Raw genomic sequence first — 57,159 nt, 5'->3', positions numbered from 1 at the left:
AAAAGATAGCATATTGGCGGATGAGCTTGTCCGGATAGACCAGCTCGCAGCGTCCGTCGATAAAGACCCGGCTGTCATTGCCCACGTGCCAGATCAGGTATTCGCCCCATTCGTACTGGTTGAGGATGTTGCCATGAAGGCCATTGCGTTGCATGAATGCGACCGCGCCGGCCGGCTCGGGCTTCCAGGTTTTGAGCCGATTGGAAAAAGTTCCACCCACTAGCGCGACCAGGAGCGCCGAAATTGCCAGCAGCGCCGGCGCCGGCTCGGTGCTGACCGTCGGCTGCGGCGGCTCGCTCTCCAATGCCAAGGTGGCATGGCGCGCCAGCGGCGTCGCGAGCGCAATCACCGCCAGTGCTAGGTTGCGCGCGGCATAGAAGGCGCCCCCAATGAAGATCGTCGCGATCGCGATTAAGGCCGCGTCCCCGAGCCAGGGAGCCATCGCAACTGCCGCGATGAAACCGGCAAACAGCAGGATCGGGGCAACATCCTTGAGCAGCTCCGGCTTGGACTCGCGCCACATGGATAGCAGCGTGCTCGGCAACGGCACCCAGTCATTGACTATCTGCCGAATCAGCGGATCGGAGACCGAATGCGCTACTCCCGTCCACAGGCCCACGCCGAACGGATTGAGGATCGTGGCGCCCGCGCATCCAAGCGTGACCAATCCCAGCCGGCGCGCCGAGGCCTTGCGGCTTGCGTCTCCAAGGCCCTGGATGAACAAAACCGCAACCGCAATGATCATCGCGCCAAGTCCTATCGTGTAGCCGCCGTGAAGATTGGCCCACAGCGCGAACATCGGAATCAGCGGCCACAGTATTGCTCCGCCCCGATAAACTTCGATCGCGACTACCGTCATCACCACGCTCAGCATCATGAAGGTGAAGAGCTGAGGCCGAAATTGCATCTGAGTCGCCAGCGCAACGGCGATAAGTATCAGCGTCATCCTCTGAATCCGGCTCGACGCGCGGGTGGCGGAAATTCCGATCGCCAATGCCAGTATCGTGATGCTCGCGCAGACGAGCTTCAGGAGCTTGAGGCCGAATACGCCGAGATGCGCGTAACTGACGGCCAGCGCCACCTGCGCCAGCCATTCGTGATTGTGCCACGGCATTCCCGCCGCGCTGTAGGAGTAGGTATCGAAGCGTGGAATATGACCGGTGCGGAGGATCGCCTGGCCGGTCAGAATGTGCATCCACAGGTCTGGATCGGCGAAGTTGTCAGCCGTCGCGAGTGCGATCGAAAGCACCACCGTCCATCGCGACGCCGAAAGTAGCGAGTAGCTCTGGATCTTCAACGACGGCTGCGAGTGAATCATCGTCGGCGCATTTGCGCAATACCGACAGGCTCGCGGGCGAGCTTCCACCACCTCCGTCGCGCCGGTAATCTGGTCGTCGTCAGGTTCTAATTGAAAACGTGAAAGCTCTCGTAATCGGCGGCGGCATAATCGGAAGTTCGGTCGCGTGGCGGCTCGCCTGCGACGGTGTCCAGGTCTCCGTCTTCGAGCGCGGCCGTCTCGGCCTTGAAGCTTCGTGGGCGGCGGCTGGACTCATCAGCCCGCAGGCCGAGGCGCACGAACCCGGCGTGTTCTTCGATCTCGCTCTGGCCGGCAAGAAATGCTTCGACGCGATCGTCGAACGGCTCACCGCCGAGAGCGGCGTCGATCCCGAGTACGACCGTCACGGGGTGCTCTACGTCGCCTTCGACGACGCGGCGCGCGCGGAACTGCAATCGCGGGCGCGATGGCAACGCGCGGCCGGTGGCGACGTCGAGGAATTATCCCCGCGCCAGGCGTTCAAGCTCGCGCCCGTGCTGTCCGAAAAAATCATCTTCGCGCTCCATATGCCGGACAATCGGCGCGTCGAGAATCGCAAACTCACCCTTGCCTATATCAACGCCGCCACTTACGCCGGCGTCGATTTCCGCGAAGGCGCGCGCGTCGATTCGATCACCACCACCGCCGGGCGCGCCACCGGCCTGCGCCTCGCCGACGGATCACTTGAGACCGGCGATGTAATCATCAACGCCGCCGGCTCATGGGCTGGCGACATCCGCGGTCTTGAAGACGATCGAATCCGCTTCTACCCGGTGCGCGGCCAGGTTCTGAGCTTCGACGCGCGGCCGGGCCTGGTGGTGCCTTCGCTGTTCTCGGGCGGCGGACTATTGGTGCCGCGGCGCGACGGGCGGCTGCTCGCCGGCTCGGTGTTCGAGGATGCGGGCTTCAACAAGTCGGTCACGCTCGATGGGATGGAACGGATCCTGCGCACGGTGCGTGCGATGGTCCCGTCGATCGCCTCGATTCCATTTCGCGAAGCATGGGCGGGACTTCGCCCGGCCACCGACGACTTGCTGCCGGTGCTCGGCCCATCGCCGACGGTCGCCGGCGTGCTCTACGCCGCCGGACATTTCAACAGTGGCATTTTGCTCTCCGCGCTAACCGGCGAAGTGATCGCCGACCTGGTCAAGGGCCGGTTGCCAGGCATCGATCTGGCGCCCTTTTCGCCCGCCCGCTTTCGCGACGGCGCCGCCCACCGGATCAAACCCGCCGACATGATATGAGCGCCACGCGCATGCGCGAGGTGAGCGCCCAACGGCATCGATTGCCGGGAAATTGATCGACCTGCCGCTCGCTCACAACCGGGGCGCTCGCATCAATCGCCGCGCGCCAGCTCGTGCAGCGCGCGCGCGCATTCCACCGGATGCGTGAACATCACTTCATGCCCGCTCTTGACGAACTTGAGCGTTGGATTCCTGAGCCGGCTCGAAAAGTGGGGATGCCAGCTGGGTGCGCCCGCGACCGGCATCTGGTCGTCTTCGCAAACGATATAGCTGCTGGGAATTCCGGTGGCGAAGTAGGGCGCCATCGGCACCGGCGCGAGCAGGGGCGCCAGCGGCTGCGGACCCAGCGCCGCCATCACGTATTCCTTGAGCGCAGGCGCCATGTCGTTGGTAAGCCCGTCGATAGCTTCCTTGCCCAGCATCTCGATTGTAATCGATCGCTCCGGCAACGAATCGATCGCCGCCGCGAGCGGCGACGCCGCCGTGTCTATGACCGGCTGCCCGTCGAGCGCCACCATCGCCGTGACCCACACCACGCGCTTGATCCGCGCGGGAATCTTCGCCGCGACGCCGGAGATCGTAAGCCCGCCGAGACTGTGTCCCGCGAGCACCACGTCTTTCAGATCGTGGCGCTCGATAAACTCCGCGACGCTGTTGACGTAGCTGTCGAGCGTCACCTTCGCGCGATCGGCGCGGTTCATGCCATGCCCCGGGAGATCGACCGCGTAGGCTCTGTCGCCCAACCGCTCGAGTTGATTGATCACCGCGGCCCAGCACCATCCGCCATGCCACGCGCCATGCACCAGTACGAATGTCTCCGCCATCTCTCTTCCTTCTTTTCCTGATTCAGGCGCCGCGGTCACCCCGGCCTACGAACTCTCCGGCGTGACGGCCTGTCCTTCCTTGAGCGTTGCCGGCGGTACTACTATCACCATCTCGCCGCCGCTCAATCCATTCCTGACCTCGACGCCTTCCTGGAACTCGTGCCCGAGCACGACCGGGACCAGATGCGCGGTGGCGGCGCGCACGACCCACACTGAACTGGTGCTGCCCTCGGTGACGATCGCTTTCTTCGGCACCAGCACCATCGGGGCAGCCGCGGTCTGCGTCATAATCGATTGGAAGGTAACCTTGGCGCTCATTTCCGGCTTGATAATCTTCAAATCGGGCTGAAGGATTCTGACTTCGACCTTCACGGTGCCTTTTTGGCGGTCGGCCTCCGGATAAATCTTCACGACCTGCGCCGGAAACGGATTGTCGGGGTACGCGTCCGGGATCACCGTCGCCGGCGTTCCCATCGTCACCTTGGCGATATCGCTTTCGTTGATATCGACTTCGCAGCGCAGGTCGCTCAAGTCCGCAAGCTGCGCGATATCGGTGGCGCCGCCGCCGGCCTGGATTTCGCCGCCGTAGTTAATCGTGTCGCCGAGTTCGCGATACTTCTGCAGCACCACACCGTTGATCGGCGCCGTGATCACGGTCTGGCTCACGTTGAACTTTGCGAAATCGATCGCGCCGTCCGCTTTCTTGAGCTCCGCCTCCGCTACCGAGAGCTGATTCTCCGCGTCCTCGAGCGAGTCCTTCGATTGCACGTGTTGCTTGTAGAGTTCGCGCAGGCGTTGCGCGCGCGCCCTCTTCAGCACGACGTTGGCCGCCGCCAGATCGCGATCCGCGTAGGCCTGCTTCAGTTGCGCCTGGTAGTCGCGATCGTCGATCCGCGCCAGCAGGTCGCCGACCTTGACGCGCTGTCCTTCCTCGATCGGCTCGGCGACTATCTGGCCGAGAATCTTGGTGCCGATCACGATGTACTTGTGCTTGGTGATGATATAGCCGCTGCCGGTCAGCACGGTGCCGGCCTGTCCCGCCTGTTTCACCGTGACGATCGCGGTTTGCACTTCGGGCGGACGGCCGATGGTCCGCTGATAGACGAAAAATCCCGCCGCGCCGGCCACCGCGAGAATCGCGAGCATGATCGCGGCCGGGACGATTCTGCTCGGCTTCTTGGGCTCGGCCGCGCGCGCAATCCGCAGCGACTCGAGTTCGCGGATATTGGGACCCCGGGGTGATTCGGTGGACACGGTCAGACGCTCGTGAGCGCATCGACGATCGACATTCTCATCGCTTGTCGCGCCGGCAGCCAGCCGCCGACCACGCCCATCACGGCGGCGAAGATCAGCGCCTCGATCACTATTGCAAAAGTGACGTGGAAGCTGAACGCCAGCGTCGAGAAGGTGACAAAGTTGCCGAACGTCGAACTCAAACCGTCGATCGGCATCGCCAGCACGATTCCGATCGCGCCGGCCGTCACCGCCAGCACCAGCGACTCGAGCAGGAACGACGTCATCACCGCGATCGGCGCGAAGCCGAGCGCGCGCAGCGTGCCGATCTCGGTGGTGCGCGACGAGACCGCCGCGTACATCGTGTTCATCGCGCCAAAGATTGCGCCGACCGCCATGATTACCGCGACGATCATCCCGAGCACGCGCATCTGGTTGGCGACCACCGCCTGGTCCTTGTAGTAGTCCGCCTCGGTCTCGGCTTGCAGATTGATTCGGGGATCGTCCGCCAGCCGCCGAATCAGCGCATCGCTGTCCGCGCCGGGCGCAAGTTTGAGACGCACGTCGGCGTAATACGCGCCGCGCTGCGCGTCGTCCTGCACATTATGGATATCGCCCCACACCTCGGACTCGAACGAGCCGCCGGCCGCCTCCATTATCCCGACCACCTTCCAGTTGCCGCGCCCGAAGCGAAGCGTGGAACCGAGCGTCGTGTTCTCGTAATGCCCCATCAGGCCCTTGCCGACGATCACTTCGTTGACTGACGGATTGAACATCCGGCCTTCGACGATCTTGACCTTGGGATGGACCTTGAGCGCGATCGGCAGAACTCCGCGCACCACGATATTGTCGCGGCCGCCGCCGGTGCGCTCCATCAGCGCCTGCACCGGCAATTCCGGCGACGCGTCGACCTCGCCGTCGGGCTCGCGCCGGATCTGCGGCAGGAATTTCATCGCGTCGAACTGATCGAGCTGGATGGCGGAATAGGTCTCGGTGGTCGCGCCTTTGCGCAGCACGATTACGTTGTCGGGGTCGCCGGTGTCGGAGATCGCCGAGTTGAGTCCCGCCACCAGCGCCATCACGATCACGAACACCGCCACCACCAGCGCAATTCCGCCGCCCGTCATCGCCGTGGAGACGCGCCGCACCAGCAGCGAACGCACGTTGTACTTCAGCGGAATAGCCATCTCAGGCAACCGTCCTTAGCGCATCGACGATATTGCGCCGCGCCGCCGAACTGGCAGGCACGAGTGCGCTGAACAGTCCTATCAGCGCGGCCACGACCAGGGTCTCGGTCGCAATCGCCGGCTGCATGTGGATCGAGCCGAGCGGGCCTGCCGCATTGCCGACCGAAAACACTTTCAGCACGATATACGCCGCGCCGCATCCGATAATCCCGCCGGCCAGGCCTATCAGGATCGACTCGGCCAGCAGCATCGACAGAATCGTGCGCGAGGGAAATCCGATCGAGCGCATCACCGCAATCTCGCCGCGCCGCTCGCGAATCGACATCGCCGCCGTGTTGGCCGCCACCAGTCCTATCATCAGCACCACGATAAATCCCAGCAACTCCGCCATCCGGAAAAACGTGCGGTACTGGTCCATGAAGCTGCCGATAAACGCCGCCTCCGACTCCGACAATGTCTCCGCCGACGAGTTGGCGAAGCCTTCATCGATCGCCGCGATTACCTGCGGCACATTCTCAGGCTTATCGATCTTGACCCAGATGTTATCGACCATGCCGGGACGTCCGGCCGCCTCTTCCAGGTAGTCGCGCCGAAAGAGCAGAAAATTTGGGGGCGCCTTGCCGCTGAACGTGCCCACAATATTCAGCGTCACGTTGAACGGATAGAGCGTCCCGCGCAACTGGATCTGCTGTCCGAGGTGCAGATGGAAGCGCTTCATCGTATCGCCCCCGACCAGGCACGCGGTGCGGATCTTCTTGAACTGCTCGAACTGCTCCTTGCTGATTCCGTAATCGGGCCACATGAGATCGGCCTGCTCGGGATCGACCGCCAGGTTCGGAAACTCATCGTAAACTTCATGGTACACGCCGCCGAACCAGCTCTCCGCCAGCACCACCTCGACATGCGGGACGCTCATGATGCGCTGCTTGTAGGCCTCCGGAATCGGGTAGGCCAGCCCCGCCTTGTTGTGGGTCGCGATCCGGGTGGACGACGCCGTGTCGCTGAGGATCTGGTTGGCCGCGGTCGGGACGCTGACCAGCGCCGAGAAGATAAACAGCGAGACCGCGATCGACACCACGGTCAGAATAGTGCGGCGCTTGCTGCGCAACAAATTTTTTAACACCAGCGCCGCGTACTTCATGGCTGGCTCACGCCTCTAGGCATGCGCCGCCGCGTCCGGCGCCGCGCCGCGCTTGCCCGGCTCGACGCCGGCGAGCACGCCCTTGTCGAGCCGGTAAACGGTATCGACGTAACGCTCGGCGCGCGGGTCGTGCGTGACCATCACGATCGTTTTCTGGAACTGGCGATTAAGATCGACCAGTAAGCTCAAGATTTCCTCGGCCGACTTCGCGTCGAGGTCGCCGGTGGGCTCGTCGGCGACGATGATCGTGGGATCGGCGACGATCGCGCGCGCAATCGCGACCCGCTGCTCCTGCCCGCCCGACAACTGGCGCGGATAATGATCCATCCGGTCCGCCAGCCCGACCACTTTAAGCGCCGTCTCGACATGCGCGCGCCGCTCGGCCTTGGTGAGATGGGTCAGCAGGAGGGGCAATTCGACATTCTCGAACGCCGTCAGCACCGGAATCAAATTGTAGAACTGGAACACCAGCCCGATATGGCGCGCGCGCCAGCCGGCCAGGTCGCGCTCCTTCATGCCGGTGATTTCCTCGCCGCCGACGGCGACTCGTCCGCTGGTTGCGTGATCGATTCCCGCGATCAGGTTGAGCATCGTGGTCTTGCCCGATCCCGACGGCCCCATGATCGCCACGAAGCGCCCGGTCGCGATCTGCGCGGTCACGTCGTCGAGTGCGCGGACCTCGAACTCGTCGCGCTTGTAGATTCGGGTCACGTGTTCGAAGTCAATTGCGTGCTTTTGGTCCATGAGGTTATGCCTTTTGAACCCGACGGCGGTTCATTTTACGCCAGTGGCGCCGCGGGCTAATTTGAGCCGCGATCTCGCGCGCCGTTTCATTTGTATTTCACGCTCAAGCTGCGCGCAAATCACGGTGCAGGGCTCAGCCCTGCCCGTGGCGGCGGGCAGGGGTGACCCCTGCACCCAGTATTAAGGCCGCCCGCCGTTGGCGGGCGACAGGGGTGACCCCTGTACTCGATGTTAAGGCCGCGCTCCGTTGTCGCGCGCGGTCTCTTAATACTGGCCTCCCGTGCCAACCGTTCTTCCATCGTGTAGTCGCGAAAAGATGCGTTGCGCAGATTTTCGCGTCTTCCTAACACCGGGTGCAGGGGTCACCCCTGCCGCCCACCGCGCAGGTGATTCTTCCTTCATGCAGTACCAACGGGCGCGCGGGGTGATCGACCCGTGCGCGCACGTCTGGTACATCAAAATGCTAAACGCGGACGGCGGCCGGGAGGACGCAGCCTAATTCACCATGAAAATTTCGCGCATCATCACAATCGGCCTCGCAGTTGTATTTATTCTGGCGATCGCGCGGCTGGCACGGCTGGAAAACCACGGCCCGTCGCACACGCCGATCATGTTGCCGGGTCAGGAACCGGCCACGCTGTACATGCCCGGACCGGAGCGTCCATTTTTCATGCAACCGCCCAAACCCGCGGACCAGCGACCGCCGGCGGTGGTGCTGATTCACGGCTTCATGGCGGATCGCAAGCTGATGAGCGTGCTCGCGCGACGGCTTGCGGAGAACGGTTACGCGGTGCTGGCGATCGACGTTAACGGGCATGGCGAGAATTCCAATCCTTTCGGCGGCGGCGTGGGCGACTCCGGCAGCCTGCGCGAGGACGTGAGGCAGGCGGTCGGTTATCTTCGCGCCAGCCAGTTTGTCGATGGATCGCGAATAGTGGTGATGGGGCATTCGATGGGCGCGGGCGCGGCGCTCGACTACGCGATGCACGATCCCCATATCAAAGGCGCGGTGATGATCTCGGGCGGATGGGAGCTCGGTCCGGAACGTCCGAAGGATGCGCTGTTTATTTTTGCCGAGCGCGATCCGGACATGATCCAGGATACGTCGCCTGCGCTGGCGGCGCGCATGGCGGACGTGGCGCAAATCGAGCTCGGCAAGACCTACGGCGATTTCGCCCAGGGCAACGCGGTCGAAGCGATCCGAATGCCGGGGCTCGATCACATAACGATCGTCTATTCGGCGGAGGCCGCCGCCACGATCGTGAGATGGCTCGACAGCACGTTTGGAATCACCAGAACTGGAGCGATCGAAGTTGCAGATGCGCGGCTGGGGGCCACCGGATTGGCGCTGTTGTTCTTCGTGATTCTGCTGGTGCCGATGGGCAGAGCCTGCGGCTCGATGGTGGCGCATTGGGGCAACGAGCGGCCCGGACCCAGCGGATGGATTGGACTGCTGATCCTGGGCGGCGCGCTGATTGCGGCGATGCCGCTGGCGGCGGCCGACCCGGCGTCATTTGTGCCGGTGGTGGTCGGCGACGCCCAGCTCTCATGGTTCGGGGTCGCAGGTCTGATCATGGTGGGCGTGCTCGCGCTGTCGCACTGGCTTGATTGGTACCGCATCCGCGACGGGGCCGGCGCCGCAATATTCGCCGCGGCACTGGGTTTCGCGCTGGCCTACGTGTGCCAGGTGGCGATGACAATGGCGTTCCATCACCTGTCGCTATCGCCCGAGCGGCTGATGGTCATGGCGATGGCGAGCGTGCTGTCGTTTCCGTTCTGGATGGGCTTCGAGTTGCTGGTGCGACGGGGCGGGCTGGCGATTTCGACGGTCTGGGCCGCGCTCGGCCGCATCCTGATCGTGGTTTTGATGGCGGTCGGCGTGAGCCTGGGACTGCTGCCGTTTTTCCTGATGCTGATCCTGCCGATCATCGTGCTGAATTTCGTGATGATCGAAATATTCGCGGCGTCGGCCTACAGCGCGTCGCACAATCTGACGCTGATCGCGATTTTCGAAACGCTATGGCTCGCGTGGCTGATCGCGGGCTCTAGCCCGATAACCTTCACGTTCTGATTTGCGGAACCCACCGTGGGTTCCGCACCTCCTTGGGCAGGGCTGAGCCCTGCACCCACTGTTAATCGCTAAGTCGCGAAGCCGCGCCTTAGCTCTCAGGCTCATGGCACGAGAGCGAGAGACGTGCCGCGGCCGGGGGGTGACCCCTGCGCCCAGTGAAAGGAGAGAAGATGCGGGCTTCGCCCTGTTGGGAATTCTTAGAGGGAGGCTTTCGGCGTCGTGTCTGTCTTTTGTGTCATTCTAGAGCGAAGCGAAGAATCCCGGTTCCTTCTTTGCCTCTACCGACAGGGCGACGCAAAGAAAAAGATCCGGGGTCCCTCGGCTTCGCTCGGGATGAAAGAGGGGGCGCGGGACCTTTTCGGATGGCGGCGGGTTGCTAAGGTGGGCGAGCGCATTAGCGGTGCAGTGTGCTCGAAATAGGCTCAGAGGCGCGGGCTGCATTCGCGCTCTTCGGTTGGGATCGAAAGGTTCGGGCGCGAAGAGGCCCAGCGCAACGCCGCGGACTATCGAAAGTTAAGGCGTTGGTGATGTTTTGCACGCGGCAAGGCGCGTTGGGGACGAACTCCCTGCTCCGCAAAGCTAAATTGGGAACGGCATGCATGCAGACGAAAAATGGTTAAAGTACGCACGCGAGGTGCTCCAAGCGCCGCCCGATCTTCTCAGTTGTTGTGACGGGGGCATTCCCTCCAATTCATCAAATCCTGCCTATGCCGCCAGAATTAGACGCTGGCCGGGATACATAGGCAAACGATACGCAATAGGCCGGGTCCTACTGGTGGGGGCCATCCACAACCCCGCGAAGCTTTTTCAAGCGATAGGAAACGATCTTGAGCAGGAAGTCAGGAACTGGTTGGTCGAGGAGCCGTCCGCCAGATCTAACGGGCGTTACCTAGATGCGGTTCGGAGAACCTACACGGCGGCGTATCGGGAATGGGCTAAATTCACAGTCTGGCGAAACTTCGAGCGTCTTCTCGGATATTGCAAACTCGGATTTGACGAGGTGGCGTTCACGAACCTCGCCAAGTGTTATCTCGAACCCCAAAGACCCAAAGGAAAACGCGTGGGTTACACTGAGTTCGTGTGCAGGTGCAACTCGCACTATCCGATAAACGCCTTGTGCGGGGCGATCAAGCCTGCACTGGTTCTGATCGCGAGCGAGGCGAAGAAAATAACCGAAATGACTCCGATCAAGGTCGAGACAGAATCTTCGTTGCCTTTGGTTTACCGATTCGTTAACGCGGGTCCAAAACAGGGTCAACGCAACGGCGAGCCTATTCAGCAGTGGGGGCCGGTTGCTGTGCAGCACTATCGCAACGCGCTGGGCCGGTAGTCGAAATCGGTAGGAAACGCACCCCGCGCCTAACGACCCCGCGTGATCCCAATTCCGATCACAATTGCGCCCCCCACATCGCAAAATCGCGCTCTGGCATGGGTTTTCCGCTCCCGGCGCGAGCATTCTTGATGCGAGACCCGTCGCGAGCCTGGGCGAGGTGCCCGGTGACTCGCGTCGGCCGTGTGTCTGTCAGACCTCCCGACCGGGCGAGGCAGAGAAAAGGATCCGGGTCCCTCGGCTTCGCTCGGGATGACGGAAGGGGCGTGGCTGATCGCGGGGCTGAGCCCTGCACCCGCTGTTAATCGCTAAGTCGCGAAGCCGCGCCCGTTTCTCTCGGTTTCTTGCGCGAGAGCGAGAGACGCGGTTGCCGCGTATCTCGCGATTCTCACTGCGCCGTCGCCGCCGCGACCGCACACCGCGCAGGTGATTCTTCCTTCATGCCTCCGCAAGCGGCGGGCGGCCGATCGGGGGGCGTTTTATTATCCTCGCGAATTTGATTTGATAGATCGGTTGGTAAGGGCCTCGACCGGGCAGCGTGGACGGCAGACGGTCAGGCGGGTGCCTGAATTTCGGCCGAAATTTATCGTCCGATAGTTTACATGGTCCGGTACTTGTCCTGCCGCATGACGCAAGAGTTTCGCTGCATTCCAGGAGGATTGCATGGTTAAGAAGATCGCCGCCGTGGCCGGCGGCGTTTTTATCGGCCTGATTATAGCCTTTGCGCGCGTCGGCGCGTTCCCTTTCTGGGGTTCCGACTCGAATGCTCCCGCGCCGCCACCTGCGCAGCAAGCGCAGGCAGCGCCGGCGGAGCCCCTGCCGGCGCCCCCGGTGCCCGGGGTACATGTGGCCCCGGCGCCGCCGAATGCGCCTGAGCCGACCGAAAAGGTCGGAGTAATCTCCTCGTTCGCGCCGCTGGTGAAGCGAATGATACCGGCGGTGGTGAGCGTCAGGGTGGTTCAGGATGTGAAAGTTTCGGGAATGCCGTTTGGAATGGCGCCGGGTGGGCCCGGCGACGACAATGGCGGCGATGAAGAGAACGGCGGCGGTGGCGGCGGTGGTGATCAAGGAGGCGGGGGGGGCATGCAGCCTGGCGATCCGTTCGACCAGTTGCGCCGCTACTTCGGCCAGGGCGGTCAACGCGAATTCAAACAGCGTGGGCTGGGATCGGGCGTGATCGTGTCGGCCGACGGCTACATCCTGACCAACAATCACGTGGTTGGTAACGCCGACGAAATTCACGTTACGCTGGAGGACAAGCGCGAGTTCACGGCGAAGGTGATCGGCAAGGACGCGAAGACCGATCTCGGGCTTATCAAAATCGATACGAAGGACGCGTTGCCGGTCGCGACGCTCGGAGATTCAAATTCGACGGAGGTCGGTGACTGGGTAATCGCAATCGGCAACCCGTTTGACGTCGGGATGACAGTGACGGCGGGAATCGTCAGCGCCAAGGGACGAATCCTCGGCGGCGACTATGACGATTTCATTCAGACGGACGCGTCGATTAATCCCGGCAACTCAGGCGGCCCGTTGATCAATACGCGCGGCGAGGTCATCGGAATCAACACCGCAATCTACAGCCGTACCGGCGCCAACAACGGTATCGGCTTCGCCATCCCGATCGACATGGCGCGCAACGTGATGGATCAGTTGAAGGCGCACGGGCGCGTGGTCCGCGGATGGCTGGGCGTGGAAATTCAGGAAGTGACGCCGGACCTGGCGCAATCGTTCGGATTGCCCAAGCCCGAGGGCGCACTGGTTGCCAGCGCGGACAAGGACGGGCCTGCGGGCAAGGCGGGAATCGAACGCGGCGATATCGTGCTCAGTTTCAACGGCCATCCGGTCAACGACGAGCATGAGCTGCCCGCGCTGGTCGCGCAGACACCCATCAACCAGAAGGTGCCGGTCGAGGTGGTGCGCAACGGCAAGCACGTCAGCCTCGAGGTTACGATTGGCGAGCGCAAGGAGCCGCAGGTGGCGTCGGCCAAGTCCGAGGAGCCGGGCGGCAACTGGGGGATGCAAGTCGGGGACATCACGCCCGAGATCGCGCAGCAGTTCCATCTCGAGAGCACCAAGGGTGTGGTGATTCAGAAGGTGGCGCCGGACAGCCCATCGGCGGAGGCAGGTCTTCAGGCGGGCGACGTGGTGATGGAAGTGAATCACGAGAAGATCGCCGCGCTTGCGGATTTCGTCGCCAAGGCAAAAGAAGCGCAGACCCAGAAGAAGCCCGCGCTGCTGCTGGTTCAACGCGGCGGTGCGACGCTGTACACGGTGATCAAGCCGGCCGGCTCGGCGCAGGGCTGATCGAAAAGTAAGTCACATGCAGTCGACGCGCGGCGCATCGAGCATCTCGATGCGCCGCGCGGCTTTTGGGCGATGGCGGCTCGGCCCGATCGCGCGCGGCATCGCGACGGCTGATCGCTCGACGGGGCCGTGTGGTTCTATTAGGCGAGCCTGTGCGGTAGCATTTCTGGCGGTGCTCGCAGCGGAGGGGAACCAGGTGGCGGATTCATTACGAGCGGGGCCGGCGCGAAAGCGCGCAGGTGCGAGACGGCCGGCGAGAAGGAAGACGATGCGGCGGCGGCCGGGAATCCTGGTGCTGGCCGCGCTTGGGGCGCTGATTTTGGGATTTCTGGCGAAACGAACGTTCATCCCGTCAGCCGTCCATTACATTGCATATCGGCCGCCCGAACAGCCGCAACCGATGAGAGAAGCAAGTCCGCCCGCCGCTGCGCAGCCGAATGGCAACGCGGATGATTCGGTGGCGGCGAGCGCGAAATCCAATGCGGGCGCGGGCGGCGGTTCGGAGCAACTGACGCCAGGCGATCGCAGCGCGCTGGACGCGATTCTCAAACGCAAGGCCAAGTGACGAACAATTCGATGGCGGCCTCGATGCAAATAGCGGACGACATGGGCTTTCGCGTCGAGCTCGAGCGCCCGCCGTCGCGAATCGTATCGTTGGTGCCCAGCTGGACGGAGACATTGTTCGCGCTGGGGTTCGATTCCGAAGTCGTGGGCGTCACGAAATTCTGCGTCGCGCCGGTGGCGGCGGTTGCGTCGATTCCAAAAGTCGGCGGGACCAAGAACCCCGACATCGACGCAATCGTGAAGCTCGCGCCCGAGCTGGTGATCGCCAACGCCGAGGAGAATCGGCGCGAGGATGTGGAGCGGTTGCGCGCGGCGGGAATCCCGGTGTTCACGACTTATCCGCGCACGGTGCCGGGCGCGGTCGAATCGATCATGCGGATGGGCCGGGCGCTCGGCCGCGAGGCGGCGGCCGCCGCGCTGGCCAAGGAGATCACGCTCAGCGTGAGCGGAATCGAGGCGACGCTCGGAGTATGGAGCAAACTGCGGCTGCGGGTTTTCTGCCCGATATGGAAGAAGCCGTGGATGTCATTCAACGCCGACACCTATGCGCATGACGTGCTGCGGATGCTCGGCTATAACAACATCTTTGCGTCGGCGGGCGAGCGGTATCCGATGACGACGCTCGAGGAGGCGGTCGAGCGCCGCCCCGATATCGTGATACTTCCCGACGAGCCGTACGAATTCGACGAATCCGACGTCGCCGAGTTGAAGACGCTGCTTCCGCCCGCGCTCAGCCGCCGCCTGCTGACAGTCAGTGGGCGCGACCTGCATTGGTACGGCGTTCACATGGTGCGGGGGCTCAAGTCGCTGGCGGAGAGAATGGCGCGGGTGCGCGCCGCGGTTCTATAATCGGGTGGTGCGCAACGACGCGGTGCGTTGATCAAAATGAGGCCGCGCGTGGATCGGAATCGATGGGAGATTAGCATGATCCCGAAAATCAGCCTGACCGCCGCGTTCTTTCTGATGGTGGCGCCGCCGATGGCGTGCGCTTCGAATCGCGCGCCCAGCAATCCCGCGCCGATAACCCGCCAGGCGCATGCAGCGCCGCCGGGCGTGGTGGTCGCCCAGGACGATCAACCGAACCTCGGCACTTCCACTAACGACAGCGACAGCAATTCAAACGATAGCGCCGACGACAATCAGAACGCCGACGAGAATCAGAACGCCGGCGACAATCAGACGGACCAGCAAAGTGCCGCCGACAACGATCAGGCGAATCCGCCGCAGGTCCCCGACGGTTCCGAAAACGATCCGGACGCGCTGCCCAGGTCCGGAGTGTTTTCGCATCGGATAATCCCGTCCCAATAGCGCGGCGCCACGATGACCGCACCACTGGACGGAATCAAGGTACTGGACCTGACCAAGCTCGCGCCGGGTCCGTTTTGCACGATGATCCTGGCGGATCTCGGCGCTGAAGTGATCAAGATCGAGGAGCCGGGGCCTCCCACCGGAAGACGCGCGGATCAAGCCGGCGCCGCCGGCACGCAGGGGCCGGTAAGCAGCTTCAGCAGCTCGCCGTACAACGCGCTGGGGCGCAACAAGCAGTCGATCGGGATCAATCTCAAGAGCGGCGCGGGCAAGGAAATCTATTTTCGCCTCGCCGAGCGCGCCGACGTTATCGTCGAGGAATACCGGCCGGGCGTCGCCAAGCGGCTGGGGATCGATTACGAGCAACTCTCGCCGCGCAACCCGCGGCTGATCTATTGCGCGATCACCGGCTTCGGGCAGAACGGGCCGTATCGCGATCTGGTCGGCCACGATATCAACTACATCGGGACCGCCGGCGTGCTGTCCCTACTGGGACGGCCCGGCCAGCCGCCGACAATTCCGCACAACCTGATCGCGGACTACGCCGGTGGCGGGATGCATGGTGCGATCGGAGTGCTGGCGGCGCTGGTCGCGCGCAGTCAAACCGGACGGGGACAGTATGTCGATATCTCGATGATGGACGGCAGCCTGGCGATCCTGGCGCAGGCGTTCTCGGCATTTTTCGCGGGCGGGAAACTGCCGCAGCGCGGCGAGACGATATTTGACGGCGGGATTCCCAACTACAACGTCTATCTGACGAAGGACGGGAAATACATTACGATCGCGGCGATCGAGCCGTGGTTTTTCGCCAACCTGTGCCGCGCAATCGGCCGGGAAGATTTTATTGCGCATGAGTTTGATTCCAGCAAACGAGCGGAAATAGCCCGGGTGTTCACCGAAACATTCAAAACCAAAACGCGCGATGAATGGTTCGCGATTCTCACCAGGAACGACATCTGCGCGGGCAGGATGCTCACGCTCGACGAGGTGCCCAGCGACCCGCAGGTGCTCGCGCGCGAGATGATCGTCGAGGTCGAGGGCCCCGGCGGCCAGAAGATCAAGCAGGTGGGCGTGTCGGTGAAGTTCTCGGATACGCCGGGATCGATAAGGTCGCTGGCGCCGCAACTCGGGCAGCATACCGACGAAATCCTGGGCGCGCTTGGTTACGCCCAGGACGAGATCGACCGCTGGCGCGAGGCGGGCGCAATCAAGTAGGGCGCCGTCGCGCGGCGAGATTGGCGACGCCGGCAATCGCCGCAATGCCGCAATCTGTTCAGTGTCAGGCGCGGTCCGCCTCATTTCCGCGCGGATTCGGACTCGGCGCGATCATAGCGGCAGGCCGGGGAGGATACGTCCACGGACTCGTCGCCGGTACTCGATGTACGGCTGGCCGAGTTTCCGCTCGAGGCTCTCCTCCTCGATTATCGTCAGCAGCCACAGACCCGCCCACCACACGGGAACCAGAGCGATGCCGATCTCCGAGCGGAACATCACTGCCAAACCGAGGCACCACAACACATCTGAAAGATAGAGGGGATTCCTGACGATCCGGTAAAATCCTCCGGTCCTCAGGCTCACCCCAGCCTCGGGCCCTGTGAACGGCCTGATCGCGAACGCAGGAAGCGCGAAAACCATTCCTGCGGCAAAGATCACGCCTCCGACGACCCAGCTCCAGTCACCCGCCGCGAGCCTCGGCTGAGTTACCGCGGGCAGGACCAGCACCACTCGCCCCAAGGTGAACATTCCCACGGTTAGCAATCCCAGTGATCTAAATTTCCCCAGCCTGGTGCTGCCCACCCCGGCCGCGGCGCCTGCCAATGCGAACATGCTGACCAGTGCCCAGAAGAAAGGATCCCCGAAGATTTTCATGGATGGCTCCCGCTCACGCCGCGACGATCCATTTGCGGGCCTCTGATGCCTGGGCGGTCGTGAAGATTCTCATCTTTCCGGGCATCAGAAAGCGAAAAGCGCCGACCAGATGCCTGATCCAGGCGACGTCGGTCACGACGGCCGCCCGTTCCCAACGGGAAAGATGCTCGATTCCGAGTTTGAAATCTTCCCATTCGGCGCCGAAATCGAATCCGGTGAACTGGGAACCCAGATCGTAGTAAAGCCGCAGCTTGGCATTTCGCTTCAGCGACTTTTCTATTGCCGGTATCACCACCTCAAGGTAGTCCTTCTTTGTCACCTCTCCCGTGGCCAGGAGTCCCACTACATTGTCGGGCAAGCCTTCGATAATCTCGATCATGGTGCGTGTCCTCCTGTAGTAATTGAGATTCCGTCTACGCGGGGATAGAAACCCCGCATCGCTATCGCGATGCCGCGGCGGATTTCGTCGCCCGCCATCTCGGCACTGATCGCGTCGTTCATCAGGTAGGCGGTGAGCCAGGTGAAGCAGACGCCGTACAGCACCGTCGCTGCGGGCAACGGTTCAAGGTCGGAGGCGAGAGTCCCGTCGCGGCGGTATCGCTCGAGCAGCGACGAGAGCTGCAACACGAGTTGCACATCGGCTTCGAACAGGCGCTGTCCCACGGTGGACGGCTCCGCAATCGCAGCGCCGAACAATTCGCGCCACAGCCGTCGGTCGTCACGCGTGATGTCGTCGAGAAAAATCCCCGTGAACGCGGACACCGCCGCCAGCGGATCGCGCGGCGGGTCCTCCAGGATCTTCCGCCCGCGCGCGAGCATCGATTCCGTTTCACGCCTGACGATTGCGAGCAGCAGGGCGGATTTGGACGGGAAGTAGTTGTAGATTGTGCCGACCGCGAGTCCCGCGCGCCGGGCGATGTCTTCCATCGCAACCTCAGCGTAACCCTTCCTGGCGAACAACCGCTCCGCAGCCTTGATGATGCACTGCTCGCGCGCCTGCTTCTGCCGGCTACGGAGTCCAGGCGGCTTGCGCAAGGTGAAAGGTGAATTCATTCATTATTTCTTTAGCTGCTTATCGGGAGTTTTGTCAAGAAAATATGAATCGATTCATATTTGGCTGGAAAGGACGTGCGTTGCCCGCGGCCTCGAATCACGGTTAAGATTCGGCTATGCCACAGCCACCTCCGATGTTCATGCGCGGCCCGCACGATCCACTTTGTATCGAGCGCGCCGAAGGTCCATGGCTCTACACCTCCGACGGCCACAAGATCCTGGACGCGGGCGGTGGCGCCGTGGTGGTGAACATCGGGCAAGGGCGCCGCGAAATCGCCGAGGTCGCCGCGCGCACGATCGCCAGCCTCGATTACATCGTGCCGGTCTGGACCTCGCGCCAGCGCGAGCGGCTGGTCGAGCGGCTCTCGCGGTGGACTCCGGCGGGGATGACGCGGTTTTTCTTTACCAGCGGCGGATCGGAGTCGGTCGAGGCGGCGCTGAAGTTCGCGATTCTCTACCACCGCGCTCGCGGCCAACGATCGAAGAACAAGATCATCGGGCGGCGCTTCTCCTATCACGGCAACACCATCGCGGCGTTGTCGGCAGGCGGGAGCGGGCGGCGCGCGGACTACGAAGACATTTTGTTGGACTGGCCGAAGATCGATCCGAGCTACTGCTACCGGTGCCCGTGGGGCAAAACCTATCCATCATGCGAGATCGACTGCGCGACGGCGCTTGAAAAAGAGATCCTCAAGCACGGCGCCGACTCGATAGCCGCGTTTATCGCCGAGCCAATGATGGGCTCGAGCGGCGGCGCGGTGCCGCCGGTCAAGGAATACTGGCCGAAAATTCGCGAGATCTGCACGCGCCACAACGTGCTGCTGATAGCCGACGAAGTGATGACGGGCTTCGGCCGCACCGGACGGCGCTTCGCCGTCGAGCATTGGGACGTCGCGGCGGACATTCTAATCGGCGGCAAGGGACTCACCGGCGGTTACATGCCGATGGGAATGATCGCGGTCAAGGAATCGCTGGTCGAGGAACTGGAGCGCGCCAGAGCCGACTTCATGTTCTACACCTACAGCTCGCATCCGGTGGCGTGCGCGGTCGCCGACGAGGTGCTGGCAATCATGGAGCGCGAGCGGCTGGTGGAGCGCTCGGCAGAAGTGGGCGCGCGGCTCGGTTCCAGTTTGAAGGAGGAACTGTCGGGGCATCCAATGGTCGGCGACATCCGCGGCGCCGGGATGTTCTGGGGAATCGAACTGGTGCAGGACAAGGCGACGCGGATGCCTTTTGCGCCCGAAAAAAAAGTGACCAATCGCGTGCTCGGCGCGTCGGTTCGACGCGGGATGTTCTTTTATCCGGCGACCGGGATGGCGGGAAAGGCGGGTGGCGACGCGATGATGATCACGCCGCCGTTCATCATCGGTGACGCCGAAATCGAGTTGATCGTTCGCACGGCGCGCGCGGCACTCGACGAGATTCAGCCTAACCTGTAGCGTTTGGCGCAACACGTCAAGCTTCGTGGAGAGACGGGCACATGGCCGATAGCATCATCGGGCCGACTTCGCATTATTTTTATTCGCAGCGGCTGAAACTGCACTACGTCGATTGGGGCAATCCCGACAAGCCGCTGCTGGTGCTGGTGCATGGCGGCCGCGACCATTGCCGCAACTGGGATTGGGTCGCGCTCGATCTGCGCGGGCACTTTCACATTATCGCGCCCGACCTTCGCGGCCACGGCGACTCCGACTGGGCGGTGGGCAGCGGCTATGCGATGATCGACTACGTGCTCGATCTCGCACAGCTGATGAGCGCGGTGGGCGGCGAGCCGGCGACGCTTATCGGCCACTCGCTCGGCGGCGGAATCGTTTTGCAATACACCGGCACGCATCCCGCCGCGGTCAAGCGCGTGGTTTCGATCGAGGGGATGGGTCCGCCGCCCGGAATGATCAAGGACTCGCCGGCCTACGATCGGATGAATAACTGGATCGGCCAGATGCAAACGCTGGCGCGGCGCAAGGCGCGCGAGTATCCATCGATCGAGGAAGCTCTCGCGCGCATGATCGAGGCCAATCCGCACCTGAGCCGCGAACAGGCGCGCCATCTCACGATTTGGGGAATTCAGCGCAACGAGAACGGCACTTATTCCTGGAAGTTCGACAACTACGTTCACGCCACCTCGCCCTACATGTTCAACAATCGCGACGCGCGCGAAATCTGGGGCCGCATCACCTGCCCGACGCTGCTGATTCGCGGCACGGAATCGTGGGCGGGCGATTGGGTCAAGGACGGGCGCATCCAGGCCTTCAAGCACGCGGAATCGGTGACGATCGACAAGGCCGGCCACTGGGTGCATCACGATCGCCTCGACGAATTCCTGGCAGTCACGCACCGGTTCCTCGGCGTGTAGCGGCGACTCGTGGCGGATAGCGCGTCCACCCGGCGGTCTTGCTGATGCGACGGCCTTCGCTTTCGCTGCGCAGCGATCAGTTCGAATACGTTCAGCTGATTATTCTTGCCGTGACGGTGGGGGTGCTCGCGGCGCTTGGGAATCTCGGCTTTCGCAAATTGATCGAACTCTTTTCGTGGCTGTTTCGCGGGCTGGAGTGGTACGCGCTTGGAATCGGGCTCGGCGGACCGCATCGCGCACTGATCCCGTTGATCCTGCTGAGCGGCGGCGTGGCAATACTGCTGCTTGACCGGATTTTTCCCGGAGACGTGCTCGGTTACGGTTTTCCGAATTTCCTGGAGATGGTCAACCTCGGCACCGCGAGACTCAAGCGCCGCTGGATCTTCGTCAAAGCGGCGGGCGCCGCGCTTTCATTGGGAGCAGGCGCCTCGGTCGGCCGCGAAGGTCCGATCGCCCAGGTCGGAGGCGCGATCGGATCGACTATCGCGCAGCTGAGGAAGTTGTCGCCCGATCGCGCGAAAGTGCTGGTCGCGGCTGGAGCGGGCGCCGGTATCGCGACGACGTTCAACGCGCCGATCGGCGGCCTGATGTTCGCGCAGGAAATCGTGCTGCTCGGCCACACTGAAATCGCCAACCTCACATTGCTGATCATCGCCACCTTCAGCGCGGTGATCACCTCGCGAGCGATCCTGGGCAACGCGACGGTCTTCCTCGCGCCTGAATTCGTGCTGCGCAGCTACTGGGAGATGGCGACGTATGCGCTGATGGGCGCGGCGCTCGGCGCGCTCGCGGCAGGTTACATCCGGTTTTTCAACGCAACCGACGCATGGTTTCGCAGGCTGAAGCTGCCGGTTTGGGTCAAGCTCGAAGCGGGACTTGCAGTGGTCGGGGTGATTGCGATTTGGCTTCCGCAAAACTTGTCCGACGGATATCCGGTAATCAACAGCGCGATGGCGGGTGAGTTCGGGATCGGAATGCTGGCGGCGCTGACCTGCGCGAAGTTTTTCGCCAGCAGCGTGTCGCTCGGATGCGGCGCGCCGGGAGGATGCTTCGGCCCGACGTTTTTCATCGGCACGATGGCGGGCGGCTTGTTCCAGCGCGTGTCGGCGATGCTGATTCCGCACCTTACGGGGCCGCGCGGATCGTACGCGCTGGTGGGGCTCGCTGCGTTTCTGGCCGGTACCACGCACGCACCGCTGACGGCGCTGTTCCTGCTCTGGGAGATGACGCACAGCGACGCGATCGCATTGCCTGCGATGATCGCGACGATCACGGCGCTGGTCGTGGCGCGTGCGATCGAAACCGAATCGATCGACGAGTTCCGCCTGGCGCGCGCGGGCAAGACGCTGCAAATAGGCCGCGAGCGCCTGGCGCTGGCGCTCATACCAGTCAGCGCCGTCGTAACCAAGAACGTGACGGTGGTGACGGAGAACACTTCGCTGTTGGAGGTGCTGCGCATCGCGGGCGAGACGGCGCAATCCACCCTGCCGGTGGTCAACAGCGAAGGCGCGCTCGCGGGGACAATCGTGGTCCGCGATTTGTTGTCCGTGCTCAGCGGAGGACAGGAGCTCGGTCCTCTCGTCAACGCATTCGACATCTGCAATGCGCATGGTCCTACCGTGTCACTCAATGCGAACCTCGACGAGGCGAGCCAGTTGATGGAGCACGACGGCCTCGACGAGATTCTGGTCGTCGAGCACAACACGCGGCACTTTCTCGGGCTGGTCACCAGCCAGCATATCGCACAAGCGCTCAACCGTGTGACGGTTTCTCTCTCGACGCTTGCGACGCGCGACCCGAATATCTACTGGGCGACCGGTTACCGGGTGACGCGGCTCGCGGTGTCGGCCAACGCCGCGGGGAAAACGGTGCGTCAACTCGATCCGCGCGCGCGATTCAGCGTCACGGTTCTCGCGGTTCAGGATGCGAGCAATCCGGACGGCGGATTCGCGCCGATTACGCCCGATCGCCCGCTGAAAGAAGGCGACGAGCTGATTGCGGCAGGGCGCCCGCAAGACCTCCGGCAATTCACGCACGAGTTGGAAAGCGTGGAACCCGCCGGCGCCGCGCGGACCGCGGCTCAGTCCGAACCCGGGAAGACATAGGGGCGAGCACGTCCGGCGCGGATCTCGGCGCACAGTTGCTCCACCGTGTGCAGGTCGCGTTCGAACTCGGTCGCGATCGTCATGAACCATTTTGCGGTCGCGAAATGAGCGTCGCTGCCGCCAACCGCCGTCAGTCCGAGCTTGAGCGCGGCGTCCTGCGCGCGCCGATTCTCCTCGATCGAGTTCTGGCCGTTGAGCACTTCGATCGCGCCAAGCGCCGCGCCATGGCGGCCGAGCAATGCGTCCAGGCGCGAGCCGTAACCGGAGTCGCGAAACGGATGCGCTGGAATTGCGACGCCGCCTTCGTGATGCAGCACTTCGATCAGGCTGTCGCTCTTGAGCATCCGCGCGGTCAGATCGAATCGGCGCATCACTTCATCGGTGACGCCGAACAGCAACAGATGGCCGAGGTCGGTGTCGGCTTCGATCCCTTTGAAGATGGCAATTTGAAATTGCTCCGCGAGTTCCGCGTATAGCCGGCCAACTTGGTGATCGCTGGGAAACAGGCGATGCTCGGTGAAGCAAATCGCGCCGAGTCCGCGGCCCGAGCTATTCGCAAATTCGAGATACTGCTCCGGCGCGACGTTGGAGTCGGACGAAAGCCGGGTGTGGACGTGCAGATCAGCGATCATCAGATGGATGCTACGGCGCGGCGAACGTGTCGCGCACCTGGAGATGGTCCTCGATCGAGAAAACTCGCGCGACCAGGAAAACCTGCGTCTGCACCATGAGACGATCGGCTTCCGTGGGCACCGTACCCCACAGGACGATCGTCTCGCCCTCCATCCCGAAATGCACCGACGCATAGCCCTGCGCGTTGAGCGCGCGGCGCAGCGCGATTTCCCGCGGGTCGGTATGGACAGGTTCGGCCGGACCGGGAGCGCCGCCATTGGGCACCTCCGGAACCGCGCCGAAGCCGGGTCCCGTGTCGCCGTCGGAAGGCTGCGGTTGCGACGAATGGAACATCAGGTATCCGATGAGAAAGCATCCGCCGACGACCAGCGCCAGCGTGCGCGCGGGATGCCGCCGGCGACGGCGCTCATGAAAGATCGGACCCGGAAATTCCCCCGGCGCAGCAACGTCGTCGAGCACGATCGTCCGCGCCTCGTGCGCGCCGCGCTCCGGCGCCGATAATCGTCCCGTCACGTCGGCGGCGCAGAATGAGCAGTAGTTGGAATCCACCGGGATATTTCGGCCGCATCGCGGACATTGCGTATCGATCTGGTCGGTCAGCATCGTCGGCGCCGACGCGTGCTGCTGTGCGGACCTGACCCCGCCGAGCGGCAGTTTGAGTTGTGGGCGTGGCGCCGGCCCGGTTGACGAATTGCGCTGCGCCGTCGTCGCCGGCGCGCCGCCCGACTTGATCGCGGTGAGCCTCTGCTTGAATTCCGCGGCGTCGGCCATCCGCAAGACCACGTCGTACTTGAGCGCCTGATCGACCAGGTCGGCAAGCGCGGGAGTAATTCCAGGGCATAGCGGGCGCAACGGTGGAAAGCTGAAAGGCGGCTCGAGCGCGGGGTCGCGGCCCGACAGCGCATGATGCATCGTGGCGCCGAGCGCGTACAGGTCCGAGCGGAACTCGACCTTGCCGCGATATTGCTCGGGCGGCGCGTAGCCCTGCGTACCAATCATCGTCGCGTTGCTCAGCGGCTGGAACAGGCGCGCGATGCCGAAGTCGATCAGCTTGGCTTGCCCCGACGGCGTCAGCATCACGTTCGACGGTTTCAAGTCGCGATAGATCACCGGCGGTTCCAGGTTGTGCAGGTACTCGAGCGTGTCGAGAATTTGCAGCGCCACATCGATGACGGCGTCCTCGGGAAGCTTGCCGCCGGCGTCTTTGAGTTTCTGTTCCAGCGTGATCCCGTCGATGAACTCCATGACGAGATAGTGATGGTTCTGGTCGCTGAAGCGATCGAACACGCGCGGGATATGTTCGTTGCTGAGTTGCGCGAGCATGTCGGCCTCGCGCTGAAAAGCCGCCACCGCCTGTTTCTGCGTGTCCGGGCTGGTGAAACTATCGACCATCTCGGCCAGCGCACACGGCCGCGCCGCAAGCCGCAAGTCCTCGGCGAGATAGACGAGTTTCATCCCGCCCCCGCCCAGCGGCTTCATCACGCGGTACCGGCCGCCGACGATGGTGTTGGGCGCAATCATGCGTTCAATCGGAATCTAAGCATCGCTTCAAGCTTGTGGCGCCCCGGTGGGACTCCATGTTTATCGCACCGGCATGCCTTCGCGAAGCGCATCGGAGAAGGCCGCATTGGCGGCGCATATGAGATGAATCAGGATGCCGAGCGGCGGTCCCGCACCGTACGCCAACGATACGCCAAAAAACCACAAGATCCCCCGCAACGGCTTGCCCCGATAAATCTGGCCGACGCCCGGAACGATGCTTAGCACGAGCGCCAGCATCGGGCTGTACCCGCGATCCCGTCGCAGCAGCGGGAAACGAGTGACCGGCGCACCACACGATTTGCAGAAACTCGCGTCGGCGACGACGATCGGCTGACCGCATCGCGAGCAAAACCTCGGCTTCTCGAACTCCGCTTCAGCCACGGAAGGTAAACTGCGCGTCGCCGAACCGTACGGTGTCGCCGTCGCTCACGCGGGTTGGCTCGGTCACGCGCCGGTTGCCGACGAACGTTCCGTTCTGGCTGTTGAGGTCTCTCACCGCGAACACGCCGTCGGAATTTTCGATACTCGCGTGATGGCGTGAGACCGAGGAATGGCCGGCTACGATGTCATTGTCGAGCGCGCGCCCGATGCGGGTAACCGTGCCGGAGCGGACGGGGTAGGGCTGCCCCGACGCGTCGATCAGGCTTGGTCCCTCGAGCTTCGCGTTTGCTCCGGCCAGGCGCGTAGCGACGTGCGCGGGATTCACCGTGTCGACGGTGAGCGACGGCTGCTGGCGGGCCGGCGCCGACGTGCCGCGCAGATGGAACACCATTTCGTAGCTGCCAATGCCGATTCGATCGCCGTCGCGCAGGTCAACGCTTTCGATTCGCTTGCCATTGACGAAGGTGCCGTCCTGGACTGCGAGATTTCTGATCACGTAGTCGGCGCCGCGCCGTTCGATTACGGCGTGCCGCATCTGCACGACTGGGTCGCCGAACAGGCCGACCGGATTTTCCTCAGCGCGGCCGATCGACGCGCGCGCGCCTTCAATCCGGTACTGGCGTCCGCGCAGCCGGCCGTGCTCGACCGTGACCCACGCTGCCTTGGTCAGCTCTTGCACGAGCCCGATGAACAGTCCGATCGCAAGGCCGGTGACCGCTTCGCCAAAGAACCGCGATGCCAGCCCGCCGCCGGCGATCGCGCCGATCAAATCGAAGCCGATTCCACCGACTGCTCCGCCCACCAGTCCGCCCAGCGCTCCCTTGGGAACGTTTTCCATCGTGAGCGTCGCCAGTCCAACGCCGGCGCCCACCAGCGCTCCGTCGATTGCCCATCCCAGGAGTCTGGCGATGACGAGAGTTACGATCGAGCCCGAAACCAGCTCGCCATTTGGGCTGAAGCCGACGCCGCCTGCCACGAGAACCAGGTTGAACACGTAATTTCCGAAGTAAGTGGAGACCAGCGAGAGCAGCGCGCATATCGCGAAGCCGCGAATGAAACGGCGCTTGGACTCCGGCGTCAGGCGAACGTCGGATGTATCCACGGCCGTGATGAACGCGCCGATCGCGCCGGCAGCAAACGCCGCCGAGATGTAGTACGCGAGCATCTCGCCGGTGGTCTGCACCTGGCCGAGATGAGAATTGTGCGAGGCCAGCTCGACCGGGAGCCATCCGATCGCGCCGCCAACCAGGCCGGCAAGCGCCTTGAACGTCAGTTCGCGCCGGTTCAGAGAGTCGCTTTTGAGTAGAGCTAGAGGTGAATTCACGCCGCCCCCGGCAAATGCATCCAGGTTGGTAATATCATAGCCCGCAGCGGGTCGCTGGAAAACGCTCTCCGCGGGCGGCGTGGCTTCGACGGGCGAGCGATGGGGCATCCGGTTTCCCGCGATTCCCGAACTTGATATTGAAGGGGTTGACGGCGGCGACCGCCAGCCCCGCGAGGAGGCCCCCCATGTCACCATTGCTGCTGATACTAATCCTGTTGTTGCTGTTTGGCGGTGGCGGCGGTTATTACGCCTACGGACCCGCAGGTGGAATCGGGATCGGCGGAGTTATTTTGATCATCCTGATTGTGATGCTTGTCAGCCGACGGCGAATATGAGCGTCGATTTGTCGGTCGAGAGCGGTCTTGCGGAGATTGTTCTCAACCGGCCCGACAAGCGCAACGCGTTCAACGACGCGATGGCGTCGGAACTCAACGCATGCATCGAGCGCGCGGCGTCGCACGGCGTGCGGGCGATGATGATCCGCGGCGAAGGGCCGGCGTTCTCGGTGGGACGGGACCTGGCGGATGCCGACCCGGGTATCGAAGATGCCGAAGCGATAATCGAGAACACGGTTAATCCACTGATCAAGCGAATCGTCGCCTTCCCGGCCCCTACCTTTGCCGCGGTTCACGGCGCGTGCGTGGGAGTTGGGCTGGGGCTGGCGCTCGCATGCGACGTGGTCTATGTCGCCGACGACGCGCAAATCGGCTCGCCGCTGGCGCGTATCGGCGCAGTGCTGGACTCGGGCGGCCATTCGTTCTTCGTCTCGCGCCTGGGAACCCATCGCGCACTCGAACTCATCTACACGGGAAGATTGCTATCGGGCGCCGAAGCGGCTCATCTCGGACTGGTCAACCGCAGTATCGCGAAGGATTCGCTCGTCGCGGAGACCCGGAAAGTTGCGGCGCAGGTGGCGCTTGGTCCGACCGCGGCGTTCATGCAATCGAAGCATCTGATCCGCAGGATCGACGAAGAGGCGATGGGCCTGTTCGCGGTGCTGAAATGCGAGGCTCAGGCGCAGGGCGCGGCAGCACGCACCGCCGACTACAAGGAAGGCATCGCGGCCTTTCAGCAAAAGCGCTCGCCGAAGTTCCAGGGGAGATGACGCAGGGGCAGGGCTGACCCCTGGCAGGGGCTGACCCCTGCACCCACCGTTAAGGCCGCGCTCCGTTGTCGCGCGGCAGGGGTGACCCCTGCACCCGGTGATAAGAGAAGAGAAGATGCGGGCTTCGCCCTGTTAGAACTTTTTTTGTGTCATCCTGAGCGCAGCGAAGGAACCCGGATCCGGGATTCTTCGCTTCGCAGACTCCGCTCTAGAATGACACGAGAAGGTCGCGAGCAGGTTTTGGTATCCGAGATCGGCCCTGCTTAGGCGCGGCGGCGGGAAGTGCGCGTCTCGGCCAGGCGGCGGGCGGCTTCGCCGATTGCGCCCGCGCGATGCCATCGCGAGTATTCCTCGACGGTCAGGCCGTGGGCGAGTTCCAGTGCGACCGACAAGCCTGCGAGCACAAAGACTTCGCCGAGCACGCTGATGCGCGGCGCGAGTCCCAGCCCGCCGCCTTCGTTGGGGACGGGGACGTGGATGACGAGGTCGGCGAGTTGGGCGAGGGCGGAATCCTTGTTGCCGGTGATCGCGATCAACTGCGTGCCCTGTTCGTGAATGGCGGTGGCGGTGGAGAGCAATTCGTCGGTGTTGCCGCTGTTTGAAATCGCGATGACGATGTCGCGCGGATGCACCTGTCCGAGGCTGCCGTGCAGGGTCTCGGTCGCGTGCAGGAACGTGGTGGGCGTGCCGACCGAGCAGAACAGGCTGGCCGCGTAGCGTGCGACGTGCTCGGGCTTGCCGACGCCGGTGACGTGGACGCGGCCGCCGCGGCCGAGCGCGGTGCGAATTATCTCGACGGTGCGCGAGATGGCGGCGATGTTCAATCCACCGCGCATCGCGGCAAGTTCCGCCAGGGCGAGGTCGAAAAATTTCGCCACTTCGCTTTCGCTGGTCGAGTCGCCGACAGCCGCCTTGCGCGGCTCGCTATCGAGGCGCGGCGTGGGGAGCGCGATCGCCTCGCCATACAAGTCGAGAACTTCCTCGCGCACGTCGAATCCAGCCGGAAACGCGCCGAGGCGCGTGACCGCGACCGCTCCGGCGGCATTGGCGAGCCGCCCGATCCTGTCCCACGGCATCCCGAGCCGAAGGCCGGCGAAGACGCCGGCGAGGAACGCGTCGCCGGCGCCAGTTGAATCGATCTGCTTGACCTTGAAGGCGGCCACGCGAACCGAGGTGTCGCGCGCGGCGATCGAGCATCCTTTGTCGCCCTCGGTGATTATGACCGCGCGATTTCCGTAGCGGGCGCGAATTGCTTCGGCCATCTTCAACGGATCGCGGCCGTTGCCCGCGACGATTTCACGTGCGGCGGCTTTGGCGGGCTTGAGATAAGTCGCGAGTTTCAACGCGCGTTCGAGTTCGGCGCGCGTGCCGAGCGTTCCGATGGCGTCGGAGGGCGGCACGTCGACGTCGAGCACGGTGGGAATCGAATGGGTTCGCGCGAAGAGCAGGATTGCGAGCACGGTGCGAATTGGGAGCTGCGAAATCTCGGTCGAAACAAGATTGGCGCGGCGGATGAATGCGCCGTGGCGGCTGCGGACCTCGGCGGGGGTGAGCTCGCCGGTCGCGCCGCGCGCCATGTAGATAGCGCGATCGCCGTTGGCGTCCACGAAGATGGTCGCGAAGGCGCTGGCGGTGCCGTCGAAGGTCAGGTGATGGCGAATGCCGAGGCGATCCATCCCGTCGCGGAGAAACTCGCCGTTGCGGTCGTCGCCCATCTTGCCGAAGATGCCGGTTTTGAGGCCCAGGATTCGGCCCCATCCGAGATGGTTGAGCACGAGGCCGCCGACCTGCGTGCGTTCGATGGCGGCGCTGGCGGTATGCGCGCGGAGCAGGATTTTTTCGTCGGCGCGGATTATCCGCGGGGTGCGATAGAACAGGTCAACGACCATGCTCCCGCATCCGACGACATCGAGTTTTTCTTCAGCCATTGCTCTCAACCGATTTTCTTTGCGCCGGCGCGATTCCCCGAATCGTATTCGCTGACCCACCCGCGTTCCAGCATCTCGGCGGCGCGCGCGCGGATTGCGGCGAAGCGTGCGGAGAATTCGCGGCGCTCGCTGTCGCTCAGCGGCGGCGTTCCCGCGCCGACCGCGTCGCTCTCGATGACGCCGATTTCCTTTAGCGAAGCCTTAAGCGATGCGATCGTCGGGCGCCAGGCCTTGGCGTCGCGCTTAAAAGTGCATGCGATGCGAAATTCGTCCAGCACGTCAGAATACAAGCGCATCAATTCGACGTCGCCCGAGCGGCAGACCTGCCACGCGCGCTGCCATTCGCGCGGCATCGCATTGGCCGCGCCGGCGACGACGCCGTAGGGACGGGTGCGCTGAGTCAGGTATCGGTTCCAGTAGTGGCGCATGCGATCGCCCACGCCTTCGGGCGGGGCGAACAAATCGAAGATGAGGTATGGGTTGCCGGCGTAGATCGCGAATTCGTGACCCGCCTTGAAGTGCGACGCGGCGCGAGTGTAGTTGCCGATGACGGTCTTGCTGGCGGTAACTTTTATTCCGCGCACGTACGGCAGCCGGCTCATCGCCTTGACGTCGCGGGTGTGCAAATGGGGCGATTTGCCGGGCGCGGCGATGCCGGCGTTGTCGTAGAGGAACAGCGGAAGCATCCGGCCCGCGCGGTCGAACACCGCGCCGATGTCGCGCTCGACGAATTCCGCGGGATGCTCGACGTCCTTGATCGAGAGCGGCGCGACTACCACCGCGTCGGCGCCGGCGTGAAGCGCGTGGCTGAGATTGTCGAGCGTGTCGCTTCGCGTATGCGCGGTGATGCCGGCCCATGCTTCGATCTTCTTGGCGGCCGACGCGCGCGCACGGCGGCATTCTTCGACGGCGATTCGCGCGACCGCCTGGCGGCGCGGATTGTCGATGCGATCCCATTCGCCGGTGGTCCCTGCGGCAAAGATTATGTCGGCGCCGGCGCCGTCCTGGAGCGCGTAGCGAACGACAGCGCGCTGCTGGTCTTCGAGGATGCGGCCGCGGGCGTCGAGAATCGTGACGATCGGGACGGCGAGGCCCGGCCGCGGGATATATTCGTCGAGCGAATCCACGGCGGCGATTCTAGCAGAAGCGGGCGATGGCTGCTGCCCGGATGGCATCGGGGGCGCGGCTAGTCGATGCCGAGTGCGAGATCGGTGATGAAGCTCCAATGACGGTCGTCCAGCGAGGCGAAGTTCTCGAGCTTCAAGCGGAGAGTCAGTTTGTAGTTGCCGTCGCCGGAGAGCGCGGCGGCGGGAGGATTTTCGTACCAGAGGCCCTTTTTGCAGGCGTCGATCATCATCTGATCGATTCTCGCCTTGCCGCAGTGTTGTTCGAGGATAAGTTCGGTGAGCTTGCCGCTTTTATCAAGGATTGCCGTGATGACGACGGCCTTGATTCCGGTGGGCAGATTGGTTTGCGAAATTTCCTCGGTTTTCTCGGCGATACGGAGTTGGGCATAGACGCGATCGAGTATCGCTGCGGAAAAATCCCCGAACTTGGCGGCCTTGTCATTCAGCAGACGCGCCGTGCCTGGGGTTCTTTCGTTACCGATCGGGCGCGAGATGCCGGGCTCGGTCTCAAAGGTGCGGGGGCCGGGCGAAACACCGGCTTCGTTGCGCAACAATCCCTCGCCGGGCGCCGGAGCCGCGTTGGCGCGAAGCGGATCGATGGGGGCGTCGGAGACGGCCGACAAATCGCTCAACAACTTCGGTTGCGGGCCGGCGTCAACGCCGGCGGGCGGGGGCTGGTCGGCGGCGCATCCCGCGCTGAGGATCGCGGTGGCGAAGAGCATGGCTGTGAAAAACCGTTTGCGTTGAGCGCGGCTCATTTGGATTTTTCCGGTTGGCTGTCCTTATCCAAATCCAGGGCGACAATTGCCGGACGCGCATCATTGTAGTCGGCAACGAAAGCGTCGAACAGTTCCTCGCCGAATGCGCGTTCCTCGGCGCGAACCTGGTCGTTGTGTTTATTCGCGATCGCATCGCCGATTCGCGCCAGCAACTCGAGCGTGGGCGAGTAATTCAACTGCGCCGTGGTGACGCTTGAGAAATCGTAAATCCCGTTGGGGAGCAGCCGCGAGCTGAGCTTTACCTTCATGCCGCCATTTCCGGTAGCCAGCCCGCGCAGAAAGTCGCCGGCAATCAAGTCCATCACCTCATGCACGCCGGGCGGCGCGATCAATTGCGGGACCGCGTCCATCCGGGTGGCAAACGTCACGGAGCCTGAGTCGCGGCGGTAGTCGGTGGCAAATCCAAGGTTGGCCAGGCCGAAATTCATCGCAAGGCTGGTCACCTGCGCCGACGCGAGAGTGCGGTAACTGCCGCGCGCGAGTTCATTGAGCGCGAGACCTTCGCCGGCGGGTTGCATCGCCGCGTTGAACGGTGTCAGCAGGCCGTCCCGAATCATCATGGTGAAGTGGATGTGGCCGTGGTCGAAGGCCTCGCGCATCCAGAAATTTCCGTGCGAATCCACAATCGCGGATTTCGCCGTCACCGCAGGCACGACCTTGCGGTAGAAATCATACAGCAGCGGATATTTTTTGAGCGCGTCCTGGCGAACTTCGGCATCGACGTTGAAAAGCACGACGGGGCCCGCGGTTGAATTGAACTCGTCGAGCAGGTTGTTGAATTTTAAATAGTGGTCGAACTTTGCCGCGAGATGCGGCATCTGGCGGTGGAATTTTTCGAGCGCGGCCCGGTCATGGTGGTTGAACGCGCCGGGCGAGGAATCCCAAGGCGGTCTCAGATCGCCGTGAACCTCGCGGAGCGCATCGGCGGATGCGTCGACCAGTGCGCCGATGCCGTAGGTATCGAGCATCAACTCGCCGCCGAGCGTGCCGGTCACACTCGAAATGCTGGTGGGAGTGGAATCGGCGGCAGGCTTGAGGCCGAACACACCCGAAAATCGCGCCGGCTCCTCGGGGCTGCGCGATTCGGGGGCTAGCCGGTACAGATAGTCGCCGTCGCTGGGGCGCCCGGTGACGCAAATCTGATGGGTGCCGTCGGGCTCGGCGCGCCACGGGACTCCCGGTTTCGAGTAGAGTGCGGCGGCGCGGATCATTGTCGATTGGCGCGGCGGAAGCAGATCGACGACGTCCTGGAGGGCGGGGGCAAGCTTGGGATGGAACGAGATCTTGCGCTGGAAATCGAGCTGCCGGTTCAGGATTGTGATCGCACGCGACGCGCGTGCGGGGCCGGGCGGCGCGAGATAGGCGATCGGCGCGAAAAGGGTTCGATTGTCGGGTGCGAAGCCCGCCGTGTGCGCTCGCTGGGGTTTCGCGGCGGTGGAGATTCGAGGCGGCGCAGCCGTGGCGCCCGGCGCGGCGAATGTGGCAATCGGCCGGATTGTGATTAGAATTACCGCGGTCGCGGCAGCGACGGCAAATGTGAGCCGAAAAGCCCGAAAAGGCGGCCGCGAGCGGCGAATTGTATGCGATACCTTCCGATGGTATCCTGTTACACAACAAGGAAAACGGTTCGAGACGTAAAAATGAAAGCTGGAATCCATCCTGATTACCGCCGCTGCACGGTAGCCTGTGCGTGCGGCAACACCTTCGAAACGCGCTCGACGCTCAAGGAGCTGCACGTCGAGGTATGCTCGAAGTGTCATCCCTTTTACACCGGCACGCAGCGCCTGGTCGATACCGCGGGGCGCGTCGAGCGCTTTAATCGCAAGTACGGCATCAAGAAGCCGGCCGAAAAGACGGCGGCAGCCGCCGCCGAGAAGTAGCATAGCAACTCCCGCCGCCTGCGGTGCGCTACGCACCCGGGTGTGCGGGGGAGAATCCATCGGCACGGCCGCCTCGGCCGCGCCGTTTTTGTTTCAAGGCAATTCTGGTTTTTCGTTTTTCCGGTTCGGAGCGTGAACGGCGATGCTGGATAAGGCAAGCGCAATAGAAGAACGGGTGGCGGAACTCGAGCGCAAGCTCAGCGATCCGGCCACGCTCGGCAATCAGCGCGAATACGCCAGGATCGCCAAAGAGCGCTCGCAGCTTTCCGAGGCGGCGCATTGTGCCCGCGAATATATCCGCGTCGCCGACGAGATCGCGGGCCACAAGTCGATCCTCGACGGCGACGATGCCGACTTGCGCGAGCTTGCCAAGGCCGAGCTGCCGGCATTGCAGAAAAATCTTGCCGCTCTCGAAGAGAAGCTCAAGGAGCTGCTCACCCCGCGCGATCCCAACGACGAAAAAAACGTGATCCTCGAAATCCGCGCCGGGACCGGCGGCGAAGAGGCTTCATTGTTTGCCGGGGACCTGTATCGGATGTACACGCGCTACGCCGAGCGCCACGGATTCAAGATCGAGGCGCTGAGCTTGAGCGACACCGGGCTGGGCGGAATCAAGGAAGTGATCGCGCTGGTCAGCGGACGCGGCGCATACTCGCGGCTCAAGTACGAAGGCGGGGTGCATCGCGTGCAGCGCGTACCTGAAACCGAAGGCTCGGGCCGCATCCACACCTCCGCGGTCACGGTGGCGGTGATGCCCGAGGCGGACGAGGTCGAGGTCAATATCAACGAAGCGAAGGACCTGCGAATCGACGTGATGCGCGCGTCGGGACCGGGCGGCCAGAGTGTCAACACAACAGATTCGGCGGTGCGTATCACGCATATCCCGAGCGGCATGGTGATAATCCAGCGCGACGAAAAATCCCAGCACAAGAACAAAGCGAAGGCGCTGAAGATTCTGCGGGCTCGGTTGCTCGAGGCGGCACAGTCGGAACAGCAGGCGAAGATCGCGCAGACGCGGCGTTCGATGGTGGGGACGGGCGACCGTTCCGAGCGGATCCGCACCTACAATTTTCCGCAATCGCGGGTGACCGACCATCGCGTCAACGTGACGATTCATCAGCTCGACAATTTTCTCGACGGCGAAATCGATCCGATCATCGACGCGCTGGCGGCTTACGATCGCGAGCAGTCGCTCAGCGCATAGGCCGGTGTGTAGCGACACCCGCAGGTCGGCCATGTGGCTGAAGATCGATGAAGCGGCGCGCAGGCTCGCCGCCTGCGGGATCGAATCGGCGCGGCTCGACGCGCAACTCCTGATGGCCGCGGCGGCAGGAGTCACGCGCGAGGCGGCTGTCACCGGTTCAAACGAGCTGTCACCCGCGACACTGGATAACTTCGAGACGATGATCGCGCGGCGCGAAAAGCGCGAGCCGATCGCGTACCTCCTGGGGCACAAGGAATTCTACTCGCTCGATTTCGAAGTCAGTCCTGCCGTCCTGATTCCGCGGCCGGAGAGCGAGATCGTCGTTGACGCGGCGCTTAAGTTTATCGCCGGGGCGCCGGACGCGCGCGTACTCGACATCGGCACCGGCTCGGGCGCGATTGCGATCGCAATTGCGGTTAACGCACCGCGCGCGCGCGTGACTGCGGTGGACATTTCCGCGGACGCGATTGCGGTGGCGTCGCGCAACGCCCGCCGTCATAAGGTCGAGGATCGTGCGACGATCCGGCGCGCCGATTGTTTCGAAATTCTGGACGGAGGACCGGCGCTTGGATCGTTCGACGTGATAGTCTCCAATCCGCCCTACCTGGATGACGCGGAGATCGCCGCGCTGGAGCCCGAGGTGCGCGGCTTCGAGCCGCGCGTTGCGCTTAGCGCGGGAGCGGGAGGGCTCGACATCTTTCGCCGAATTGCAGCGGGCGCGCCGCGCCATCTTGCGAGCGATGGCGAGCTGATCGTGGAAGTGGCGGCGGGGCAGGCGGCGGCAGTGGCGAAGCTGGTCGAGGAAGCGGGCTTACAAGTCGTCTCTGTGATAAACGATCTCACGGGGCATCCGCGCGTTGTGCGCGCGCGAAGCAGCCGGGCGTAGTTGGCGATGGAAAAAATGATAATCCATGGAGGTGCTCCGCTGCGCGGCACCGTCATGCTCAGCGGCAGCAAGAACGCCGCGCTGCCGATCATGATGGCGTCGATCCTGACGCCGGAACCGCTTTATCTCAGCAACGTTCCGCGGCTTCGCGATGTGGAAACCGCGATGGCGCTGCTAATCCAGCTGGGCGTTGCGGCGCGCTGGACCGACGCGCATCGCGTCGAGCTTTGCGCCGCCAAAGTCACTTCGCACGAGGCGTCGTACGAACTGGTCAAGACGATGCGCGCGTCGTTCGTCGTGCTTGGCCCGTTGCTGGCGCGCACCGGACGGGCGCGCGTGTCGACTCCGGGCGGATGCGCGATCGGCGCGCGGCCGGTGAATTTGCACATCGCGGGGATTCGCGCACTCGGCAGCAAGATCCAGTTTCGCCACGGTTACGTCGAGGCGCACGCCGAGAAACTGACGGGCGGCCGGATCTGGCTGGATTTTCCCTCGGTCGGCGCAACCGAGAACATTTTAATGGCGGCGGTCACGGCCGGTGGCCGCACGGTGATCGAAAACGCCGCGCGCGAACCCGAGGTTCAGGACTTGGCGCGAGTGCTGGTCAAGATGGGCGCGAAAATCAGCGGCGCCGGAACGCACGTGTTGGAAATCGAGGGCGTCGAGCGGCTGCATGGCGCCGAGCACGAAATAATCTGCGATCGAATCGAGGCGGGCTCGATGATGGCGGCGGCGGCGATCACCGGCGGCGACGTTACGATTGCAAACGCCCCGGCCGAGCATCTGGAGGCGGTCGCGACCAAGCTGCGCGAGGCGGGCGTCGTGGTGGAAGCCAACGGCAACGGGATCCGCGTCGCGCGCGGCGGTAAGCTCAAGTCGGTCGAGCTGCGCACGCTGCCGTACCCGGGGTTTCCGACCGATCTCCAGGCCCAGATGATGGCGATGCTGACGCAGGCCGAAGGCACCTCCGTCATCACGGAGACGATTTTCGAAAATCGATTCATGCATGCCCAGGAACTGGCGCGGATGGGCGCCGACATCGTGATGAAAGGTCCCACCGCCGTGGTGCGCGGGCCGTCGAAGCTGAGCGGCGCGCCGGTGATGGCGACCGATCTGCGCGCCAGCATGGGATTGATAATCGCGGGCCTTGCCGCGGAAAACACGACCGAGCTCAGCCGCATCTATCATCTAGACCGCGGCTACGAGGCGCTCGACGCCAAGCTTACGCATCTCGGCGCGCGAATCGAGCGCGCTCAAGAATAATTCGCCAGGTCAGTTCAGAGGGTTGAAGCCGCATGAGGCCCCGGATTCTTAAGTCTCAGACTCCTGAGTTCAGAAAATTTCTGGGCGCCATACTCGCGCGCCGCGGCGCCGACGGCGCCGGTATCGACCGCGTCGTATCGAAGATTATTGCCGACGTGCGAAAGCGCGGCGACCGCGCGCTTATCGATCTGACGGCCAAATTTGACGGGGTGAAACTTACCGCGGCCACGATCCGGGTGACGCTCGCGCAGCGGCGAGCGGCGATCAATCGAATCGGGGTTGAAGATCGCCGGGCGCTGGAGCTGGCGGCGCGGCGAATCGCGGATTTTCATCGCCGCACGATGGAGCGATCGTTCATCTATCGCGACAAGTCCGGGATGCGGCTGGGACAGATGGTGCAACCGATGCGCCGGGTGGGGATTTACGTGCCCGGCGGCCTGGGCGCGTATCCGTCGTCGGTGCTGATGAACGCGATTCCCGCCAAGGTCGCCGGCGTCGCCGAAATCGTGATGGTCTCGCCGCCGTCGGCCGAGGGCGAGCGGCTGGCGGTGCTGGCGGCCGCGGAAATTGCTGGCGTGGACGAATTCTACCGCGTGGGAGGAGCGCAGGCGGTCGCGGCGCTCGCCTACGGGACCGACACCATCAAGCCGGTGGACAAGATCGTTGGTCCCGGCAACGCATTCGTACAGGCGGCCAAGCGGCTGGTCTATGGCGTCGCCGATATCGACAAGATGGCGGGGCCGAGCGAGGTGTTGGTGATCGCCGACGACCGCGCGCGTCCCGAATGGATCGCCGCCGACCTGATCGCGCAGGCAGAGCATGGTTCCGGCGACGAGACGGCGATGCTGCTGACGACGTCGGCGCGAATCGCGGAGCGCGTCGCGGAGGCGGTGGAAGTCGCGCTGAAAAGTCTGCCGCGCGCCCGCCAGGTCGAGAATGCACTGGTCAAACGGGGCGCCATGGTAATAGTTCGCGATCTCGATGAGGCCTTCGAGCTTGCCAACGAGATAGCGCCGGAGCATCTCGAGCTCGAAGTGCGCAATCCGTCGCGATGGCTCCCGAAGGTCAAGGCGGCGGGCGCGGTTTTTCTCGGACCGCTTACGCCGGCGCCGCTTGGCGACTACCTTGCGGGCCCCAACCACGTGTTGCCGACCGGTGGTGCGGCGCGGTTCGCGTCGCCTTTGGGTGCATACGATTTCCTGAAACGAACCAGTATAATCGAGGCGTCGCGAGGCGCGATTGCGGCGCTCGGGCCGGTGGTTGCGCATCTGGCGCGGATGGAAGGATTCGAGGGGCATGCGCGCGCGATGGAACTGCGGCAGGGGCTGACCCCTGCACCCGGTGTCAAGAAAAAGAAGCGGGCGTCGGCGGTTAGAAGTTGAGGGGCAAAGGTGAAGCGGGAAGGCGGGAATCGAAATGCGGAACAAGGAAAAAGTCGGGATGCGGAATCAAGCTAAGACCCGCGCGCGGCCAGCCGCGGAAATTGCGCCGGCCGAGGCCAAGCGCAGCGCGGAAGTCGAGCGCAAGACGCGCGAGACTTCGGTGGCGGTCGCACTCAAGCTCGACGGGGCAGGGCGCGGCGAGGCCAAGACCGGGGTTCCGTTCCTCGATCACATGCTGGAAAGTTTCGCGCGCCATGGATTTTTCGACTTGAAGGTCGAGGCCATGGGCGATTTGAACGTAGATGACCATCACACGGTTGAAGATGTCGGAATGGTGCTGGGCAGAGCGTTTCGAGAGGCGCTGGGCGATCGCGCGGGAATCAAGCGCTTTGGCGAGGCGACGGTGCCGCTCGACGAGGCCGTGTGTACGGCGATTGTCGATATCAGCGGGCGCGCCTACCTGGGCTACAACATCCCGATCAGCCAGGAGCGGGTCGGTAACTTTCAGACCGCGCTGGTGCATGATTTTATGAAAGCGCTGACGGACGAAGTCGGGATGAATTTGCACCTCAACCTGATTAGCGGCCGCAACCCGCATCACATCATCGAGGCAACCTTCAAGGCGTTGGCGCGGGCGATGGACCATGCAACGGCGCGCGAGCCGCGCCTGTCAGGCGTGCTCTCGACCAAAGGCACGCTCAGCTAGTCGGCTTGTTCGAAAGCTTCACCGTTATTCCCGCGATTGACCTGAAGGACGGCCAAGTCGTGCGCCTGCTGCGCGGCGAGATGAACCGGGCCACCGTTTATGGGGCAGATCCCGGCCAGACCGCGCGTCGCTTCGAGCGGGAGGGGGCGGCGCTAATCCATATCGTCGATCTGGATGGCGCGATTGCCGGCGCGCCGCGAAATATCGAAGCGATCGCCAAAATTCGCGCGGCGGTGAAATGCGCTATCGACGTGAGCGGCGGACTGCGCACAATCGAGGCGGTTCGCGCGGCAATCGCGGGCGGCGCCGACCGGGTCTCGATTGGCTCGGCCGCAATCCTCGATCCCGAGCTGGTCCGCCGCGCCTGCGGCGAGTTCCCGGGGATGATTTTCGGGTCAATCGACATTCGCGAGGGCCGGCTTGCGGTCAAAGGATGGGTCGAGACCAGCCAGCTCACCGTAGCCGAGGCGGCGGATCGGTTTGCGGCGGCGGGAGTCGCGGCGGCGATCGTGACGGACATCTCGCGCGATGGCGCGCAGGTGGGCGTCGATGCGGGCCGGATGGAAGAACTCGCCAGGGCGGTGCGCATCCCGGTCATCGCCTCGGGCGGCGTGGCGAGTCTCGACGACATTGGCGCGCTTCGGACGCGATTCGACGCGGGGGTGGTGGGCGTAGTCGTGGGACGGGCGCTGTACGAAGGAAATTTCAGCCTGCGCGACGCGTTGGCTGCAGCGGTCGGCTAGCAGGCCGGATTCGGGTTCGGCCGCGTAAGAGCTTTAAGATTCTTTGGTAAAAACCCTCTTCGCTATAGCTATCTTACGCATTTCTAAGCTATTCTATCATTTCTTTTGAGTCCTTTGTCACCGCGTAGTTAGTAGCTGAACGATGCTAACCAGCCAGTTTGCGTCCGGTACGAGGCGGCTTAGCCGAGTTAATGAGCAATTCCGATAGTTATAGTGGACCAAGCGGATGTAGCATTGCTCTTGACATAGAGGGTGACGCAGGTGAAGAATGTTGAAGCTGATTATAAATGTGAAATTAGGGTCTGAACGGGACGTAGCCAATCAAAAGCAAACAGCGATAAACACCGGATTCTTATTTGAGTCATTAGATGCTTGAAACACAATGAGTAATTTTGCTACAACCAGTAAAGTTTGGCAGGGCGCTGACGGTATTCACTTCCGCGGTTAACAGTTTCAACGAAGTAAACGCAGGGAGGGACACGAAATGAATCTGATCAGAAAACTGTATGTTAAGGCTAATGAGTCAGCGCGGGGCCAGACGATGACGGAATACGCGTTGATCCTTGCCGCAGTCGCGGTTGTGGTTTACGTGGGTTACCAGACCATGGGTTCGGACATCGGGTCTTTGCTGGGCTACGTGGACAGCAACCTCTAGAGGAGTGCCGACCGGGTGAGGGCTGATCAGACAGAGCAATACCCAGTCGATGGATGAGCGCGCGACGGTTCTGGAAGCGGTAATTATTTCGCGCGCTGGGGATGTATAGCGCAGTCGCCGGCGCACATTATGAGCCTTCGTCGTGTCGCCATAGTTCGCCACAAAGTAGCGGAAATGCTACTGATTGACGTAGCAAGCATGCCAATCTGGCGTAATGCTCGACAAAAAGAGCATAGAAGGGTAGAGATTTTGGCTGGCACAGGCGATGCGTGTCGTCGCTAACGCCGGGGGACTGTATGAAAAGGTTTAACCGTCGCAGATTAGGCGAGCACGGCCAGACGATGACTGAGTTCGCCCTCGCGGTGCCGGTACTGCTGCTCGTGCTGGTGGGCATGGTGGTGTTCGGGATTGCCTTCAACAACTACGAGACGCTGACATTTGCTACCAACCAAGGTGCGCAGACGCTTTCGTTTAGTCGAGGGTCAACCTCAGACCCGTGCGCGACGGCGACGACGCAGATAATAAATTCAGCGAAGGGCCTGGTCGCGTCGAATCTCACGTACACGATTGCGTTTGGGACGATCAATACGTCAGGTGCGTTTGTGCCGACGAATACGTATACGGGGACCACGTGCAGCGCCGCGTCACTAATAGGGGGCAACACTGCCGAAGTAACGGTTACTTATCCGTGCAACCTTAAAGTTCTGGCGTTCAATTTCAATCCTACGTCTACCTGCCTGCTCACGGCGCAAACGGCGGTACAAATCCAATGAAGGCAAACGACAAATCTATGATCCGAATCAATAAGTCTATGGTTCGCGGGTTGCGCGGCGGCGAGCGCGGGCAGGGGGTGTTCGGATTCCTGCTGCTCTTTGCGATCGGCTTTCTCGCAGTGGGCGCGCTTGTGATCGACGCCGGGCGTCTCTATTACGCCTATCAACAGCTCGTTTCTCAAACCCAGGAGGCGGCATTAGCGGCAGGCATGGCCTTGGGCAGTGTTCCGACCACTGACACCCAAGCCCAAGCAATAAGCTACGTAAAAGCCGCTGCGACGACCTATAGCGGTCAAACTGGGGATTTGAACAACCTTACTGCCAGTCCGCTGACCAACGTTACGATCACGGCTACGCCAACGTGCCTGGCGGGCTCCAGCACCTTAATTTTGCCGCCTTGCACCGCCTCTCTGGCGAGCGATAACGCCGTTACCGTGACGGAGACCGCCACAGTGCCGACGACATTCGCCAAATTGCTAGGCGTCAATTCCTGGAATATCTCGTCAAGCGCGACGGCGAGCGCAAAGGGCGGGTATAATGGCCCGTACAACCTGGCAATCATCGTGGACTCGACGGCGTCGATGGGTGATACCGACTCGGACAGCCAATGCGGTGGCACACGAATTTCGTGCGCGTTGGCTGGCGTCCAGGTTCTGCTGAACTCGCTCTCGCCATGCTATCCGGGTTCGACATCCGGCTGCGGCACGGCCACAACCAGCAATGTTGACGTCTATAGCGTAAAGGGTTTGACGACCGGAACCCTGACTTCGTATGCGCAGACGGGGACCGAACCTGCGTATAACGTCACGAACGCGGTCGATGAAGTGGCGCTGTTTACCTTCCCAGGGCTGACAGCGGTCACGCAGGCCCAGAATGATTTCGCTTGCCCGACGGTAAACCCCTTAATTACTCCTTACAACAACGGACCCGTGTACCAGATCGTTCCGTTCTCGAGCGACTACCGGGCTTCCGACACTGCAACTACGCTGAACACCAGCTCCGACCTGGTCAAGGCGGTTGGCGGAGCGCCAAGTTGCGGCAAAGGGATGGGCACTCCGGGCGGCCAAGCAACCTACTATGCGGGGGCAATTTATGCGGCGCAAGCGAACCTCGTCGCGAACGCAAGGCCGAATACGAAGAACGTGATTGTCATCCTCAGCGACGGTCAGGCGAGTGCTTCGGATGGCGGGACTTCTTCGAAAGGCCCGGCATACCTCACAAGCTCAGTTGCGGGGTGCACCGTGAAGGCCCCCTCAAGTGGCGACAACCTGGCGGGATGCGTGACGGGTTTCACAAGCACGGATGAATGCGCTGCGGCGGTCACGGCGGCCCAAGCCGCTGCGATGGCGTCGGGAACCAACGCAAACAATGTCACCTACGGGGGAACCACGATATACTCGGTCGCCTACGGCGCGGAAGCATCGGCGACAGCGCAATGCCCCTCTCTCAGCCCATGCGAGACGATGGAGGATATGGCCCTGAACGCTGGCAGTACAACCCCATATATGCAGAACTTCTTCTCCGACTACACTGCGACGAAAAGCTCCGGCACCTGCATCTCAAATGCTCGACCGACCAGTAACCTGAACCAGATATTCCAGGAAATCTCGTACGATCTCACGGCCGCCCGGTTGATCCCCAACAACACGATGTAGGCGCCGCCTGAAGAAGCTTCGCGCCGGGATGCGCCAGCGCTACGACCGTAGCGCCGACGCATCCCGGGGGCGTCTCGGTGCGCGAGATCGCAATCGCGGCGTTCGGCCGCAGCTCCCCGGTAGTTCAAATAGTTCTTCGGCTCTGCTATACGCGACAAGCGTGACTGATTCGATCGTTTCATCGCTAATATCGTCGGCTCGTTCCAGTGGACGAACCGTTCTTACGGAAATCGAGAGCAAGCGAATCCTGCATTCGCTCGGCCTGCCGGTGATAGTGCCGGAGGCTGCTTTGACGGCCGATGACGCGGTGCGAGCGGCGTCGCGGTTTGGATTTCCGGTGGCGCTGAAAGTGCTGTCGCCGGATGTGAGTCACAAGAGCGACGTGGGCGGTGTCGCGCTGAATCTCGACAGCGAGATTGCGGTGCGCGATGCATTCGAGCGAATTCGCGGCAATCTGGCGGCACGCGCCCGCGAGGCGCGCTTCGAAGGCGTTGCGGTGGCGCCGATGGCGAAGGCGGGCGTGGAGCTGCTGGCAGGGACGTACCGCGACGATCGATTCGGCGCGATGGTGATGGTGGGGCTGGGGGGAGTGCTGGTCGAAGTGATGAAGGATACGGCGCTTGCGCTTGCGCCGATTGGCGGGCGTGAAGCGGCGTCGATGCTCGCGCGGCTGCGCGGCGCGGCGATTCTGCGCGGCGTGCGCGGCCAGCCCGGCGTCGATATCGACGCGATCGTCTCGATTCTCGAGACGGTGTCGGGAATCGCGGCGACGCATCCGGAAATCTCCGAGATGGATCTCAATCCGGTCGTCGCGTATGAGGACGGGCTGGCGATCCTGGACGCGCGAATCGTGCTGGCGGCGCCGGCGGGCGAGGCGTCGCAGCCGGACCCGCATCGCGCAGCGCGGCTCAAAAATCTCGAGCGCGCGTTCAACCCGCGCGTGGTTGCCGTGATTGGCGACAAGCGGATGAGCGGGTACATGTGGATCCGCGCGATGGCGCATCTCAAGGGCAAGCTCTACTCGGTGCAAATCGATCCCAACGAGATACCTGGAATCGAAGCGATGGGCGTGGAGAATCGCAAGAGCCTGGCCGAGATTGCGGAGCCAATCGATTACGCGGTCAGCGCCGTGCCGCGGCAGATCGCGCCGCGAATTTTGAAGGATTGCGTCGCCCACCACGTCGGCGCGATCGGATTTTTCACGTCGGGATTTTCGGAAACGTCGGAGGAGCTGGGAATCCGGCTGGAAGCCGAGCTGCGCGAAATCGCGATCGGCTCGGAGATCGCGCTGGTAGGCCCCAATTGCATGGGGCTGTATAGCCCGGGGGCCGGGCTGTGCAATTTTCCCGAACAAAAAGCCGGCGAGGCGGGCGACGTCTGCTTCATCTCGCAAAGCGGCACGCACACGATTAACTTTTGCCTCCAGGCGCCAACCCGCGGGATCAAGGTCAACAAGGCGGCGTCGATCGGCAACGTGCTGGTGCTCGAGGCGGCCGACTATATCGACTTGATGGCAGCGGACCCGGCGACCCGGGTGATCGGGATGTATATCGAAGGCGTGCGCGACGGGCGGCGCTTCTTCGACAGCGTCCGGCACGCAGCCGAGCGTCATCCGGTGGTCATCTGGAAGGGCGGGGTGACCGAGGCGGGCGCGCGGGCGACGTTGTCGCACACCGGGTCGCTCGCGACTCCCGAGGCGACCTGGCGCACCGTCGTGCGGCAAAGCGGCGCGGTCGAAGTGGCGAGCCTCGATGCGATGCTGGACGCGGTCGAGCTGTTCGCGCGCGCCAAGCGGATCGGCGGCCGGCGCATGGGGCTGGTCGCGATGACCGGCGGGCAATCCGTGGTAATCACCGACACGTTTGCGACCGCGGGGCTCGAGATTCCCGCGCTGTCGGAGTCGTCCTACGAGGAACTGAAGAGGTTTTTCAACATAATCGGCGGCAGCTACCGCAATCCGCTCGACGCGGGCGGCACGATCGGCGCGGGGCATGATCAGGGCAATCTCGATCGCATCCTCAGTGTCCTCGAACGCGATCCGGTCATCGACGCAATCGTGCTGGAGGTTGGGACGGGGCTGCGTGCATCACGCTGGGCCGCGCACGAGGATGAGGTCACGGGCCTGCTCGACAAGCTGGCGGATTTTGCCGGGCGCTCGACCAAGCCGTTTGCGGTCGTGATGCATCCGGCGCACCTCGAGGCGATCGTGGCGCGGGGCAAGGAGCTTGCGCGCGCGCGAGGCCTGGTCGTGTTCGAGAGTTTCGAGCGCGCCGCGGCGGCATTCCGGACCGCGGCGGACTACTGGGGAAATCGCGCGCAGTTGGGCAGCTAGAAAAACTAACGGGGCGGAACGAGCACAGACATCACCGTGCCCGCCGTCGCGTCGCCGTCGAGAAGCGCCAGCCATCGACCCTTGAGCGACCAGCTCATCGTGACGGTGCCGCGGGCCGGACCTTCGGCGATCAGAAACGCACTGTCGTATTTCAGCGAATAGGTGAGGATTTTTCGCCACGGCACCGGCAGATTCGGCGCATACATCTGCATCGCGGCTTCATTGGCAGACTTTGAATACTCCAGCGTGCTCTGCGCGAGCATGTCCGCCGTAGTGTCGAAGCCCAGCGGTTTCACATCGACCTCGCTTTGTTCGGGTCGCGCAATTGCGAGTTGCGCAAGCACCGGCGCCTCGGGACGCTCGCTCGCCATCTTGTACGTGAGCTTCTGATTGCCCAGCGTGATCGTGTTGCCGCCGCCGGTGAACGAGGCCGCGCCCGTCGATATGCCGAGCAACTTTTCCTCGCCGGTCGTTATGTCGTACTTGAATACGCTGATCGTACTGCGCGCGGCGTCGGGCGCGACATACACGAATGACCCTTCGTCGTCCTGGTTCCAGTCGAGCACGCGGATAGGCATGGGCAGGTGAAATCTGGTGCAGCTGGATGTGCGCCGATCGATGATGACCGGCGCAGCGCCCGCGTCGCCCTGGCCGACCGCATAGACGCCGTGCGCGCTCCAACTGAGCGCCGACATCGGGCATGAGAACTTCACCGGTGCGACGGAACCGGCGCCAGTGACGACGATCAGCTGTAATCCATCCGCGCGATTGGGCGGTGGCTCCCCGGCAGGTTCGGTTGGTTGGGACTTCAGCGCTTCGCCGGTGACGCCGGACTCGAGCGGTTCAGGGCGGCGGCGCAGTGCAAGCGCGATCGTCGCGTTGTTCACCCAGTCGATCGAGATGGAATCGAACTGGCCATTGAAGCTGGCGATCACGTTGCCCGCGCCGGTGGCGATCAGGTCGCGAATGATCACATCGACTCGATTGCCATTCGGGGCGACCATCGCGGTCGCGAGCGTCAGGCCGTTGGGACTCGCGGCGAGGTCCGCGATAGTTCCCTCCTCGGCCGCGGCCGGCCCCGTCTCCGCTGCCAGGATACGGCCGGCTCGCCACCCGGCGCCTCCCAGGCCATACATAATCGTGTGCCCATCCTGGGTCCCGATGACGCCAAGCTCTTCGCCATTCTCGAGCCAGATGGGAGGACGGGTAGGAATCGGCGCGAATCCATTGGGCATCTCGACGTTGGTCAGCACCTTGATGCCCTTGGTGACCTCCAGGGTGGTCGAGTGGCCGACAAATGCAGGAGTAGCTGGCTTGTGCGCTTTCGCAGTCGAGCACGACGCAACGCCCGCGGCGGCCAGCGCAAGAATCGCGATGAGGAAAGACCTGGGCATTCAAAAACGGTAGTGTATTAGGCGCGATGAAAAAAGGCGACCGATGAAAAGTCCGCGAATTGAACGGTTGTGGATAAGCCGCGAGGCTCGACTCGCAATTATTGTCGCGATTTTGAGTGCTGGCGGCTCGATTGCATGCGCGGCCGGCGACTGGAAGCTGGGAATCGCCATCCTTGGAGTCGCGGTGGCGATGGTGGCGGCGTTCTGGTTTGCCGTCGTCAGGCCCGCGCAAATTCCCCATGACGCCGTCGTGATAGTTCGCCTGGCGGGTCCGATCGAAGAGGACGTGACTCGCTCGATTCTCGATCAGCTCATGCGCCGCGGCGCGCAGAGCCTCGACCATCTACGCTACGTGCTCGAGTCGGCGGCCATCGATGACGACGTTCGTGCGATCGTGGTCGAGATCGCGCAGTTCGGCGGCGGTCTGGCCACCGCACACGAGATCCACCGACTGCTGCGCGCCGCGCAGGCGGGCGGCAAGCGGGTGATCGCGCTGCTGCGAGGCGACAACGCGGGGCTGCGCGAATACCTGGTCGCGGCAGGCGCGGGAGAAATCGTCGCCAATCCCGACACGATGCTCACGATGCTCGGCGTGGCTACCGGTGGCGTCTTTCTGAAGGGCGCGCTCGACAAGCTGAAGATCCAGGCGCAAACGCTGCAATGGAAAGAGTACAAGGGCGCCGGCGAGATGCTCGGGCGCGACACGATGTCGCCGGCGGTGCGCGAGAGCATGGAGGCGATCGTCGCGGACTGGGAAAAGATCCTGATCGAGGCGATCGCATCGGCCCGGAATCTGACCGCGCAGCGCGCGCGCGAGCTGATCGCGGCGGGATTCGTCAGCACAAAGTTCGCCGTCGAGAACCATCTGATCGACCGCGAAGGCTATATCGAAGACCTCCGCGCCGAATTCGATCCCGAGGGCAAGTGCAAAGTGTTCACCGGCATGGCGCGATACCGGCGCCACGCAATCTTTGCCCGTGAACGCGGGCGGCGCGCGCGAATCGCGCTCGTGCACGCCAGCGGGCCAGTAATTTCGGGCGAGGCGCCTGCGACCGGCGAATTTATCAGCGGTGTCGCGACGGCCGCGCAAATCGATCGCGCGTCGCGCGACGAACGAGTAAAGGCAATAGTGTTCCGCGTAAATTCTCCCGGCGGCTCCGCAGTTGGCTCCGACCTGGTGTGGCGGGCCGTGCGCGAGGCGCAGGGGCGAGGCAAGCCGGTAGTGGTCTCGATGGGCGATGTGGCGGGCTCGGGCGGCTATTACGTTGCCGCGGGGGCCGACGCGATCGTGGCGGAAGCGGCGACGATCACCGGTTCGATCGGGGTCGTGTACGCGAAGTTCAATCTGGGCAATCTGCTCAGCGAACTCGGCGTCCATTTCGATTTCGTAAAAAGCGCGCCCATCAGCGATGCGATGTCGATGGCGCGCGCGATGACCGACGGCGAACTCGCACAGCTCAACGAAGCCATCGGTCATCTGTACTCGGGGTTCACTGCGAAGGTCGCGCAAGGCCGGCGGCTCACGGCAGAGCAGGCTGAAGCGGTAGCCAAGGGGCGCATCTGGAGCGGCCTGGCGGCGAAGGAGCGTGGACTGATCGACGAGATCGGAGGGCTGTCAACCGCGGTGGCAATCGCACGAAATCGCGCGCACCTCGCCGAGCATCAGCGCCACCAACTGGTGACCTATCGTGCCGAGCGCAGATGGCTGGAGCTGCGGCCCAGGATCGTGGAGGCCTCGACCCCGTGGGCGATTGCCGCAGCAGCCGGCGCACTGGGCATCCCAAGCCGGTGGGCGCCCGCGATGCTCGAAATGCTCATACGCGGCGGCGTGATGCTGCTCTGTCCGTTCATCGAGCTGTAGCGGCTCCGCTAAAGCGGCGAGCGTTCCAGCTCTTCGCGTATCGAGTACATCTTCTGGCGCGCTTCGTTGATGTAGGCGTCGAGGTTGCGCCGATGATTCGCGAACAGTCCGTCGGGCGAGCCGTTCATGACAATCAATGGTTTCATAAGGGCGGCCTTGCCCAGCGCGTCGATCGAATCGTCGAACAGCGTCTTCAGGACCGGGTCGTCCTTGATCTGCCCCGCGTATTCGCGCTCGAGCGCCTGCATCATGTGATACATCAGGTGCGCGTAACCCTGCGAGTGATAGAAATAATGGTCGCAGTCCCAGCTATGCACCGGGCTGCCGTCGTCCTTTGTGCTCCGGTACAGGTTCGCGTGCGCGTCACCAAGCAGATCGCTCCACGTCTGTATCAATCGCACTAACTCGACGGCCCGGGTGTTGAGCTCGCGCGACGACGGCGGCGTGGTATGCAAGCCGGCGACGTAGGAGCGCAGATGCGTGATGCCGTCGTCGTACTTGCTTTCGGCCGACGGCAGTATCCACTTCTCGGCATCGTTGCGAAAGTCAGTGTCGGCGATCACAAGATTTGGATCGTACTGATTCGAGGAAACCTTGGTCAGGTGATCCTTGAAGACGCGCGTGGTTTCGCGAACGGCCTGGATGATCCCGAGTTGGCGATCGGAGTTGTTGTCCGCCGCGACTTTCGGGCCCCACAGAAAGAAATCGTTGGGACGCCATCCGAAACCCGTGTGCAGCTCATGGTCCATGATCGCGGCCAGCGTCGAGGCATAGATCTCGCCGGGCACGGTAGCTTTGTCGGGCGGAAAAAGCTGGTCGATATTGTAGTCGAGACGATCGTGATGCTTCTGGCCGAAATGAAGCGCGAGGTTGCCGCCGATCCAAATGAACAGCAGGGCCGCGGCGCCAATCAGGAGTCGGTTCCGGTTCATCGCAACAGTATTGGCATCAAGCAGCGATACTGCCGGATGAAATTATATCGCGTTGGATCGCGCCTGCTAAGACGCAGCCCGCAGTGGAAGCGCTGCGGCGCTGGCGCTCTTGAGCTCGTCGCGAGTGGTGCCCAACTGCTTGAGCAACGGAAGAATTGCGCGCGTGAAGAACAGGCGTGGACTGATTCCGCCGCCGCCGATTCTGAGGTTTTCGTGATAATTCGGAATCAGACCGTCACCCGGCATCTTGAAATTCGCGATCACGTGCGCGAGATCCGCCAGCGTGCCGGTACGGTCTTCGGCCATCTCGATCGCGACCATCTCGCGGTAGAACCCGGCGTGAGCTGCCTCGTCGCGGCTGACCAGAAAGAAAATCGCCTCGAGCGTCCGGTCTTTCTCGAGTTCCGCGCGATCCTTTTGCGCGCGATAGGCGAGATAGGTCGCCGCTTCCTGCAGCGCTCCATAGCAACTCATCCGGCGCTGCGTCGCGAATGGAAGTTTCCACGAGCGCGAGAATACGTCGGTCTCGAACGTGTCGAATTGCGCCTGGGTGCGCAGCCCGGAGCGGAGCAGGTACTCGCGGAACACGAGTCCATGGCGCGATTCCTCGAAGCTCCACGCAGTCTGAAACCATGAGAGCCCAAACACGCCGCGCAGCATCTTGACGCCGGCCGCGTTGTAGTCGGGCAAGTACATCTCCTCGGCGCAATACGTCTCGATGCGAATCGCGCGTTCCTCGGTATTGGCGCGGGGAGAAAGCTTTTCCCACGGGACGTCGTCGAAGAGATTCCAGCGGCGCTTGCGCTCCGCAATCTCGAAGAAGTCCATATAGGCGCGGTAGAATTTGTCTTTGGGGGTCATCAAGCAGAACTACGCGCCCAAGGCTAGCACGTACGAGCTGCACAACCTAATCGAGCATGTTTCACAGAAAACAAATCGTGGCAACGTGGACTCAGAATACCCCTAATAAACGTTTAGTTAGCGAGGCTTTCTTGGCGATGGCGGAAGGCGCGAACAGCGCGATCGTAGCCACCGATTTGCCGCCGGCGGTCACGTTAGCCGTGCCAATCTGCTGGCCCGCCTTGACGGGAGCCTCGATCGACGGCGGCAGATTGTAATCGACCTTGATCGCGTTGCTCGCCGCGCCACGCTTGACGAAGACGCCCGCGTCGCCGCCCCAGACCGGCGTGATGCTGGCAGTTTCGGCGTCGGTTACCGCAACGGATTGCGCGACCGGCGTACCTTTCTTTGCGACCGAATGCATCTCGTAGTTGAGAAAACCCTGCGAAAGCATCTCGGCCGCTTCCTTGAAATTCGTCAACTTGTGCTGGCTGCCGAGCACCACCGCGACCAGCCTCAGGCCGGCGCGTTTTGCGGTTGCGACCACGTTGAATCCCGCCTTGTCATAGAATCCGGTCTTGAGGCCGTCGCATCCCGGATACGTCCGTACCAGGTGATTGGTGTTGCGCAGCTCGAAGGTTCCGGCGCGAAACGGTGCGGTGTCTATCGACGACCATCGGATCACGTCGGGATATTTGAGCATCTCGCGCGCGAGAATTGCCTGATCGTAGGCGCTGGCGACGTCGGCCGACTGTCCCTTCGCGGGCGGCAGGCCGTGAACCGAGTAGTAGTGCGAGTCCTTCATCCCGAGCGCGGCAGCTCTCTGGTTCATCATCACTACAAATGCGTCGGTCGAGCCCGCGATATATTCCGCGACTGCCACCGACGCGTCGTTGGCCGAATGCACGACCACGGCCTTCATCATGTCGTCGAGAGAAAACGTCTCGCCCTCCTTGAGATAGACTTGCGAACCGCCCATCTCGGCCGCTTTGCGCGAGGTGGTGATCTGGTCAGTGAGCTTGAGCGATCCGTCGTGGATTTTCTCGGCGGCGATTAGCATCAGCATCATTTTGGCCAGCGATGCGGTCGGCCACGGCGTGTGATCATTGGCCTCGAAGATGACAGTGCCGGTCGTGGGTTCGAGCACGCAGGCCTCGGTGTAAGGACCTTGCAGGCCGGTGTTCGACGCACTGGTGCTTTCGTCTTCGGCGGGCGCTGCGCTGGCATGATGACGGCGCGCGGCAAAGGCAGTGTGCGACGACGCCAACGCGGCGAGCGCAACGGTCACGGCGATCAATCTAAAATGTCGGCCAAATGTTCGGCCAGCGGAAATTCCGGCGACGGATTCGCCGGATGGAGTAAGAACTTTCATCACACCACCTCCCCAACACATCGACCCCGTGAAAAGTGAAAGAACCAATGAACGAATCAATACTAGACAACAACTCGCGCCGCAGCGAGCACCCATGAACCGCGGGATGATTTTTCGGTCAGAAGCGGTCGGCGGTCCAGAACAAAGATCGCGAGTCGGCGAAGATTTCGAACGCGCGCGCTGACGCAGCCTTCGGAGCGATCGCGAACCGGCGCGCGAGTTTGTCGGGCGCCAGAATTCGCCACATGTAAAAGTTGTCGGTGTGATGCGCGACGGGGCAGCCCGCGCCGTCCAGCGCTTTTTCGAGCGTGGGATCGTGCGCGGTATGCGTGACGAGAACCGGCGGCGCGGCGGGCGTGGAAGCGCTGTGGAGCACGGCGGCGCGCCGATGATCCCCGATGCGTGCGCTCGTGACCGGCACGCCGGATGCCTCCTCGCCGAGGCACTTGAACGTCGCGAGCATCGCGTCCATCCCGCCCGCGCCGGCAACGTAGCCGTATTCCATCACCATCGAGAGGCCGTAGAAGCGCGCCACCCGCGCGTACGCCGCAATCCGTCCGCCGTTGCGACACACCACGAAATATTCCTCGGAGCCCTCGCCGGGATGGAGCGGCTGATTGCCGGCGAATTTGAGATTGGCGCGCCACGCGGTGTCGTCGCGAACCGCGGTGACATTGAATCGACCGCTGTAGCTGCGATGAATCGCGGCAACTTCGGCCAGGTCGCGAGCAATCTCGAAACTGTCGATGACGAAACGATTGGGCGCGTTCAGTGAAGCGGCGCTCGCCAGGATGCTGAACTTGCGCTCGATCTCACGCCATCCGAACTGGTTGTAGAAGCTCAAGCGCTCCGCGAACAGCAAGGATACTTCGAAGCCCTCGCGCACCATGGTATCGACCGCCAGGCGCATCAGCGCCGAGGCGACGCCCTTGTGCCGATACTCCTCGAGGGTGAAGACGGAACCGATGCCTCCCATCGGAACCGATTGTCCGCCGAGGTTTATGGCGCGATCGAAAATCTGGACGGTGGAAACCAGTTGGCCGCGGTCGCGCGCGACCAGGCACAAGGCGTCGCGAAAGCCGGGATCGTTATGATTGTAGCGGGCGAAAAATTCGCGGTCGTTGTACCATCGCGCGAGCAGGTCGAGCACCTCGTCACGCTCGCCGCGCTGCGCGGCCCTGACTTCCATCGCTTATTTCAGGTCGAGATGAACCGCGGTTGGCGCTCCGCCGCGATTGACTGTGAGATCGAGCGCCGACTGGGTTTTCATCGCTTGCATCAGGCCCATCGCCTGCATCGGATTGGTGACGGGCTTTCCGTCGATCGAGGTCACCAAGTCCCCGTTTTGCAGGCCGAGTTGGTCGAAGACGGAGCCCGGCGCGACCTGGGAGATCGAGAAGCCGTCGGTCTTGCCGTTGACGAAATGGGGCATCGCGCGCATCTGCGAGAAGAACTGGAGAGGATTTTCCATCGTCTGCTGAACTTCGGCGCGGCTGACCTCGAATTTTCCGGGACCGAGCTTCTTCAGCTTGAGATTGCTGATGGCTTTGCTGTTGTCGTCGCCATTTTTAGTTTGACCATTGGCCCCGGGACGACCAATAGCCCCGGGACGACCAAATCCGCGCGGTCCGCGCTGTATCGCTGGGTGAACGCCCCTTTGCCGGGGCGACTTAACCGCGCTGCTCAAAGCGGAAGAAGGCACTTCGGCAATCTCCGCGGCCGGAATCTCGATGGCGACGCGATGACCGTCGCGGTCGATGATCGCGCGGTTGGTTTCGACGGCTACCAGCTTGCCCGCATCCGGGATGTCCTCTCCCATCTGGTAGAGCGACTCGGTGTTGTGATCATCCTCGACGATCACGTACGGCTTCGATTTGCTTAGCAGCGAGGTGCCGATCAGCTTCAGGTGCAGGTCCTCTTCCACCACCGGCGCGGGTCCGCTCTCCTGCGGTACCTCGTTGAAGATGTCGCGCTTGACGATTGCGTCGTAGAAGGCGCGCGCGTGCGGGCCTGCGGCCTTCGGCGCGGCCGACGATGCGGCGGGAGCGGCGGCCTCATTTGAAACGCTGCGCTCGATGATGTCCCGCACGCACATGGCCGAGACGATCGCCAGTGCTCCAACCAGGACAAAGTTCAGAATCGTGACGTGGAGTTGTGTGAACCTGATTTCCATCTACAGAATCGATTTAGCCTCGTAAGCGCATCCTTTGACTAGACGGCCAAAGTCGTAGTTCCATTCACCCTTCCAGCGGCTGATCACGAGGCTGGCCTGGCTGTGACCGCCCCGGACCAGGTCCATCAGGCGCAACAGGTAGATGCTCTCATCCTGGCCGTTTTTGTTCAATGCCCGCTGGCGCTCGAGTCCTTTGGCCGCGATCTGCAGCAACTCGTAGCCCAGCGCCTGCAGCTTGATTCTTCCGACCCGCGCGTCGAGGCCGTTCTTATGCGCGGCGTCGGCGATTTCGAGCCGCTCGCGATAGCTCCATCCCTTAACCAGGTCCCACGCCGCCTCGAGGCAATCGTCGTTGTAAAGCATGCCCTTGAGCAGTGCGGGCAGCGCGAGCATGAATTGCGGCGGCTGGCTGTCGGCGGTGCGCACCTCGACGTATTGCTTGAGGCGGACCTCGGTAAAAATCGTCGTCAGATGATTGGTCCAGTCGTCAACGGTGGCGCGCTCGCGGCCGTATCCGCGCGACAGGTATTGGCGGAAGGTGAGGCCCGGCGGCTGGGTGAGATCGATGTACTCATGATTGCGAATCAGGAAGTACATCGGCACGTCGAGCGCGTACTCGGCGTAATCCTCGAATGAGCAATCGCCGCGAAACACGAACTCCGGAACCCCGCTGCGTTGGCTGTCGGTGCCGGTCCAGATGTGCCCGCGGAAGCTGTGATAGCCGTTAAGATCGCCGTCGCTCAGCGGTGAGTTGGCGAAAATCGCGTAGAGGATCGGCACGATACCCATGCTGACGCGCAGCTTGCGAATCGCGTCAGCCTCGTCGCTATAGTCCAGGTTGGCCTGCACGCCCGCGGTCTGCTTCATCATCCGCTGGCCGAGCGTCCCCATCCGCGCCATGTACGGGTACATGATGCGGTAGCGGGCCTTGGGCAGGAGTTCGATCTGGTCGATGCGGCTTAAGGGCTGCATCCCCAGTCCAAGCACCGTCGCACCGATCTGGCTGGTGATATCGATTATCTGTTGCACGTGGAGCGCGAACTCGGCATAGGCGCAGTGGATGGTCTCGCACTGCTCGCCGGACAACTCGATCTGACCGCCCGGCTCCAGTGTGATCGCCGCGCGTTCACCCTTGAGCGCCATGATGTGCCCGTGCTCGTTTTCGGGCTCGAAGCCGTAGTTGGCCGCCATCCGGCGGATCAAGTCTTCGACGCCGCCGGGACCGGAGTAGGGTATGGCGGTGCAGTCGGCGCTGCGGACGACGACTTTCTCGTACTCGGTGCCGACCCGCCATCGCGCGCGCGGCTTGCCGCCTTGCTGGAAGTAGCGGATTAGATCCTCTTTCTTTTCGAGCAACTCACTCATGAATCAAATCGAATCGCGACTCCCTGAAAAGAGGCTCCGCTAAGCGCGTATAATGGCCTTGGCAAACATACGAGGCAAGCACACAGTGGGGCGCGCGCCGGGCCGTGGGTCTGGTAGAACTTTCTTTGTGTCATCCTGAGCGAAGCGAAGGATCCCGGTTCCTACCTCGCCCGTTATTTTCACGGGAGAGGAAGCCGGCCGCTTGGCGGCCGGTAGGTGAGGGTTCTGCGTCCGAGCAATGTGCACGCCGCCGCAGCGCGTCCTCTTTTTGTGTCATTCTAGAGCGCTTCTGGATAACTCCGCCTCCACCAGCCGAAGCCCTGAGAGCAGCCGAAGGGGAAGAATCCCGGATCTTTTTTCCTGAATTGCCTCGCCCCAGTTAGGATGTGGCGTTCCGCGCGACTTATTACGCGCCTCGCCCGCTATTGTTGCGGGGGAGGCCGCGCTCCGGCGCGGGTGAGGGTGCAGACTTCACGGGAGAGGAGGCCGGTCGCCTTGCGTCCGGTAGGTGAGGGTTCTGCGGCGCATCGACTCTTTCCGTCATCCCGAGCAAAGCCGGCGGCGCCGAAAGATCAGGCCGTAATTTCACGGCCTGTTGGCACCGCAGAGGATTTGTAATCCTCTGCGTCGTTGGAAAGCGGCGCGATTTGTGGTCGGCTGCTGCCTAGACAGGCGCGGTGGCGTGGCGCATGCTCAGCCGAGGCAGCGGGAGACACGAGGCTGCCACATGGAATCGAAACACCGCCGGGGTCCACATGTACGGAGGAGAACACCGATTTCAATGAACATAGACCCGAATCTCTACAAGTCGTTCACCGAGATTTACGAAATCGGCGAAAACATTGTCGAGGTCGTGCGATCCGCCGGGGCGCCAATGCGCGTCGCAGAACGGACCGCCGAGCGAATGCTAGCGGAGGGGCCGCACGCGCGGAGGTTCCGCGTAATCGCAACGCGCGTTCTGCGTGGCCCAACTTACAAGTATCGTGCCTGCATCGAGGAGCTTATTAAACTGCCGATCGATGGGCGAGAAGCGCATGTGTGGCGAGATGTGACGCATTACTTTTCGAATTCGTCCGCCGACTCGGTCGAGGCCTGCATCCATCATGCCCTGAGCTTCATCAGTTCCCTGCAGGGCAGGGCTCACGTTTTCGAGGACCCTAACTTTTGAGAAATGAACAAGTTCGCTGTGCCCCCCGTGGCCGGCAGTAACCCACCCGCCAACGCCCCGCTCAGGCCGGACAGACGGCCCGACGGCGCGGGCCGGGCGCGGTGGTGGGATTTGGGGCCGAAATGTATGCGACATTTGCCACGTCGCTTGTGTCGCTCGATCCCGGGCCGAAATGGCGCTCGGTTCAGGCCAAGCCAAGCCAAGATTCCCCGCGTGATCGCGGGATAAACGGGATCAAGGGATTAAGAATCCTCTGCGTGGCGGCAAAGCGGCGCGATTCGGCGATGATGGCGCGCGAGAAGGCGGCGGTGGGAAATTTCCTATGGACTGATCACGATGCCCTGTGGACCCGCTAGGCCGGTGCTGCTACCGCCGATCACTGCGCTGGGTGTGGCGTCGCCGTTGCTACCGGCTGGATAGATGACGATGTTTCCGCAGTGGGAATTGCAGGCCTGCGGATAATAACTCGCCACATAGATGTCGCCGGCTGAATCCAGTGCAATGGAACAAGGATCACTAACTGCAGTTATGGTGGCGCTGGGTGCGGCGTTGCCCTTGCTACGGGCTGGATAAACAGTGATGAAGCCGATGCCGTCGAGATCCCCCCAGTCGTTTGTCACATAGATGTTCCCGCTGGCATCCAGCGCAATACCCGAAGGGAAGTAGAGGCCAGTGTTGCCGCCTGCGATCGTAACGCTTGGCGTAACGTTGCCATTGCTACCGGCTGGATAAATGGTGACACTTCCGCAACAGGGTGGTTGGGTTTCGTTGTTCGCCACAAAAAGCTTACCGCTGGAATCCAACGCAATGCCAACAGGCTGATCAAGTCCAGTATTCGAACCACCGATGACAGCCGCCGGTGCAACATCGCCGTTGCTTCCAGCCGCATAAACGGTGACGTAGCCGTTACCGTCGGGTCCGATCCCGCTCCCGCCGTTCGCGACATAAATTTTCCCGGTCGAACTGACTGCAATTCCGACAGGATAATAGAGTTTGGTGCGGGCACCGCTAGGGAAGCTCTGCACAGGTTGCTGCGCAGAGGTGACTGACAGAAGTGATCATGAGGATTGGGTTCAGCGAAGTGGCATCGAGGGGCGGATGGCGCCGC

50 protein-coding genes (1 of these 50 only partly in view) are annotated in these 57,159 nt (G+C 62.8%); 25 read left to right on the top strand and 25 right to left on the bottom strand.

Annotated features, from left to right (window positions below):
• Positions 1 to 1,318: the 5' portion of a hypothetical protein gene (locus tag ABSB13_RS02595; protein WP_428105287.1), read on the bottom strand. Its footprint begins 212 nt before the window's first position; 1,318 of the gene's 1,530 nt are visible here — the first part of the coding sequence; its start codon is at positions 1,316 to 1,318; its stop codon lies beyond the left edge, outside the window.
• A 98-nt stretch (positions 1,319 to 1,416) separates the two neighbouring features.
• On the opposite strand from ABSB13_RS02595, the gene thiO reads away from it, so the two are divergent.
• On the top strand, positions 1,417 to 2,559 hold the full coding sequence (thiO, locus tag ABSB13_RS02590; protein ID WP_428105285.1) for a glycine oxidase ThiO: 1,143 nt from the start codon (positions 1,417 to 1,419) through the stop codon (positions 2,557 to 2,559).
• A gap of 92 nt (positions 2,560 to 2,651) precedes the next feature.
• Here the strand turns inward: thiO and ABSB13_RS02585 are convergent, their stop codons facing one another.
• From ABSB13_RS02585 to ABSB13_RS02565, 5 genes are read right to left on the bottom strand one after another with little or no spacing between them, the layout of a single operon-like run.
• Positions 2,652 to 3,383, bottom strand: a complete 732-nt coding sequence (locus tag ABSB13_RS02585) for an alpha/beta fold hydrolase (protein ID WP_428105283.1) — start codon at positions 3,381 to 3,383, stop codon at positions 2,652 to 2,654.
• Positions 3,384 to 3,428: 45 nt separating this feature from the next.
• On the bottom strand, positions 3,429 to 4,637 hold the full coding sequence (locus tag ABSB13_RS02580; RefSeq protein ID WP_428105281.1) for an efflux RND transporter periplasmic adaptor subunit: 1,209 nt from the start codon (positions 4,635 to 4,637) through the stop codon (positions 3,429 to 3,431).
• Between the two features lie 2 nt (positions 4,638 to 4,639).
• Positions 4,640 to 5,803, bottom strand: a complete 1,164-nt coding sequence (locus ABSB13_RS02575; protein ID WP_428105279.1) for an ABC transporter permease — start codon at positions 5,801 to 5,803, stop codon at positions 4,640 to 4,642.
• Between the two features lies 1 nt (position 5,804).
• Positions 5,805 to 6,944 carry an ABC transporter permease gene (locus tag ABSB13_RS02570; RefSeq protein WP_428105277.1) on the bottom strand — a complete coding sequence of 380 codons (1,140 nt, stop codon included), beginning with the start codon at positions 6,942 to 6,944 and terminating at the stop codon, positions 5,805 to 5,807.
• Between the two features lie 15 nt (positions 6,945 to 6,959).
• Positions 6,960 to 7,688, bottom strand: coding sequence for an ABC transporter ATP-binding protein (locus ABSB13_RS02565; protein WP_428105276.1), 729 nt, complete (start codon positions 7,686 to 7,688; stop codon positions 6,960 to 6,962).
• Positions 7,689 to 8,193: 505 nt separating this feature from the next.
• On the opposite strand from ABSB13_RS02565, the gene ABSB13_RS02560 reads away from it, so the two are divergent.
• The 7 genes from ABSB13_RS02560 to ABSB13_RS02530 all read left to right on the top strand — a co-directional run bounded on the left by ABSB13_RS02560 (position 8,194) and on the right by ABSB13_RS02530 (position 16,483).
• Complete coding sequence (locus tag ABSB13_RS02560) at positions 8,194 to 9,759, top strand: alpha/beta fold hydrolase (RefSeq protein WP_428105274.1); 1,566 nt, start codon at positions 8,194 to 8,196, stop codon at positions 9,757 to 9,759.
• A 595-nt stretch (positions 9,760 to 10,354) separates the two neighbouring features.
• Complete coding sequence (locus tag ABSB13_RS02555) at positions 10,355 to 11,089, top strand: hypothetical protein (RefSeq protein WP_428105272.1); 735 nt, start codon at positions 10,355 to 10,357, stop codon at positions 11,087 to 11,089.
• A gap of 663 nt (positions 11,090 to 11,752) precedes the next feature.
• A complete protein-coding gene (locus tag ABSB13_RS02550; RefSeq protein ID WP_428105270.1) occupies positions 11,753 to 13,396 on the top strand; it encodes a DegQ family serine endoprotease in 1,644 nt (547 codons plus the stop codon).
• 268 nt (positions 13,397 to 13,664) lie between these two features.
• Entirely contained in the window at positions 13,665 to 13,961 is a 297-nt protein-coding gene (locus ABSB13_RS02545) for a hypothetical protein (protein ID WP_428105269.1), read from the top strand.
• Positions 13,958 to 14,809, top strand: coding sequence for a helical backbone metal receptor (locus ABSB13_RS02540; protein WP_428105267.1), 852 nt, complete (start codon positions 13,958 to 13,960; stop codon positions 14,807 to 14,809). Before ABSB13_RS02545 ends, ABSB13_RS02540 begins: the two co-directional genes overlap by 4 nt.
• Positions 14,810 to 14,884: 75 nt before the next feature.
• Entirely contained in the window at positions 14,885 to 15,268 is a 384-nt protein-coding gene (locus ABSB13_RS02535; protein WP_428105265.1) for a hypothetical protein, read from the top strand.
• 12 nt (positions 15,269 to 15,280) lie between these two features.
• Complete coding sequence (locus ABSB13_RS02530; protein ID WP_428105263.1) at positions 15,281 to 16,483, top strand: CaiB/BaiF CoA transferase family protein; 1,203 nt, start codon at positions 15,281 to 15,283, stop codon at positions 16,481 to 16,483.
• A 111-nt stretch (positions 16,484 to 16,594) separates the two neighbouring features.
• On the opposite strand, the gene ABSB13_RS02525 is transcribed toward ABSB13_RS02530, so the two are convergent.
• Genes ABSB13_RS02525 through ABSB13_RS02515 form a run of 3 tightly spaced genes read right to left on the bottom strand, consistent with a single transcriptional unit; the run spans position 16,595 to position 18,190 of the window.
• Entirely contained in the window at positions 16,595 to 17,137 is a 543-nt protein-coding gene (locus tag ABSB13_RS02525; protein WP_428105261.1) for a methyltransferase family protein, read from the bottom strand.
• A 13-nt stretch (positions 17,138 to 17,150) separates the two neighbouring features.
• Positions 17,151 to 17,516, bottom strand: a complete 366-nt coding sequence (locus ABSB13_RS02520; RefSeq protein WP_428105259.1) for a SpoIIAA family protein — start codon at positions 17,514 to 17,516, stop codon at positions 17,151 to 17,153.
• Positions 17,513 to 18,190 carry a TetR/AcrR family transcriptional regulator gene (locus ABSB13_RS02515; RefSeq protein ID WP_428105257.1) on the bottom strand — a complete coding sequence of 226 codons (678 nt, stop codon included), beginning with the start codon at positions 18,188 to 18,190 and terminating at the stop codon, positions 17,513 to 17,515. The genes ABSB13_RS02520 and ABSB13_RS02515 overlap by 4 nt, the downstream gene beginning before the upstream one ends.
• A gap of 116 nt (positions 18,191 to 18,306) precedes the next feature.
• Between ABSB13_RS02515 and ABSB13_RS02510 the strand changes: the two genes are divergently transcribed.
• Genes ABSB13_RS02510 through ABSB13_RS02500 form a run of 3 tightly spaced genes read left to right on the top strand, consistent with a single transcriptional unit; the run spans position 18,307 to position 22,648 of the window.
• Positions 18,307 to 19,629, top strand: coding sequence for an aminotransferase family protein (locus tag ABSB13_RS02510; RefSeq protein ID WP_428105255.1), 1,323 nt, complete (start codon positions 18,307 to 18,309; stop codon positions 19,627 to 19,629).
• A 41-nt stretch (positions 19,630 to 19,670) separates the two neighbouring features.
• Positions 19,671 to 20,543 (top strand): alpha/beta fold hydrolase, encoded by an 873-nt coding sequence (locus tag ABSB13_RS02505; protein ID WP_428105253.1) that lies wholly within the window; start codon positions 19,671 to 19,673, stop codon positions 20,541 to 20,543.
• A 44-nt stretch (positions 20,544 to 20,587) separates the two neighbouring features.
• The gene (locus ABSB13_RS02500; protein WP_428105252.1) at positions 20,588 to 22,648 is read left to right on the top strand and encodes a chloride channel protein; all 2,061 of its coding nucleotides are present in this window, start codon (positions 20,588 to 20,590) and stop codon (positions 22,646 to 22,648) included.
• Here the strand turns inward: ABSB13_RS02500 and ABSB13_RS02495 are convergent.
• The 4 genes from ABSB13_RS02495 to ABSB13_RS02480 are packed head-to-tail and all read right to left on the bottom strand — an operon-like array spanning position 22,624 to position 26,636.
• Entirely contained in the window at positions 22,624 to 23,280 is a 657-nt protein-coding gene (locus ABSB13_RS02495; RefSeq protein ID WP_428105250.1) for a PHP-associated domain-containing protein, read from the bottom strand. The two genes, ABSB13_RS02500 and ABSB13_RS02495, sit on opposite strands and share 25 nt — an antisense overlap.
• A 10-nt stretch (positions 23,281 to 23,290) precedes the next feature.
• On the bottom strand, positions 23,291 to 24,802 hold the full coding sequence (locus tag ABSB13_RS02490; RefSeq protein ID WP_428105248.1) for a serine/threonine-protein kinase: 1,512 nt from the start codon (positions 24,800 to 24,802) through the stop codon (positions 23,291 to 23,293).
• Between the two features lie 60 nt (positions 24,803 to 24,862).
• Positions 24,863 to 25,204, bottom strand: a complete 342-nt coding sequence (locus tag ABSB13_RS02485; RefSeq protein ID WP_428105246.1) for a hypothetical protein — start codon at positions 25,202 to 25,204, stop codon at positions 24,863 to 24,865.
• Complete coding sequence (locus tag ABSB13_RS02480; protein WP_428105244.1) at positions 25,197 to 26,636, bottom strand: FHA domain-containing protein; 1,440 nt, start codon at positions 26,634 to 26,636, stop codon at positions 25,197 to 25,199. Before ABSB13_RS02480 ends, ABSB13_RS02485 begins: the two co-directional genes overlap by 8 nt.
• A gap of 77 nt (positions 26,637 to 26,713) precedes the next feature.
• Here ABSB13_RS02480 and ABSB13_RS02475 point away from each other — a divergent pair, with 77 nt between their 5' ends.
• Together ABSB13_RS02475 and ABSB13_RS02470 are read left to right on the top strand one after the other, a co-directional pair.
• On the top strand, positions 26,714 to 26,863 hold the full coding sequence (locus ABSB13_RS02475; protein ID WP_333648915.1) for a hypothetical protein: 150 nt from the start codon (positions 26,714 to 26,716) through the stop codon (positions 26,861 to 26,863).
• Positions 26,860 to 27,633 carry an enoyl-CoA hydratase/isomerase family protein gene (locus ABSB13_RS02470; protein ID WP_428105242.1) on the top strand — a complete coding sequence of 258 codons (774 nt, stop codon included), beginning with the start codon at positions 26,860 to 26,862 and terminating at the stop codon, positions 27,631 to 27,633. Before ABSB13_RS02475 ends, ABSB13_RS02470 begins: the two co-directional genes overlap by 4 nt.
• A 263-nt stretch (positions 27,634 to 27,896) precedes the next feature.
• On the opposite strand, the gene ABSB13_RS02465 is transcribed toward ABSB13_RS02470, so the two are convergent.
• Genes ABSB13_RS02465 through ABSB13_RS02450 form a run of 4 tightly spaced genes read right to left on the bottom strand, consistent with a single transcriptional unit; the run spans position 27,897 to position 33,125 of the window.
• Positions 27,897 to 29,561 (bottom strand): PfkB family carbohydrate kinase, encoded by a 1,665-nt coding sequence (locus tag ABSB13_RS02465; protein ID WP_428105241.1) that lies wholly within the window; start codon positions 29,559 to 29,561, stop codon positions 27,897 to 27,899.
• Positions 29,562 to 29,566: 5 nt separating this feature from the next.
• Entirely contained in the window at positions 29,567 to 30,688 is a 1,122-nt protein-coding gene (locus ABSB13_RS02460) for a dihydrodipicolinate synthase family protein (protein ID WP_428105239.1), read from the bottom strand.
• Between the two features lie 59 nt (positions 30,689 to 30,747).
• Positions 30,748 to 31,446, bottom strand: coding sequence for a hypothetical protein (locus ABSB13_RS02455; protein WP_428105237.1), 699 nt, complete (start codon positions 31,444 to 31,446; stop codon positions 30,748 to 30,750).
• A complete protein-coding gene (locus ABSB13_RS02450; RefSeq protein WP_428105236.1) occupies positions 31,443 to 33,125 on the bottom strand; it encodes a hypothetical protein in 1,683 nt (560 codons plus the stop codon). The genes ABSB13_RS02455 and ABSB13_RS02450 overlap by 4 nt, the downstream gene beginning before the upstream one ends.
• On the opposite strand from ABSB13_RS02450, the gene rpmE reads away from it, so the two are divergent.
• The 10 genes from rpmE to ABSB13_RS02400 all read left to right on the top strand — a co-directional run bounded on the left by rpmE (position 33,108) and on the right by ABSB13_RS02400 (position 44,946).
• On the top strand, positions 33,108 to 33,347 hold the full coding sequence (rpmE, locus tag ABSB13_RS02445; RefSeq protein ID WP_428105234.1) for a 50S ribosomal protein L31: 240 nt from the start codon (positions 33,108 to 33,110) through the stop codon (positions 33,345 to 33,347). The genes ABSB13_RS02450 and rpmE overlap by 18 nt on opposite strands.
• Before the next feature lie 142 nt (positions 33,348 to 33,489).
• Positions 33,490 to 34,551 (top strand): peptide chain release factor 1, encoded by a 1,062-nt coding sequence (prfA, locus tag ABSB13_RS02440; protein WP_428105232.1) that lies wholly within the window; start codon positions 33,490 to 33,492, stop codon positions 34,549 to 34,551.
• A gap of 31 nt (positions 34,552 to 34,582) precedes the next feature.
• Positions 34,583 to 35,437 (top strand): peptide chain release factor N(5)-glutamine methyltransferase, encoded by an 855-nt coding sequence (prmC, locus tag ABSB13_RS02435; protein ID WP_428105230.1) that lies wholly within the window; start codon positions 34,583 to 34,585, stop codon positions 35,435 to 35,437.
• A gap of 6 nt (positions 35,438 to 35,443) precedes the next feature.
• Positions 35,444 to 36,700, top strand: a complete 1,257-nt coding sequence (gene murA, locus ABSB13_RS02430) for a UDP-N-acetylglucosamine 1-carboxyvinyltransferase (RefSeq protein ID WP_428105228.1) — start codon at positions 35,444 to 35,446, stop codon at positions 36,698 to 36,700.
• Positions 36,701 to 36,732: 32 nt separating this feature from the next.
• Positions 36,733 to 38,082, top strand: coding sequence for a histidinol dehydrogenase (gene hisD, locus ABSB13_RS02425; protein ID WP_428105226.1), 1,350 nt, complete (start codon positions 36,733 to 36,735; stop codon positions 38,080 to 38,082).
• 58 nt (positions 38,083 to 38,140) lie between these two features.
• Positions 38,141 to 38,788 carry an imidazoleglycerol-phosphate dehydratase HisB gene (gene hisB, locus ABSB13_RS02420; RefSeq protein ID WP_428105225.1) on the top strand — a complete coding sequence of 216 codons (648 nt, stop codon included), beginning with the start codon at positions 38,141 to 38,143 and terminating at the stop codon, positions 38,786 to 38,788.
• Positions 38,789 to 38,793: 5 nt separating this feature from the next.
• A complete protein-coding gene (hisA, locus tag ABSB13_RS02415; RefSeq protein ID WP_428105223.1) occupies positions 38,794 to 39,531 on the top strand; it encodes a 1-(5-phosphoribosyl)-5-[(5-phosphoribosylamino)methylideneamino]imidazole-4-carboxamide isomerase in 738 nt (245 codons plus the stop codon).
• Positions 39,532 to 40,527: 996 nt separating this feature from the next.
• Complete coding sequence (locus ABSB13_RS02410; RefSeq protein WP_428105221.1) at positions 40,528 to 40,959, top strand: TadE/TadG family type IV pilus assembly protein; 432 nt, start codon at positions 40,528 to 40,530, stop codon at positions 40,957 to 40,959.
• Positions 40,956 to 42,614 carry a hypothetical protein gene (locus tag ABSB13_RS02405; RefSeq protein ID WP_428105220.1) on the top strand — a complete coding sequence of 553 codons (1,659 nt, stop codon included), beginning with the start codon at positions 40,956 to 40,958 and terminating at the stop codon, positions 42,612 to 42,614. The genes ABSB13_RS02410 and ABSB13_RS02405 overlap by 4 nt, the downstream gene beginning before the upstream one ends.
• A 160-nt stretch (positions 42,615 to 42,774) precedes the next feature.
• Positions 42,775 to 44,946 (top strand): acetate--CoA ligase family protein, encoded by a 2,172-nt coding sequence (locus tag ABSB13_RS02400; protein ID WP_428105218.1) that lies wholly within the window; start codon positions 42,775 to 42,777, stop codon positions 44,944 to 44,946.
• A gap of 5 nt (positions 44,947 to 44,951) precedes the next feature.
• Here the strand turns inward: ABSB13_RS02400 and ABSB13_RS02395 are convergent, their stop codons facing one another.
• On the bottom strand, positions 44,952 to 46,340 hold the full coding sequence (locus tag ABSB13_RS02395) for a hypothetical protein (RefSeq protein ID WP_428105216.1): 1,389 nt from the start codon (positions 46,338 to 46,340) through the stop codon (positions 44,952 to 44,954).
• 43 nt (positions 46,341 to 46,383) lie between these two features.
• On the opposite strand from ABSB13_RS02395, the gene sppA reads away from it, so the two are divergent.
• A complete protein-coding gene (sppA, locus tag ABSB13_RS02390) occupies positions 46,384 to 48,201 on the top strand; it encodes a signal peptide peptidase SppA (protein ID WP_428105214.1) in 1,818 nt (605 codons plus the stop codon).
• A gap of 8 nt (positions 48,202 to 48,209) precedes the next feature.
• Here sppA and ABSB13_RS02385 read toward each other — a convergent pair whose 3' ends face one another.
• The 6 genes from ABSB13_RS02385 to ABSB13_RS02360 all read right to left on the bottom strand — a co-directional run bounded on the left by ABSB13_RS02385 (position 48,210) and on the right by ABSB13_RS02360 (position 54,883).
• Positions 48,210 to 49,133: a DUF2333 family protein gene (locus tag ABSB13_RS02385; protein WP_428105212.1), complete on the bottom strand. Its 924-nt coding sequence runs from the start codon at positions 49,131 to 49,133 to the stop codon at positions 48,210 to 48,212.
• A 66-nt stretch (positions 49,134 to 49,199) separates the two neighbouring features.
• Positions 49,200 to 49,994: an acyl-ACP desaturase gene (locus tag ABSB13_RS02380; RefSeq protein ID WP_428105211.1), complete on the bottom strand. Its 795-nt coding sequence runs from the start codon at positions 49,992 to 49,994 to the stop codon at positions 49,200 to 49,202.
• Positions 49,995 to 50,085: 91 nt separating this feature from the next.
• Positions 50,086 to 51,261: a D-alanyl-D-alanine carboxypeptidase family protein gene (locus tag ABSB13_RS02375; RefSeq protein ID WP_428105209.1), complete on the bottom strand. Its 1,176-nt coding sequence runs from the start codon at positions 51,259 to 51,261 to the stop codon at positions 50,086 to 50,088.
• Between the two features lie 202 nt (positions 51,262 to 51,463).
• Complete coding sequence (locus ABSB13_RS02370) at positions 51,464 to 52,534, bottom strand: GNAT family N-acetyltransferase (RefSeq protein WP_428105207.1); 1,071 nt, start codon at positions 52,532 to 52,534, stop codon at positions 51,464 to 51,466.
• 3 nt (positions 52,535 to 52,537) lie between these two features.
• Positions 52,538 to 53,518, bottom strand: coding sequence for a type II secretion system protein GspC (gspC, locus tag ABSB13_RS02365; protein WP_428105205.1), 981 nt, complete (start codon positions 53,516 to 53,518; stop codon positions 52,538 to 52,540).
• Positions 53,519 to 54,883 (bottom strand): glutamate--cysteine ligase, encoded by a 1,365-nt coding sequence (locus tag ABSB13_RS02360; protein ID WP_428105203.1) that lies wholly within the window; start codon positions 54,881 to 54,883, stop codon positions 53,519 to 53,521.
• A gap of 781 nt (positions 54,884 to 55,664) precedes the next feature.
• Here ABSB13_RS02360 and ABSB13_RS02355 point away from each other — a divergent pair.
• A complete protein-coding gene (locus ABSB13_RS02355) occupies positions 55,665 to 56,051 on the top strand; it encodes a hypothetical protein (protein WP_428105201.1) in 387 nt (128 codons plus the stop codon).
• 320 nt (positions 56,052 to 56,371) lie between these two features.
• On the opposite strand, the gene ABSB13_RS02350 is transcribed toward ABSB13_RS02355, so the two are convergent.
• On the bottom strand, positions 56,372 to 57,076 hold the full coding sequence (locus ABSB13_RS02350) for an NHL repeat-containing protein (protein ID WP_428105199.1): 705 nt from the start codon (positions 57,074 to 57,076) through the stop codon (positions 56,372 to 56,374).
• Between the last annotated feature and the right edge of the window lie 83 nt (positions 57,077 to 57,159).

The sequence above is a fragment of the Binatus sp. (SeqCode) genome, assembly GCF_050013435.1.
Lineage (GTDB): Bacteria > Desulfobacterota > Binatia > Binatales > Binataceae > Binatus.
The sequence above is the reverse complement of the archived record's forward strand: the minus strand, read 5'-3'. Positions and strand labels throughout refer to the sequence as shown.

Excerpts from the sequence above, each read along its gene's own strand:
- ABSB13_RS02585 (WP_428105283.1), bottom strand. The coding sequence starts at position 3,383 with ATGGCGGAGACATTCGTACTGGTGCATGGCGCGTGGCATGGCGGATGG.
- ABSB13_RS02575 (WP_428105279.1), bottom strand. The coding sequence starts at position 5,803 with ATGGCTATTCCGCTGAAGTACAACGTGCGTTCGCTGCTGGTGCGGCGC.
- ABSB13_RS02570 (WP_428105277.1), bottom strand. The coding sequence starts at position 6,944 with ATGAAGTACGCGGCGCTGGTGTTAAAAAATTTGTTGCGCAGCAAGCGC.
- ABSB13_RS02565 (WP_428105276.1), bottom strand. The coding sequence starts at position 7,688 with ATGGACCAAAAGCACGCAATTGACTTCGAACACGTGACCCGAATCTAC.
- ABSB13_RS02560 (WP_428105274.1), top strand. The coding sequence starts at position 8,194 with ATGAAAATTTCGCGCATCATCACAATCGGCCTCGCAGTTGTATTTATT.
- ABSB13_RS02555 (WP_428105272.1), top strand. The coding sequence starts at position 10,355 with ATGCATGCAGACGAAAAATGGTTAAAGTACGCACGCGAGGTGCTCCAA.
- ABSB13_RS02550 (WP_428105270.1), top strand. The coding sequence starts at position 11,753 with ATGGTTAAGAAGATCGCCGCCGTGGCCGGCGGCGTTTTTATCGGCCTG.
- ABSB13_RS02545 (WP_428105269.1), top strand. The coding sequence starts at position 13,665 with ATGCGGCGGCGGCCGGGAATCCTGGTGCTGGCCGCGCTTGGGGCGCTG.
- ABSB13_RS02535 (WP_428105265.1), top strand. The coding sequence starts at position 14,885 with ATGATCCCGAAAATCAGCCTGACCGCCGCGTTCTTTCTGATGGTGGCG.
- ABSB13_RS02530 (WP_428105263.1), top strand. The coding sequence starts at position 15,281 with ATGACCGCACCACTGGACGGAATCAAGGTACTGGACCTGACCAAGCTC.
- ABSB13_RS02525 (WP_428105261.1), bottom strand. The coding sequence starts at position 17,137 with ATGAAAATCTTCGGGGATCCTTTCTTCTGGGCACTGGTCAGCATGTTC.
- ABSB13_RS02520 (WP_428105259.1), bottom strand. The coding sequence starts at position 17,516 with ATGATCGAGATTATCGAAGGCTTGCCCGACAATGTAGTGGGACTCCTG.
- ABSB13_RS02515 (WP_428105257.1), bottom strand. The coding sequence starts at position 18,190 with ATGAATTCACCTTTCACCTTGCGCAAGCCGCCTGGACTCCGTAGCCGG.
- ABSB13_RS02510 (WP_428105255.1), top strand. The coding sequence starts at position 18,307 with ATGCCACAGCCACCTCCGATGTTCATGCGCGGCCCGCACGATCCACTT.
- ABSB13_RS02505 (WP_428105253.1), top strand. The coding sequence starts at position 19,671 with ATGGCCGATAGCATCATCGGGCCGACTTCGCATTATTTTTATTCGCAG.
- ABSB13_RS02500 (WP_428105252.1), top strand. The coding sequence starts at position 20,588 with ATGCGACGGCCTTCGCTTTCGCTGCGCAGCGATCAGTTCGAATACGTT.
- ABSB13_RS02495 (WP_428105250.1), bottom strand. The coding sequence starts at position 23,280 with ATGATCGCTGATCTGCACGTCCACACCCGGCTTTCGTCCGACTCCAAC.
- ABSB13_RS02490 (WP_428105248.1), bottom strand. The coding sequence starts at position 24,802 with ATGATTGCGCCCAACACCATCGTCGGCGGCCGGTACCGCGTGATGAAG.
- ABSB13_RS02480 (WP_428105244.1), bottom strand. The coding sequence starts at position 26,636 with ATGCCCCATCGCTCGCCCGTCGAAGCCACGCCGCCCGCGGAGAGCGTT.
- ABSB13_RS02475 (WP_333648915.1), top strand. The coding sequence starts at position 26,714 with ATGTCACCATTGCTGCTGATACTAATCCTGTTGTTGCTGTTTGGCGGT.
- ABSB13_RS02470 (WP_428105242.1), top strand. The coding sequence starts at position 26,860 with ATGAGCGTCGATTTGTCGGTCGAGAGCGGTCTTGCGGAGATTGTTCTC.
- ABSB13_RS02465 (WP_428105241.1), bottom strand. The coding sequence starts at position 29,561 with ATGGCTGAAGAAAAACTCGATGTCGTCGGATGCGGGAGCATGGTCGTT.
- ABSB13_RS02455 (WP_428105237.1), bottom strand. The coding sequence starts at position 31,446 with ATGAGCCGCGCTCAACGCAAACGGTTTTTCACAGCCATGCTCTTCGCC.
- rpmE (WP_428105234.1), top strand. The coding sequence starts at position 33,108 with ATGAAAGCTGGAATCCATCCTGATTACCGCCGCTGCACGGTAGCCTGT.
- ABSB13_RS02450 (WP_428105236.1), bottom strand. The coding sequence starts at position 33,125 with ATGGATTCCAGCTTTCATTTTTACGTCTCGAACCGTTTTCCTTGTTGT.
- prfA (WP_428105232.1), top strand. The coding sequence starts at position 33,490 with ATGCTGGATAAGGCAAGCGCAATAGAAGAACGGGTGGCGGAACTCGAG.
- prmC (WP_428105230.1), top strand. The coding sequence starts at position 34,583 with ATGTGGCTGAAGATCGATGAAGCGGCGCGCAGGCTCGCCGCCTGCGGG.
- murA (WP_428105228.1), top strand. The coding sequence starts at position 35,444 with ATGGAAAAAATGATAATCCATGGAGGTGCTCCGCTGCGCGGCACCGTC.
- hisD (WP_428105226.1), top strand. The coding sequence starts at position 36,733 with ATGAGGCCCCGGATTCTTAAGTCTCAGACTCCTGAGTTCAGAAAATTT.
- hisB (WP_428105225.1), top strand. The coding sequence starts at position 38,141 with ATGCGGAATCAAGCTAAGACCCGCGCGCGGCCAGCCGCGGAAATTGCG.
- ABSB13_RS02410 (WP_428105221.1), top strand. The coding sequence starts at position 40,528 with ATGACTGAGTTCGCCCTCGCGGTGCCGGTACTGCTGCTCGTGCTGGTG.
- ABSB13_RS02405 (WP_428105220.1), top strand. The coding sequence starts at position 40,956 with ATGAAGGCAAACGACAAATCTATGATCCGAATCAATAAGTCTATGGTT.
- ABSB13_RS02395 (WP_428105216.1), bottom strand. The coding sequence starts at position 46,340 with ATGCCCAGGTCTTTCCTCATCGCGATTCTTGCGCTGGCCGCCGCGGGC.
- sppA (WP_428105214.1), top strand. The coding sequence starts at position 46,384 with ATGAAAAGTCCGCGAATTGAACGGTTGTGGATAAGCCGCGAGGCTCGA.
- ABSB13_RS02385 (WP_428105212.1), bottom strand. The coding sequence starts at position 49,133 with ATGAACCGGAACCGACTCCTGATTGGCGCCGCGGCCCTGCTGTTCATT.
- ABSB13_RS02380 (WP_428105211.1), bottom strand. The coding sequence starts at position 49,994 with ATGACCCCCAAAGACAAATTCTACCGCGCCTATATGGACTTCTTCGAG.
- ABSB13_RS02370 (WP_428105207.1), bottom strand. The coding sequence starts at position 52,534 with ATGGAAGTCAGGGCCGCGCAGCGCGGCGAGCGTGACGAGGTGCTCGAC.
- gspC (WP_428105205.1), bottom strand. The coding sequence starts at position 53,518 with ATGGAAATCAGGTTCACACAACTCCACGTCACGATTCTGAACTTTGTC.
- ABSB13_RS02360 (WP_428105203.1), bottom strand. The coding sequence starts at position 54,883 with ATGAGTGAGTTGCTCGAAAAGAAAGAGGATCTAATCCGCTACTTCCAG.
- ABSB13_RS02355 (WP_428105201.1), top strand. The coding sequence starts at position 55,665 with ATGAACATAGACCCGAATCTCTACAAGTCGTTCACCGAGATTTACGAA.